The sequence below is a fragment of the Bradyrhizobium jicamae genome, assembly GCF_001440395.1.
In the GTDB taxonomy this organism is placed as follows: domain Bacteria; phylum Pseudomonadota; class Alphaproteobacteria; order Rhizobiales; family Xanthobacteraceae; genus Bradyrhizobium; species Bradyrhizobium jicamae.
The window spans coordinates 1-42,726 of the sequence record NZ_LLXZ01000229.1 but is presented as its reverse complement, the minus strand read 5'-3'; the positions used below and the strand labels follow the sequence as shown (position 1 = coordinate 42,726).

The window sequence follows — 42,726 nt, the reverse complement described above, 5'->3', positions numbered from 1 at the left end:
AGGCCGACGCGCAGGCCGCGTTCTGCGCGTTGTGCAGGCCGCGCAGCGAGCCGATGCCGCCCAGCCTCGCGACCTCGCGGCGGGCGCCGCCGGAGGCCTGCACGATGGTCTCGCGCTCGACATAGACGCCGTCGGGCAGCGGGTTCTTCACGGAGATCCGCACCACGCGCTTGCCGGTCTGGTCGAGCCGGTCGGCAATGTTGCGGCACCAGCCATCATCGACGCCGACGATGGACGTGCCCTGCGGCTGCACGCCGGCAACTAGCCGCGCTTTCACGGCGGCGTAGTGCTCCAGCGTGCCGTGGCGATCGATGTGGTCTTCGCTGACGTTCAGGAGAATGCCGACGGACGGATCGAGCGAGGGCGCGAGATCGATCTGGTAGGACGACATCTCGACCACATGAACGCGCCCCATCCGCGGCGGCTCCAGTGAGAGGATCGCGGTGCCGATATTGCCGCCCATCTGGGTGTCGTAGCCGGCGACCTTCATCAGATGCGCGATCAGCGCGGTCGTGGTCGACTTGCCGTTGGTGCCGGTGATGGCGACGAACGGCGCGTCCGGCGCGTGGCGGCCGCGCTCGCGGCAGAACAATTCGATGTCGCCGATTACCTCGACGCCGGCCTGGCGGGCCATCAGCACCGACCAATGCGGCGCCGGATGCGTCAGCGGCGCGCCGGGGGTGAGGATCAGTGCCGAGAAATTTGCCCACGACACCGTGCGAAGATCGGCCGTGGTGAAACCGGCCTGCGCCGCCTTGGCGATATTGTCGGCGCTGTCGTCGCCGGCGATCACTTCGGCGCCTCCGGCCTTCAACGCGTGGCAACTCGCGAGGCCGGAACCGCCGAGACCGAACACGGCGACCGTCTTGCCCGCGAATGACGTGACGGGAATCATCGCGTGCGGCTCACCGCAGCTTCAGCGTGGAGAGGCCGGCGAGCGCCAGCATCACCGAGATGATCCAGAACCGGATCACGATCTGCGGTTCGGTCCAGCCCTTCTGCTCGAAATGATGGTGCAGCGGCGCCATCCGGAACACGCGTTTTCCCGTCAACTTGAACGAGGCCACCTGCACGATCACGGAGACGGCTTCGAGCACGAACAGGCCGCCGATCACGGCCAGCACGATCTCGTGCTTCACCGCCACCGCGGTCGCCCCCAACATGCCGCCGAGCGCGAGTGAGCCGGTGTCGCCCATGAAGATCGAGGCCGGCGGCGCATTGAACCAGAGAAAACCGAGGCCGGCGCCAAGCACCGCGCCGCACAGCACCGCGAGTTCGCCGGTGCCGGCGACGTACCGGATCTGCAGATAGTCGGAAAACACCGCGTTGCCGGTCAGATACGAGATCATGCCGAAGCTGGCCGCGGCGATCATGACCGGCACGATGGCGAGGCCGTCGAGACCATCAGTCAGATTGACCGCATTGCCGGCACCGACGATGACGAAAGCGCCAAAGATCACGAAGAACCAGCCGAAATTGATCACCACGTCCTTCAGGAAAGGAACCGCGAGCGAGGTCGATGTGACATCGCGGCCGAGCCGCACCAGCGCGTAGCAGGCGACAAGCGCAATCACCGCTTCGATCAATAGCCGCAGCTTGCCCGCAAAGCCGCTATGGCTCTGCTTCGTCACCTTCAGATAGTCGTCGTAGAACCCGACGAAGCCGAAGCCGAGCGTCACCGCCAGCACGATCCAGACATAGGGGTTGAGCGGATTGGCCCACAGCAGCGTCGAGACGACGAGGCCGGAGAGGATCATCAGCCCGCCCATCGTCGGCGTGCCCTTCTTGGAGATCAGGTGGGATGCCGGGCCGTCGGTGCGGATCGGCTGGCCCTTGCCCTGCCGGAGCCGCAGATGATCGATGATCCAGGGGCCGAACAGGAACACGAACAGTGCGCCCGTCACCATCGCCCCGCCGGTGCGGAAGGTGATGTAGCGAAATACGTTCAGCGCGCCGCGGAAGATGCCAAAACCGGGAACGGTGTTGGAAAGCTCGATCAGCCAGTAAAACATTCAAAAGGCCCTATCACGCGGCTTGGTTGCGCCGTCTTTGGCGGGAAGCGCTTTGGCAACGCCTTGATAATCGTTTTCATCCTCAAACCAAGCAAATCTTGGTCATGCCTGGGGTATTGACGAATCACGTCTCGCGAAAAAGCGGGCCGCCTGATACGGCCAGTCTACGCCTTTGCCTGCAAGGCGGCCAGCAGGCGGGGCACAAACTTGTTCACCCAGAACATCTTTTTGCTGCCCTTGACCACCACCACGTCCCCTTCCCGAAGCAATGCGGCGATTTGTTGGGGATCGAGCGTCGCCGGGTCTTCATGCCAGCCCAGCGCCCGCTCCGCCGGAACGAGATCGTATAAATGGCGCATCAGGGGGCCGACGCAGTAGATGCCGTCGATATCAGGCAGGTCGCCTGCGAGCTTCACGTGATACGCGGGCGCCTCAGCGCCCAATTCCAGCATGTCGCCGAGAATGGCGATGCGCCGGCCTGATTTCACCGGCCGCGCCTTCAGGCTGCCGAGCGCGGCCACCATGCTGGCCGGATTGCCGTTGAAACTGTCGTCGATCACGGTGACGCCGGAGGCCGCCTGCTCCACGCCACGGCCGGTCATGATGCCGACATGGCCGAGCTCTTTCGCCAGCGCCGCCGGATCGAGCCCGGCGGCATGGATCGACGCCAGCGCGGCGAGCGCATTCTGCAGGCGATGCGGCGCGCCCGGCGTCAGGCCGAATTCGATTTGCTTGCCGTTCACCTGAACGGCGACGTTCCAGCTCTCGCCCTCGGGCGTATGCTTCAGTTCCCGCACCTCGGAGGCCTCACCGAAGCGGACGACCTTCCCGTTCCATTCCCGCGCCGCGACATCCTCAGGCAACACCAGCACGCCGTCGTCAGGCAGGCCCTGCGCGATGCTCACCTTTTCGCGCCGGATCGCTTCCAGGCTGCCGAGCTTTTCCAGATGCACCGGCTGCACGTTCACTACCAGCGCCACCGTCGGCCTTGTCAGTTCGCTCAACCGCGCGATCTCGCCGGTCTGGTTCATGCCCATCTCCACGACCCAGACACTCGCCTTGGGGATGGCATTGCACAGCGTCAGCGGCACGCCCCAGAAATTGTTGAAGCTGCTCGGGCTGGCATAGGCGTTCGGATACGCGGCGAGGAATTCCTTGGTACTGGTCTTGCCGGCACTGCCGGTCAGGCCGATCACTGGACCTTCGAAGCGCGCCCGTGCGGCGCGTGCGAGCGTCCAAAGCCCGTCAATCAACGTATCCTTCACGACCAGTTGAGGAACGCTCACGCCGGCAATTCGATGCGGAACGATCATCGCCACCGCGCCGGCCGCTTCCGCCTTGTCGGCGAACTCCCAGCCGTCGCGTGCGCTGGCGAAACTGGAGATGAAGCCGCCGCTCGGCGTGCCGCTCAACGCCACGAACAGGCATCCCGGTTTTACCAGGCGGCTGTCCTGCGTGACGAAATCAATCGACGTACCGGGGAATTCGCCCGGCAGCCCCAGCGCGCGCGCAACTTCGGCAACCGTCCACAACGCGCTCATACCACCCTCGCTGCGAGTGCGGCCGCCACCGCCTCATGATCACTGAACGGCAAGACCTTGTCGCCGACGATCTGGCCGGTCTCATGGCCCTTGCCGGCGATCAACAGCGCATCGCCGGGCCGCAGCGCCGCGATCCCTGCCTTGATCGCCTCGGTGCGATCGCCGATATCGGTTGCGCCCTTCGCCGCGGCCAGAATGGCGGCGCGGATCGCAGCCGGATTTTCGCTGCGCGGATTGTCGTCGGTGACGATGACCTGATCGGCATTCTCGGCCGCGATCGCGCCCATGATCGGGCGTTTTCCCGCATCCCGGTCGCCGCCGGCGCCGAAGATGACGATCAGCTTGCGTTTCGCATAGGGCCGCAGCGCCTGCAGCGACTTCGCCAGCGCGTCCGGCTTGTGCGCGTAATCGACGAAAATCGGCGCGCCATTGTGTTCACCGACCCACTCCAGCCGCCCCTTGGCGCCTTCGAGATGTTCGAGCGCGGCGAACACCGCTGAGGGATCGCTACCGGTGCCGATCGCGAGCCCCGCAGCCACCAGCGCATTCTCGATCTGGAATTCGCCGACCAGCGGCAGCCTGATCGTGTAATTGCGTCCGCGATGTTCCAGTGCAAGGTTCTGCGCAAATCCTTCGACGCTGGCACCGACGAGGCGGATACCTTCGCCGTCACCATCGGCATTGCCGCCGACGGCGATGACCCGCAAACCGCGCGTCCGCGCCGCCTCGATCACTTGTGGCGAGCAATCATGATCGGCCGAGATCACGGCTGCGCCATCAGGCGCGATCAGGTCGCGGAACAGCCGCAGCTTGGCCGCGAGGTAATGCGCCTCATCGGGATGATAATCCATATGGTCGCGCGACAGGTTCGTGAAGCCGCCGGCGGCGATGCGGACGCCATCGAGGCGGAACTGGTCGAGCCCGTGCGAGGATGCCTCGAAGGCCAGATGCGTGACGCCGTCGCCCGTGATCTCGTCGAGTTGCTTATGCAGCGCGATCGGGTCCGGCGTCGTCAGCGAGCCGTAGACGGTGCGTTTTGGGGACACCAGCCCGATGGTGCCGATGCTGGCGGAAACGTGCCCGAGCCGTTCCCAGATCTGGCGTGTAAACGCCGCCACCGAGGTCTTGCCGCTGGTCCCGGTCACCGCCGCTGTTGTCGCGGGCTGCCGCGGATAGAACGTTGCGGCCGCCAGCGCCAGTGCGCGGCGCGGATTTGGCGTGACGACAAAGGGCACGCGGCCAGCCTGGGAAGGACGATCGCCGGCTATCGCAACCGCGCCAGCCTGTATCGCCGCATCGATGAAGCGCGAGCCATCGGTCTTGCTGCCCGCCAGCGCAAAGAACAAATCGCCCGGCTTCACGGCGCGGCTGTCGACGCTGAGGCCTTTCACATCAACAGCTTCCGCCTGCGGCTCGATCGCAGCGTCATCGCTGAAGAGGTCGCGAAGTTTCATCTTGTTCCAGTCCGGCCGGCGCAGTCGGGCGCGCCTGATCCTACGCCTTACTGGGTTGTCCTCGATGCCGCAAGAATAAGGCGGTCGGACGGCGGCAGATCGAACCGCGGCTCGACGCCCAAGAGCGGTCCGATACGGGCAATCACCTTGCCGCCGGTCGGCACCGCGTTCCAGCCCGAGGTGATGAAGCCATGGGTTTCCGGCAGCGCCTTCGGCTCGTCCAGCATGACCAGAAGCTGATATTGCGGATTGTCGGCAGGGATGATGGCGGTGAAGGAGTTCAGCACCTGTTTCTTGGAATAGCGGCCGTTGACCACCTTTTCCGAGGTGCCGGTCTTGCCGCCGATATAGTAGCCCTTCACGTCGGCCTTCTTGGCGGTTCCGATCTCGGCGTTCAGCCGCATCAGGTAGCGCATCTTCTCGGAGGTTTCGGTCCGGAGCACCTTCTTGGCGATGGCCCTCGCCTCCTCTTCCGACCGCTTCAGGAAGGTCGGGGGAATCAAAAGACCGCCATTGATGCAGGCATTGATGCCCATCACCGCCTGCAGCGGCGCCACCGCGATGCCGTGGCCGAACGACGCCGTGATGGTGTTGAGCTCGCCCCAGCGCTTCGGCACGATCGGCGACGCGCTCTCCGGCAGTTCGGTGCGCAAGCGGTCCATCTGGCCGAGCTTCTTCAGGAACGCCTTGTGCGCTTCCACGCCCTGCGCCAGCGCGATCTTGGCCGCGCCGACGTTGGAGGAGAAGGTGAACACCTCCGCCAGCGTGATGTTGCGGCCGACCGGATGGGTGTCGTGAATGGTGAACTTGCCGAACTTCAGCGCGCCGCGCCCGTCATAGAGCGTGTTGAGGTTGGCCTTGCCGGAATCCAGCGCCATCGCCAACGTCAGCGCCTTGAAGGTCGAGCCCATCTCGAACACGCCCGTGGTCAGGCGGTTGATGCGCTCGGGATCGTGCGCTTCCTTCGGATTGTTCGGATCGAAATCCGGCAGCGACACCAGGGCGACGATTTCGCCGGTCCTGACGTTGGAGACGAGGCCGGAAGCCGCCTTGGCCTTGTACTTCTCCTTCGCCTTCAACAACTCGTCGCGCAGCGCGTGCTCGACGCGGAGATCAATCGACAATTCCACCGGCTTCTGCAGGCGATCGGTGGCGAAGCCGGCGCGGTGCAGGTCGGCCAGACCGTTATTGTCCAGCCACTTCTCCATCCCGGCGATGCCCTGGTTGTCGATGTTGACGAGGCCGATCAGATGCGCGACCGCAGCACCCGTCGGATAGACGCGCTTGTTCTCGCGCAGGAAGCCGATGCCGGGAATGCCGAGCTTGTGGATGTCATGCTGCTGCTTCGGCGAGATCTCGCGCTTCAGCCAGACAAAGCCCTTGCGTGATGACAGGCGCGCGCGCGCCTCCGCGGTATCGAGGTCCGGCAGCGCCGCGGTCAGCAGTTCGATCGCCTCGTCCTTGTCGATGATGCGCCGGGGTTCGCCGAACAGGCTCGGCGCCTTGACGTCGGTCGCCAGCACCTCGCCGTTGCGGTCGACGATGTCGGGCCGCGCGGTCGCGATCGCGTCCTGCGAGGCGGCGCGGCGCGCGCCGTGGCTGTCGGCGCCGACCGCAAACATCACAAGACGTCCGGCCAGCACTGCATAGACCGCCGCAAACAGCAGGATCGCAAGGCCGACACGCGCCCGCGCCTTGGCGGCGCGATCGACATTGCGCCCGTAAAGCAGGCTGCGGATCAAGCGCTGCCGCCACGGTTCCGCAGGCTTTCTCTTCGTATGGGTCAGCGCGCGGCCGGTCATTGCTTATCTCCCGCTGCCGGCACGGAGCCGGTCGTGGGCGGCGCCTCGGCAGCAGCCTCGATGGTGTTGATCATCGCGCCGATCGGATCGGGCGCGCCCGGCCGGGCAAAGGCCGGCGGCCGTTCTGGCAGATTCTTCAGCTGGTCATATTGCGTGGCGACCAGCGGCTTCAGCCCGAGATGGCGCTCGGCCAGACCCTGCAGCCGCAGCGGCGCATCGAGCTTGGCCCATTCCGCGCGCAGCGCCGCGATGGCGTCGCGCTGCTCGCGAATTTCCGCGTTCAGCCGCAGCACGCGCTCGACGCGCGAGGTCGATTCCATCTTGATCCGGTAGACATAGGCGGCCGCGAACACCAGCACGCCGATGACGAGGAAGTGGATGATCCGCATCGGTCAGCCTCCCCTCATCACGTCGGCGAGAACGGGCCATGCGGGCAAGCGATCCGCCGCATGCGGGGGCGCCGTGGTGCGTTCGGCCGCGCGCAGCTTGGCGGACCGCGCGCGCGGATTGGCAGCCACTTCGGCGTCCGTTGGCGTAACCGGACGCTTGGTCAGGATCTGAAAGCTCGGCGCCGCCTGCGCCACTTCGGGCAAATGCCGCGAGCCACCGCCGGTCTTGCTGCGCGCGTTGAAGAAATCCTTGACAATGCGGTCTTCCAGCGAATGGAACGACACCACCACCAGCCGCCCGCCGGGCTTCAGCACACGTTCGGCCGCGGAAAGCGCCAGATGCAGTTCGTCGAGCTCGGCGTTGACGAAGATCCGCAAGCCCTGGAACGTGCGCGTCGCCGGATGAATCTCGTTCGGCTTGGAGCGCACCACTCGGCCTACGATATCGGCCAGCGCCTGTGTCGTCGTGACCGGCGCCTCTTTTCGCGCCGCCACGATCGCGCGCGCCACGGCGCGGGAATGGCGCTCCTCGCCGAAGATATAGATGATATTGGCGAGATCGGCCTCGGAGGCCTTCGCCACCACATCCGCCGCGGTCGGGCCATCGTGTCCCATCCGCATGTCGAGCGGACCGCCGAGCCGGAACGAGAAACCGCGCTCGGCCTGATCGAGCTGCATCGAGGAAACGCCGACGTCCATCACGACGCCATCCACTGCAGCGATGCCTTGGCCTGCGCAGACTTCCGCAAGGTTGGAGAACCGGTCCTCGACCAGGGTCAGCCGTCCCTCGGACTCTTCCACCAGATCGAACCCGCCGGTAACCGCTGACCGGTCGCGGTCGATGCCGATGACCTGTGTTCCCGCCACCGTGAGGATGGCGCGGCTGTACCCCCCGGCGCCAAAGGTGGCGTCGACATAGATGCCGCCATCCCTGGGATTGAGCATCTCGACCGCCTCGCGGCCGAGCACCGAGATGTGGCGCGGCGCAGACGGACTCATGCGCCGTCCCCTGGCGTTTTCCAGCCTGCGATATGAAAACTGGACGCGATCCGGCCCATTGCGCCTCGAATCTCTGCGCTTCGCCGGGCTTTTCCGACCAAAGGGCCGCGCCCCCGCGCGACTACCGCTTCTCGCCCCGCCGCGCGCCCGCTCATTTCCAGACGGAATTTGCTGGGTTGCCATGGCATTTCGAGCGTGAAACAGGGCCTCGGCCGTCCCCAACCCGGTTCGGCTCTTCACCACTTAGTAACGACACTTAGCGTTAAGAAAGCGTTGATGATCCCCGACAGGTTTTGTGTGTATTCCAAAGCGTTTTCGAGCGAAGTGGGTACCGGTTCGCGTGAAGAAAACGCGTCAAAACAAGAATCTGGAGGTTCGGTTCTGATTCAATCAGAACCGAAGCTCTAGGCGGTGGAAAATGGTGATGCGCCTTGCACACACCATGGTCAAAATGCGAGGTGGAACTCGGCGGGCAATTGCGCCGCGCCTAACGTAAACGACCAGTAAATGATATTGCCGTTTGAACCACGATGTTGCCGCTCTGCCGCCCCGTTTGGGTTTAAAAAATGACTACTGGTTCGTTCGCATCTGCTGGTAATGATTCGAGGCGTCAACGCGCCCTTCCCGTACCCAGGGCCAACGCCGACATGAAGACCTTTACCCCCGATTCCTCGATCGCTTCCGACGTCATCCCCTCGCCGAACCATGGCGACCGCAACAACGGCCGCGTCGCCGACATGATCCTGCTGCACTACACCGGCATGCCGGATGTGGAAGGCGCGATCGCCCAGCTCTGCACTCCTGGCACCGACGTCTCCGCGCATTACATCGTGCTGGAAGACGGTCGCATCGTGCAGAGCGTGCCGGAAGCCAAGCGCGCCTGGCACGCCGGCGTCTCCTCCTGGGCCGGTGAGGACGACATCAATTCCTGCTCGATCGGGGTCGAGATCATCAACCGCGGTCACGACTGGGGCTATCCGGATTTCCCGTCGCGCCAGATCGCCGCCGTGATCGCGCTGTGCCGTGGCATCATGCTCCGCCGCAAGATCGCCGCGCATCGCGTGCTCGCGCATTCCGACGTAGCACCTGCGCGCAAGAAGGATCCCGGCGAAAAATTCCCGTGGCACTTGCTGGCCAATTCCGGCGTCGGCCATTGGGTGCAGCCGGCGCCGATCGTGCGCGGCGAAACGCTCAAGCTCGGCATCATCAGCGACGATGTCGCCAACATGCAGGCGGCGCTCGCCAAATACGGCTACGCCATTCCGATCCACGGCAAGTTCGACGGCCCGACCATGGAAGTGGTCACGGCCTTCCAGCGCCACTTCCGCCCCGCGCGCGTCGACGGCATCGCCGACCACTCGACCATGAGCACGCTGCACGCGCTGCTGGCGAGCCTGCCGGCGGACGCGATGACGACAGTGGCGGCGAGGTAGTTTGTAACCGCCGTAATTGCGAGCGAAGCGAAGCAATCCGCCTCTCATTCGGAAATGGATTGCTTAGCGCCGCAGCGGACGAAGCGATTATAGCGTGTGATGAGACATGCCAACCGGTTCTGAGGATGTCAGTAATTCGGGGTATACCCGAAGTGGCCGGACCACGATCAGAACGACGCTTTTGACCCGTATCGGAAGTCAGCCTGCGAAATCGTGCACCCGGTCGTGTCCAGTTTCCGGCGTCCATCGGTGCCGGATATCAGACGTTCATCCTGCGGACCGAATGCCTCGTGGGTCGATATCTTGGTTCGAGGCGATGTAATCAATCTCGCCGCGTGTAGCGCCGATATCCATCAGCTCCCTGTCACTTAGGTCGTTCAAGGTAGCTTGTAATCTCTGGCGTTCGCGTCGTTCCTGAAACGCACCCCAACATCTCTCGAAAAAGGTGGAGGCGCGCCGCGCCAATGCGGCGGTCAGACCCGGCCCTGTTGCACCATAGGTCGTGCTCATCACGGCATCTCCCCTGAGTGTGTTCCCGCTCAGATTAGGGTGCCAAGGCAAGGGCACGCTTGACATGCGACTTACATTTTCCTCACCGGCGGCTTACTCTTGGGTTCCAAGCGTTGCCGGAGCGCGCTCACGTACGACCGGAAGCCGGCTGAAGCCTGCTTAAGGGATGGGCAGCTTGCGCTATCTCTTTGAGGACTACTCATTAGATACCGACCGCCGCGAGCTGTATCGCGGGGCGAACGTTGTCTCCATCGCGCCACAGGTATTCGACCTGCTGGACTATTTGATCCGTAACAGGGAGCGCGTTGTCAGCAAAGACGACCTCATCAACGCCATTTGGAATGGCCGCAGCGTGTCGGATGCAGCGCTCACTACCCGCCTGAATGTCGCCCGAAGCGCGATCGGAGATTCCGGTGAGGGACAACGCCTTATCAAAACACTGCCGCGCAAGGGCTTCCGTTTCGTCGGACAGGTACGGGAAGCGCAGGGGCCCCCTGGCGCGGCAGCTACCGATAGTCCAGTTGATCTGCCCAATCCCTCGCTCCCTGACAAGCCCTCCGTCGCCGTGTTGCCATTCCAGAACATGTCCAGCGATCCCGAACAGGAATACTTCGCGGACGGAATGGTTGAAGAGATCACTACGGCGCTTTCGCGTTTCAAGTGGTTGTTCGTGATCGCGCGAAATTCGAGTTTCACTTTCAAGGGGCGAGTGGTCGATATCAAGGAAGTCGGACGGAGGCTTGGCGTGCGCTACGTCCTTGAGGGGTCTGTGCGCAAGGCGTGCGGAAAAGTTCGCATCGCTGGACAGTTGGTTGATGCCGTGACGGGCGCGCACATCTGGGCGGACAGGTTCGAGCGTGACCTGATAGACGTTTTCGCTCTCCAGGACGAAGTGACGGTCGCCGTTGTCTCGGCCATTCAGCCGAAGCTGTTTCAAACAGAAATTGCAATGGCGGCGCGAAGGCGACCGGAGAACCTCTCCGCCTATGACTATTATCTCAGAGCCTTGCCGCAATATTACCTGACGACCCGCGAGGGGATGGCCGAAGCGATTAGGCTGGCTCATCGCGCTTTGGAGCTAGACCCTCGGTTCGGCTTAGTCGCTGCTCTCGCAGCCAACTGTCACACGCTCAACGTCCTTTTGGGCTATTCGGCCGATCCTCGATTCGACCGCAAGGAAGCAGTTCGGCTACTTCGCTCAGCACTAAGCGCGGATGATAGTGATCCTGAAATCTTGGCAATGGCTTGCTTGGTCTCGGCGTTCATGGTCGGCGATAGTGAAACTGAGATCGAAATGGCTGACCGGGCTGTCGCGCTCAACCCAAACTCATTAGAGGCATGGAACGGCAGGGGCTGGGTCTATTGGGTTGCGGGGCTGCCGGAGGAAGCGATCCGGAGCTTTGAACGTGCCGTTCGCATGAGCCCGGTAGACCCGCGGCTACACAATCCGTTCGCCGGGATGGGGTATGCCCTTATTGAGCTTGGTCGCTTTGATGAGGCCATCGTCGCAGGGAAGAAAGCGCAACGTCAGAACCCCTCCTTTTCGCCAGCTTACCGCTGTCTCGCGGCTGCTTTCGCCCATCTCGGACGTGGCGCGGAAGCCCGGGAGGCGGCGGCGCGTCTGCTTGGGGTCGATCCCTCCTTTACAATAACTTCGTGGATTGCTCGCGGCGGGCCATCAAACGCGAAGCTGTTGATTGAGGGTCTTCGGAAAGCGGGGCTGCCCGAGTAGCTCTCCATCCCACGAGGTGATCGAATGGCGGCACTCTGCTGCGGCGCATGAGTCCGGTTATGGCCCATCGCGTCGTTTCGTTGCTATGCAACAATGCGTCGGTTATCGGGGGCACAGCGGACTCTGGCAAGCCGTCCTCCCGGCGCGCTTATGGGTTCACGGCCTAGCTAGTCGCGATCCATCTCCGCGATCCTTCGCGCATAGAGCCTTCGCAGCGGCTCCAGTTGCGTCGCCGCCGTCGCTTCCAGATACGCCGCGCGCGCCGCGTCGCGCCTCCCGAGCCGGCGCAGCAGATCAGCGCGCACGGCAGGCAGCAGTTCATAACCCTTCAGCCCGCCGCGCGCTTCCAGCGCATCGATCAGGTCGAGCGCGCGCGCCGGCCCGTCGACCATCGAGACCGCCGCGGCGTGGTTGAGTTCGATCACCGGCGACGGGCTGATCCGCAGCAGCACTTCGTAGAGGCCGGCGATCTGCCGCCAGTCGGTATCGTCGTAACTCGGCGCACGCGCATGCAGCGCCGCAATCGCCGCCTGCACCGCATAGGATTGCGGGCGTCCCGGCATCCGCAGCGCCTCTTCGACGAGAAGCAAGCCTTCCGAAATCTGCGCGCGATCCCATAGCGAGCGATCCTGCGCCTCCAGCAGCACGATGTCGCCGCCTGCGGTCTCGCGGCCGGCCCGGCGCGAATCGTGCAGCAGCATCAGCGCCAGCAATCCCTTGATCTCGCCGCGTCCTGGCATCAGCGCATCGATGAGCCGCGCCAGCCGGATCGCTTCGCACGCCAGATCAGGCCGCATCAGATCCTCGCCTGAGGTGGCCGCATAGCCTTCGGTGAAGACGAGATAGATCACGGCAAGCACACCGCTGAGGCGCGGCCCCAGCGCGTCGCGCTCCGGCACCTCATAGGGAATGCCGGCAAGGCGGATCTTCTGCTTGGCCCGCAACAGGCGCTGCGCCATCGCGTCTTCGCTTACGAGAAATGCGCGCGCGACCTGCGCCGTCGTCAATCCGCACACCGTTTTGAGCGTCAGCGCAACCTGCACTTCGGCGGCAAAGGACGGATGGCAGCAGGTAAAGATCAGCCGCAGCACGTCGTCGTCGAACCCGCCGTCGGACGGCTCGCACGGCAGGGAGGCATTCAGCAACAACTCATGCGTCAATTGCTGCTGCTTGCCGCGAAACGCGATGTTGCGCCTGACACGATCGACCGCCTTGTTGCGGCCGACATTGACCAGCCACGCACGCGGATTAGACGGCGCGCCGGCGGCGGGCCAACGTTCCAGCGCTGCAGCAAACGCATCCTGCAAGGCATCCTCGGCGAGGTCGAAATCGCCGACGAGACGGATGAGCGTGGATAGCGCCCGCCCCGCCTCGTCGCGAAATATTTTTTCGATCTCGCGCGGTGTCATGCGATCTCAATGATCGGACTCACCGTCAATCATACACCATGATCGGCCTGACCTCGATCGAACCAACCCTGGCGGTTGGAATTCTGGCGGCAATGCCCAGCGCCTCATCGAGATCCCGGGCCTCGACCAGGTAATAGCCGCCGAGCTGCTCGCGCGTCTCCGCAAACGGACCGTCCGTGGTTAGCATCTTGCCGTCGCGAACCCGCACGGTGGTAGCGGTCGCCGTCATTTGCAGGGCGTCGCCGGCCTTGAAGTTGCCGCTCTGGATGATGGACTGGGTGAATGCGCGGTAGTCCGCCGTCATCTTCTGGAGCTCGGAAGCGTCCATCTTTGCCTGCTCGGCTTCGTTTCGATAGATCAACAACAGATACTGCATTTTTTGAAACTCCTTCTGACCGGCTGGATCGCCGACACCCAGTCGAATGGCCATCCCGCAAAACGACATCGTCAGGATAATTTATTGCGGGCCGGGCGCGGAGGCATCCCGCAAACGCACGATGCAGCGCGCGAGGCTATCCGGCTGCTCGATAATATCGAATTAGTCGATAATAACAGCCAATATTATTCGTTTGTCAAAACCACCCTCACGCGTAGCCTTACGCCCGCGCGCGCGTTCACGGCGGTTTCGCGATCACAGCGGTTTGCCGGCCCATCACCCCATCAGATGACGCGCTGGAGGATTCATGACGACAACAATCGACGGCTCCGGCCTTCCCTCGCGAACCTTGCTGCCGTTTCTGGATCGCGAGCACACCATCGCCCGGCCCGGCTATAGCCGCTGGATGGTTCCACCGGCGGCGCTGTGCGTACATCTTTGCATCGGCCAAGCCTACGCTTTCAGCGTATTCAACCTTCCCATGACCAAGTTGATTGGTATTACGGAGTCGACCCCTGCCGACTGGAAGCTCACCGAACTCGGCTGGATTTTCTCGATCGCGATGGTCTTCCTTGGTTTGTCCGCCGCGGTGTTCGGACGCTGGGTCGAGGAAGGTGGCCCCCGCCGGGCGATGTTCACCGCCGGTGTATGCTGGGCCAGCGCGTTCCTGATCTCGGCGCTCGGCGTCTATCTGCACAATCTCTGGATCATCTATCTGGGTTACGGCGTCGTCGGCGGCTGTGCGCTCGGCATCGGTTATATCTCGCCGGTCTCGACATTGATGAAATGGTTTCCCGATCGTCCCGGCATGGCCACGGGAATGGCGATCATGGGTTTCGGCGGCGGTGCATTGATCGCCTCGCCGCTGTCGGTCTGGCTGATGGGCAAGTTTGCCAGCTCGTCCGATGTCGGCGTGTTCGCCACCTTCGTCACGCTAGGCTGCGTGTATTTCATATTCATGATGGTCGGCTCGCTGATCGTGCGTGTGCCGGCACCGGGCTGGAAGCCCGCGGGTTATGTTCCGCCCGCCACCGCCAGCAAGCTGATGACGAACAACGACGTGTTCGTCTATCAGGCGATCAAGACGCCGCAGTTCTGGCTGATCTGGATCGTGCTGTTCTGCAATACCACCGCAGGCATCGGCGTGCTCGGCCAGGCCTCCGCCATGAGCCAGGAAATGTTCCCCGGTCAAATCACGGCGGTGGCGGCCGCTGGCCTCGTCGGTCTGATGAGCCTGTTCAACATGGGCGGCCGGTTCAGCTGGGCCTCGCTGTCCGACTTCATCGGACGGAAAAACACCTACTTCGTCTATATGACGCTTGGCTTCGTGCTCTACGTGACGGTGCCTTATGCCGGCGCGAGCGGCAACGTCGTGCTGTTCGTGATCTGCTTCCTGATCATCGTCAGCATGTATGGTGGCGGCTTCTCCACCGTGCCCGCCTACCTGCGCGACATGTTCGGCACCCGTTATGTCGGCGCCATCCACGGCATTCTGCTGACGGCGTGGTCTGCCGCCGGCATCGCAGGACCGGTGCTGATCAACTACATCAGAGAATACAACGTCACGCATGGCGTGCCGAAGGCGCAGGCGTACAACACCACGATGTATATCATGGCCGGGCTGCTCGTGGTCGGCTTCATCGCCAATCTCTGCGTCAAGGCGGTCGACAAGCGTCATCATATGAAGCCCGAAGTGGATGCCGATTTGGCGCAGGCCGCACCCAGCCGCGCGTAAGGAGGCAGTCATGGAGCCATCACACGCAGAAACGCCTTTCACACAAGTGCTGTTCCTCTGGGCGGCGTTCCACGTCTCGCGCCTCGTCGCATCGATGGAGCCAAAATATCTCGCCGGCCAGATCAGCGCCGACGTCGCCGCAACCGGCAATCCCTCGGGCGCATAGGAAAAATCATGCAGAATACCTCGACATCGCAAACCACGACGCTGCAATTGGTTCTGGCCTGGAGCTTCGCCGGCATACCGCTGCTTGCGGGAGTGGCCCAGACCCTCGTCAATGCCATGAAGCTGTTTCAATAGGCCATTGTCGAACCGGGAAATGCGATTATGACGAGGCGCCGGCTTGAGCGAGCCGGCGCCTCAATTCCTTCACTTCCTCGAAGCGCTTCGTCACGTCGCGCATGACCGCAACGGTACCGGCGACTGCCCGCGCATCGTCGCGCAGCAGCACGATGGTGAATTCGACCGAGATGCGTCCGCCGTCTTTGGTCAGGCCGGGCACTGACAACAGATCGCCGTGACCGTAACGGCTCGTTCCCGTCTCCATCGTGTGACGAAAGCCGGCCCAGTGCCGCGCGCGCAAATTTTCGGGAATGATCAGGTCGAGCGATCGTCCGATAGCCTCCCCAGCCACAAAGCCGAATATCCGCTCCGCACCGGGATTCCAGAACGTAATCAGCCCCACCTGGTCGGTTGCAATGACCGCATCGGAGGCACTGTCGAGTAGCGCATCGCAAAGCCCGGAAGGAACATCCATCGCGCGTCCTCGCTCGATTCCGCTACGTTGGTCTGAACCCGCGCAACCGCGTTGGCAAGCGAAGAATGGCGATCTCTGTGATCGACGAGACCGATACGACAATGGCGCCGATCACCGCCGCTTGCGGGCGCCACGTTTCGCCGACGCTGGTTCCACCGCTTGCTTTGTCTGCGCATCGGCCAGCCGATGCATCAGTTCGACTGCGCTCGATACGTGATCGTCCTGCCGATCGAGCGGATAAACGACGTAGGCCGGCAGCGTGAATTGCGGCGCGCCGCCGACGGCGTGAACGCGCTTCGCTTTCAATAAAGGCTCTACAATGCGGTGCGCGAAAAACCCGGAACCCCCATTGTCCAGCAGATGCTGCAATCCCAGCCAGCCGACATTCGCAGTCAACGACGGACCTGTGAAGTTCGGAAAGAAAGCACTGTGGCGAGCATAGAATTCCGGTCCCCAGTCGACATAGACATACCCGTGCTGCGGCTCTGGCGCGCCCTTTGGGTCGGTCGATACCAGAATGAGCCGCTCGACGAACAATTGCTCGACTTTCAAGCCGGGACGGCTTTGCGGCGTATACATCACGCCAATATCGATGCGTCCTTCCACCAGCCCCTGCATGATCTCAGGCTCAAGCGCGCTTTCCGCCCGGATCAGAATGTCCGGATTGGCCGTCTGCATCAGCGGCAACCATCGGAGCAGATATTCCTCCCACAGGCCGATGCGGCCACCGACGACGAGCGTCCCGCTAAAGCCCTTGGGAATGCCGACGTCCTGACGCGCCTGCTCGACGGTCCTCACCAGCGCCGAGGCATGGCGCTGAAATTGCCTGCCCGCCGGCGTGAGCGTGGCGCCCGCCTTGTTGCGAACGAACAGCGTGCAACCCAATTGCTCCTCGAGCGAATGAATGCGCGTGCTCACGGTCGATTGGCTGACATGGAGACGCTCCGCGGCAGCGATAAAATTGCCCGCGGTAACCACGGTGAGAAACGTTCGGGCCAGTTCGGTATCCATGCCGCGCGCAAAACCTTCAATCGACAATTTCGATATCAAATGCCGCTGCTATGCAGATGTCAAAATTTTGCTTCCGCGCGAGATTAACCATCGCTTTCCCTTGACGGAGGCCAACGAAGTCCCCATTCGTACGGCGTCAGTCGGCCGGACGGCCGCTCCCGCTACGGTCGAAAGGCTGCGGGGGAGGAAAGTCCGGGCTCCATCGACATACGGTGCCGGATAACGTCCGGCGGGGGCAACCCCAGGGAAAGTGCCACAGAGAACGAACCGCTTCCCCACCCGAAAGGGAGGGCAGTAAGGGTGAAAAGGTGCGGTAAGAGCGCACCGCGTATCCGGCAACGGAAACGGCATGGCAAACCACACCGGGAGCAAAACCGAATAGGGACGGCAACGCGGTAAGTTCGCCGCAAGGCGATAACACCGCAGGGCGATGTCAGGCCCGCCGTCCGGGTAGGTTGCTCGAGGCCATGTGCAAGCATGGTCCCAGAGGAATGGCCGTCACGTACCGTTCGAAAGAACGGTGCCCTACAGAACCCGGCTTACAGGCTGGCTGATATCTGATGAATGAGGGGCTCGGCGAAACACGCCGGGCCCCTCGCCATTTCCGTTCTTGCTCAGAACCCGTAGCCCGCATGAGCGGAGCGATATGCGGGACGAGTTTGGAAACATGAGCGATGGGCGAGAGCGGTCCCGGATATCGCTTCGCTCATCCGGGCTACAGCTTCGAGCAAAGCGCGTCTCAATCGCGGCCCGCCTCGACGATCGCCTGCGCCAGACGCGCCGGGTTGCTGAAGAACATTTCATGGCTGCCGTCGCATTCGACCAGGCGGAACAGACCGAGCCGCTCCGACAAGCGCGGATGCCAGGGCATGCCGTGCGGCAAGGCGATGTCCTGCCGGCAATTGACGTAGGATTTGCCGACCGGCAGCTCCGCCAGCGGACGCTTCAGCGCGATCTTGTCGTTGAAGGTCTTGTAGGGATGCAGGTTGAGTTTCGCATAGGCTGACTTCGCCAGTTCGAGGTCGGCGTCGTTGATGAAGGCGTCGCGCCAGATCTCGAACGGCAGCATCACGGCGCCGTTGTTGGCGCCGGCCACCGCATCGAACAGGCCGACATAATGCGGCGGCACCATGTCGTTGAGGCACTCCCCGTCCAACGGCACGAAGGCGTTGACATAGACGAGGCGCTTGATCCGATCCGTCAGGCGGTCGGCGACGCCCGAGATCACCATCCCGCCATAGGAATGGCCGACCAGCCGGAAATCGCGCAGATTATTGGCCTCGATGTAAGCGACGATCGACGCGATCGCCTGCTCCAGCCCCGTTGCGCCGCGGTCGTCATCCCTGTTGTTGCCGGCCACCGTCGGGCAATGCACGACGTGGCCGCTCTTTCGCAAGCGCCCGGCCACCGCTTCCATCTCAGCGCCGGTGTGCCACGCGCCATGAACCAGTACGTAGGTGTCTGCCATTCCCGTCTCCTCCTGATTTTTCGAAACCAGACATTGATAGGGACGACTTTTCCCGGATGGCCGGATTCGGCCACCGCCATCGCCGGATTACGCCACTCAGCGCTGCCGGCGGAATGCCCCCGGGGTCATGCCGAAAGACCGGCGGCATTGCCGGATGAAGTGTGACGGATCTGATAGCCCGACGCGCAGCCCGATGCCGCCGACGCTGATGCGGTCGAACCGCGGCTCGCTCAGCATCCTGCGCGCCGCCGCCATGCGGCATTCGTTGAGCAGCCCGCTGAACGTCAGGCCGGAATTGTTGAGGCAGCGGTGCAGGGTCCGCTCCGAGACATGCAGATGCTCGGCAACGGTCGCGGCCGTCAGTCCCGGCTCGGCATAGCGCAGCCGGATGGCGCGGCCGATCTGCTCGAGAAGGTCGGCGGATTCGCGCCGCTCGGAAGGCGTCGCCGGAATCTCGCTGCCGAAACCGAGTGCCAGCAGCGCGCCGAGTTGATCGGTCAGGACCTGCGCCGGCAGCGGCCGCTCGATCGCCAGTTGCGGCGTCAACTGGCAGGCAAACGCGCTGAGCGCGGCGCCCCATCCGGCGCGCCCGTCGATGCGCTGCCCGATGCGCCGCTCCGGATCGGTAATCCACGACTCGACCCACGCAATCGGGAGCTCCAGCGACAGCGTGTTGGAGGTTACCGGAAAGTTGAACTCGTAGCAGCGCCGGGAATCCAGCAGCACGAGATCGCCGGGCCGCAGGCGCGAGGCGTGGCCGTTCTGCATGACGGTCCAGTCATTGTCGGTCTTGCACAGCAGGTAATAGAAGTTCGACGTGCTGCGCGCGAGACTGGCTTTCCGGCGATAGACGTGCTGCGCCGAGCCCTCGACGCGATTGATGCCGATCGTATCGAGTTGTCCGCGCGCAATGGAGCAGTCGAAGCTGGATCGAACCTGCGTCGTGATGTCCATTTCGAGAAAGGCTTCGCAGACGGCGCCGATCCAGTAGTCGAGGCGCCGCTCCGGCTCGACCAGGCCGGTCGACCACCTCTCGATGACTGCCGTCGTTCTGGCCGCCATGGCCCTGCCCTCCGCGGTTCTCTACCTTGTTGAGGGGATGGCGGAGAGTCAATCCTCGCAGAGGTCTCGCAGCCCGGATGAGGCAACTACCCCGCGATCTTCTGCAATAGGGTCATCAACGCTTCCGGCGCGGTGACATTCGGCGAATGGCTGGCGTCGATCTCGTAATAGCTCCACGCCGCATCAGCCTTCGTCATCCTGGCGAACGGCCCGAACGTGTCGGCCGGCGTGATGCGGGTAGCGTAGATATAGCTGCGCGGCAGCGTCAGCGGCCCGCCCTGCAGCTTGAGTTTTGTTTCAAAACATTTGATCGGCATGTCGACGCGGCGCGTGGAGAGCCATTCGACATCGGCTGGTGCGGTATCCGGCGGCGTCGGGTTCGGCGGCACGCGCCAGCCGTCGCCGCTCTTCGCGAGCTCCTGCATCCGCGCCCGTGCCGCCTCGTTCAGGTCAAGCAGCGATTGCCCGCCCTCGGGCACGAAGGCGTCGATATAGATGAGCTGCCTGACCTTGTCGCGGGCGCGGTCGGCGACGCCGGTCGCGACCATGCCGCCATAGCTGTGGCCGATCAGCACGATGTCGCGCAGGTCTTCGTATTTGATGACGGCAAGCATATCCTCGATATGGGAATTGAGATCGATCGCCTGATGGGCCAGATGCGCGCGCTCGCCGAGGCCGGTGTAGCTCGGCGTGATCAGGCGATGCCCGGCCGCCTGCATCAGCGGATGCATCTTCTTCCACGCCCAGCCCGCGGACCATGCGCCATGACAGACGAGGAATGTTTTCGAAGGAGTTGCGTTCATCGGGCCATTTCCACCAGGTTGTTATTGAAAGCGTCGATTGCGATAGTACCCGCCCGCTCGGTCGTGTAAACGTCAGCGCAAATTTCAACATCGTCATTCCGGGATGGTCCGAAAGGACCAGACCCGGAATCTCTAGATTCTCAGGTGCGCAATTGCGCACCATAGTTCGCATCTCCGATGCGCCCCGGAATGACGGGAGGAAAGAGAAGAGTGGAACTAACCACCTACGCCATCCTGCTTGCCGGCGCGCTTGCCGGCGGTTTCGTCTCCGGCCTCTCCGGATTCGGCACCGCGCTGATGGCGCTGGGGATCTGGCTCTATATCGTGCCGCCGGCCATTGCCGTGCCGCTGGTGCTGATCTGTTCGGTCGCGTCCCAGATTTCGACGCTGCCGTCGATGTGGAAGGTTATCGACTTCAAACTGGCCCTGCCCTTTGTCGCCGGCGGTCTCATCGGCATGCCGATCGGGGCGCTGCTGGTGGCGCGCGCCGATCCGCAAGTCTTCAAGCTCAGCGTGGGCGTCATGCTGCTGGTGTTTCCAACCGCGCTCTATTTCATCCGCAAGCCGATGGCGTTCCGGTTCGGCGGCCGCATCGCCGACGTCTGCGTCGGATTTGCCGGCGGCATTCTCGGCGGCCTCGCCGGCCTGTCGGGCCCGCTGCCGACCCTGTGGGCCAGCATCCGCGGCTGGACCAAGGACCAGCGCCGCGGCGTGTTTCAGATCTTCAATGGCAGCGTGCTCGGCGCGGCGTTGATCCTGCAGATCGCCAGCGGTTTCGTGAAGCTGGATGTGCTTTGGCTGGCGATGCTGGCATTGCCCGGCACGCTGATCGGCGCCCAACTCGGCATGCGTACCTACCACGCGCTGAACGACCGCAATTTCTACGATGTCGTGCTGGCGCTGTTGTTCATGTCCGGCGTCGTATTGGTGTGGAGCAGCATTGCTCCGAGGTGAAGGGCGCATAGCCGCCATGTGCTCCGAGTAGATTGCTGTACGCTCACCGGCAAAGCGGCTAACCAGTCGCGTCATGAGCTCTCCTGCTTCGCGCGAAACTCTCGGCCTGGTGCTGGGCTTCATCGGCATGGCGATCTTCGGCGGCACGCTGCCGGCGACGCGGATTGCCGTTGCCGAAATTGATCCGATTGCACTGACCTCGCTGCGCACCGCGATAGCCGGCCTGTGCTCGCTGGCGCTGCTTCTGGTGTTGCGCCGCCCGTTGCCGCGCCGCGCGCTGTGGGGGCAACTGATCATTGCGATGCTATGCGTCGCCGTCCTGTTTCCACTTCTGATGTCGATGGGCATGCAGCGGGTCGACGCCTCGCATGGCGGCGTGGTGCTGGGCGTGTTGCCGATCGCCACCGCGCTCGTCGCCGTCGCCATCACCCATGAACGGCCGAGACCGCTGTTCTGGATCGCTTCCGTAGCCGGCGCCGCGCTGGTAATCGCGTTTGCATTGCGGCAGGGCGGCGGCGCCCTCGTCGCCGGCGATCTCTTCCTGTTCGCTTCCGTCGCGGTCGCCGCGGTCGGCTACGCCTTCTCCGGCCGCCTCACCGCGCAGATGCCGGGCTGGGAGGTCATCAGCTGGATTCTGGTGATCGCACTGCCGCTGTCGATCCCGGCGGCCGTGCTGACCATGCCTGCCGATATCGGCCACATCGCCCTGAAGCCGTGGCTCGGCCTGCTTTATGTGGCGCTGTTCTCGCAATGGATCGGCTTCTTTGCGTGGAACGCCGGCCTTGCGATGGGCGGCATCGCGCGGGTGTCGCAGATCCAGTTGCTGCAGCCCTTCGTCACCTTTGCGCTGGCCGCGTTCTTCAACGACGAAACCATCACGCTGCAGATCCTGCTGTTCGCCGCAGCCGTCGTGGTGACGGTCGCGATCTCGACGCGCACGCGCGCCAGGCCTGTGCCCGCAGCAGCGCATCGAGACCGCGAACCGCCTCAGCTCGCGGCGTCCTGATCCCTGAGCACCGGGTGTTCGGCCGTCAGTTCGGTCCGGGCCTTTTCCGACTTAATGGCCCGAACCAGCACGCGCGCGGTCTTCAGATGATCGACCTTGACGCACAGCCGGATGATCTGGCCGAGCGAGGCGTCACGCATGGCGTCGTCGGAGATATTCATGGCGATTTCGAGCGCGCATTTGATCGCCGCCTCATATCGCGCGGCGTCGACGGCACGGATCTTCTCGGCCCCGCGTCCGCCGGGCGCCCGCATCTTTTCCGCGATGGCCTCGGCCGCAGCGCAGATGTCGCGGATCCTGTGGGCCGCGGCGATATCGCCCAGCGGCTCATCGCCGGCAGTTTCCCAGATGTCCGGCCGCGGTTCCTTTTGAAACCAGCTCATCGCGAGCCCTCTCGATGCCGGAAATATATTCCCGCATCGAGCAGGTGCGCAAGAATGCGCAGGCTTACTCCACGGCCGTGATGCGGGCGAACTCGGTAGCCTGCCGTCATCGGCTCGCCGAGACGTTGCTATTCGTCTTCCCGCATCAGCAAATCGAGCTCCTCAGGCTTCAATCGCTTCAGGGCCTTCTCGACGTCGCGACTGTAACGGCGGTCATTTGGCTCAACGCCGCGTTGAGCTTTTCGACCATACTGCTGCAGGAATACGCTCACCGTTGCGGCCTGCAGAGCACGCTTCTGCGAGGCATTGCGGCGGCGGCGCGGCGGCATGTCCAGCTTGATCATGCGGAACATTCCTTCTGGGCAAATGTCCACCGCGCTTCGAGACGTCATTCCGCCGCCGTGATGCGGCCGAACTCGGTGGCCTGCAGCTCGAACAGGCCGCGATAGATGCCGCCCGGACGCGTCGTCAGCACGGCATGGGTACCCTGCTCGACGATCTCGCCGCGGTCGAACACCAGGATGCGGTCGAGGCTGCGCACCGTCGACAGGCGGTGCGCAATCACAATCGAGGTGCGGCCCTTCATCAGCCGCTCCATCGCCTGCTGGATCAGCCCTTCCGATTCAGAATCGAGGCTCGAGGTCGCCTCGTCCAGGATCAGAACCGGCGCGTCCGCCAGGAACGCGCGCGCCAGCGCGACGCGCTGCCGCTCGCCGCCCGACAGCTTGACGCCGCGTTCGCCGACCAGCGTGCCATACCCCTTCGGCAGCCGCAGGATGAACTCGTGCGCGTTGGCGAGCCGCGCCGCCTGCTCGATCGCCGCCATGCTGGCGCCCGGCCTGCCATAGGCGATGTTTTCTGCCAGCGTGCGGTGAAACAGGATCGGCTCCTGCTGCACGATCGCGATCTGGCTGCGCAGCGAATGCTGCGTCGCCAGCGCAATGTCCTGACCGTCGATCAGGATCTTGCCGCCGCTGACATCGTAGAGCCGCTGCACCAGCTTGACCAAGGTGGTCTTGCCCGAGCCGGAACGCCCGACCAGGCCGACCCGCTCACCGGCGCGGATCTCCACCGACAGGCCGTCATACAGCGGCGCGATATGGCCGCCGTAATGGAACGTCACGCCATCGAACACGATGCGGCCGCCCTGGATATCGATCGGCTTCGCATCCGGCGCATCGGCAATGCCGATCGGCTCGTCATGGATCGCAACCAGCTCCTCCATGTCGTTGACCGAGCGCTGCAGGTTGTTGATGTGCATGCCGACGTCACGCAAATAGGCGTGGATGATGTAGTAGCTGGTCAGCACGTAGGTGACGTCACCCGGCGTGGCGCGGCCGGCAATCCACAGCAGGATTGCCCCGCCGATCACGGAGGCGCGGAAACACAGCAGCACCGCGAGTTGCGCGGTGCTCGTGTAGTTGTAGCGATACCATGTCCTGCGCACGCGCGTGCGCCACCGGCTGATGACGCCGGCCAGCCGCACGTCCTCGCGCGCTTCCGCGCCGAAGGACTTTACCACCGCGTTGCAGGTCAAGGCATCGGCCAGCGTGCCGCCGACCTTGGTGTCCCAGGCATTGGAGACACGCGCGGCCGGTGCGATGTAGTTCACCGAGAATGCCATCGTCATCGAGACATAGATCACGGTGCCGACCCCAATCACCGCGCCCAACACCGGCCAGTGCAGCCCGAGCAGGATCATCGAGCCGACCAGCACCAGCAGCGACGGCAGCAGCGCCATCAAGAGCGTGTCGTTCAGCAGATCGAGCGCCCACATGCCGCGCGTGATCTTGCGCACGGTCGAGCCGGCAAATGAGTTGGCGTGCCAGTCGGTCGAGAAGCGCTGCACGCGCGCGAAGGCGTCGCGCGACACGTCCGACATCGTCTTCAGCGTGAACGGCACGATCGCCTGCAGGCCGGTCAGTCGCAGGATCATCGACATCAGGCCCAGCGCCACGATGCCGCCGAAGGCGACGAACGCAGCATGCCGCGCCGCCGGGTCCGAAGTACCCAAGGTCAGTGCATCGACCAGGCGGCCGGAGAAGATCGGCATGAACAGGTCGGCCGCGGTCGCGCCGAGCAGGCCGCCGGAGACCACGGCGGCACGGCCGGGCTGCTGCAGCCAGTGGCGGAACACGAACGGGATCACCACGCGTATCGCGGCTGGACGCTTGTCTTGATGAACGGTCATGGCGTCATCCGGCTGCGCGCAGGGCACACGCCGGCTCCATCTGAAATGACGGCGCGACGGCCAGAGGCCAGACGCATGCGTCGTTGAAAACTGTCGTTAAGTCGTTGGGAAGCTTGGAAAGATCGGGCGTCAGTCCCGATCAGCGCCGGCGGAGATCGCGCTCAGCAACGCGACCGAAAAACCAGCACGAGCATCGGACGCGAGGGTGCGATCTGCGAGTACATCGAAATCATGCAAATCTCCCCGGTTCGAGCGACAATGCGCTGCTTATAAATGCATCACGGGTGATTTGCAACATGACAAGCGCGTGATCGCGCGCGGTTGCATCCTTGCTCAATGCGCGTCGCCGCCGACCACCGTGGCGGAGGGTCTCTTGAGCGTGAGGACGAGCACGCTCAGGCCGAAATAGAACACGGCGAGCATGAAGAAGGCGTCGCCATAGCCCATCACGACGGCCTGGCGGTGCACGATCTGCGACAATTGCTTCATCGCCATCAGCGCGGCATCGCCCATGCCCTGCATTTTCTGGGTGAACATGTTCAGCGTCTCGACGGCGGTGGTGTTGCCCCAGGTGACGCGGTCGTGCAGTCGCGAGATGTGCAGGTCGGTGCGCTCGTTCAGCACCTGGTTGATGACGGCGAGCCCGAGCGCGCCGCCGAGATTGCGCGTCAGGTTGAACAGGCCGGAGGCGTTCTTCACACGCTCCGGCGCCAGCGTCCCGAGCGCGATGGTGTTGGTCGGCACCATCGCCAGCATGATGCCGACCCCGCGCAGGATCTGCGGAACCAGCAATTCCCAGAAATCATATTCCTTGGTGATCCAGGTCATCTGATAGGAGCCGAGCGCGAACAGGATCAGCCCGAGCGCTATCAAATAGCGCATATCGTACTTCACCATCAGCCGGCCGACGATCGGCGCGGTGAGAAACATGGCAATGCCCGAGACGAACATGGTCTCGCCGATCATCAGCGGGCTATAGCCGCGCACTTCGGCGAGATAGCGCGGATACATGTAGGTGAGGCCGTAAAGCCCGATGCCGACGCAGAACGAGATCAGGCAGCCGACGCCGAAATTGCGGTCGGTGAACGTCCTGATATCGACGATCGGCTCGCGCGCCGTCAGCACGCGCCAGAAGAAGGCGATGGCCGAGACCGCGCAGATCGCCGCGCACACGGCGACCGAGGTATCTTCCAGCCATTGCGACTGCGGCCCCTCCTCCAGCACATATTCGAGCGTGCCGAGGAAGCCGGCCATGAACAGCAATCCCCACCAGTCGAAATGATCGAGCAGCGCAAAATTGGGCCGGTCGAAGTCACACAGCATCCACACGCCGATGGTGATGCCGATGCCAGGAACGATGTTGATGAAGAACAGCCAATGCCACGACATGATGTCGGTAATTACGCCACCGACCGTCGGGCCGATGGTCGGCGCCAGCGTCGCGACTAGCCCGATGATCGGGCCGACGATGTGAAACTTGGAACGCGGAAACACCGTGTAGGCGGATGCGAACACGGTGGGGATCATGCCCGCGCCCAAAAATCCCTGGATCGCGCGCCACAGGATCATCTGCTCGATCGTCGACGCAAGGCCGCAAAAGAAGCTTGCGACGGTGAAGCCCGAAGCGGAAATCGCAAACAACAGACGCGTGCCGAAGGCACGCGACAGGAATCCGGAAAGCGGGATCGCGATCACCTCGGCGATCAGATACGAGGTCTGCACCCACGAGACTTCGCTGGAGCTGGCGGAAAGGCCGGCCTGAATCTGCTGCAGCGACGCCGAGACGATCTGGATGTCCAGGATCGACATGAACATCCCGAACACCATGATGAGAAACGTAAACAGCCGACGCGGCGGGACATGGTCATCGACCGCGGCATTCGTCGTCGAAGGCGATGCGGTGGTGGCGTCGGCCATGGTCTGCTCGCAACAAGCTCCGAACTCGCGATCGGAGCTTCAGGAAAATTTTACTTCGGTTGAACCGTCCCGGGCGCGTCGAGGTCCGCCTCGCTGTCGGCATCGGCCGCGCCCTCGCGGGTATCGACGGTGGTGTAGACCGACATGCCGGCACGCAGCAGGTTCTGCCTGGCAACTTCCTTCGGGACGCGAATCCGGACCGGCAGCCGCTGCACGATCTTGGTGAAATTGCCGGTGGCATTGTCCGGCGGCAGCAGCGTGAACACCGAGCCCGCCGCTGGCGAAATGCTGTCGACGACGCCCGCGAACTTGCGATGGCCATAGGCATCGACCGAGATCTTCACCGGCTGGCCCGGACGGATGCGCTTGAGCTGGGTTTCCTTGTAGTTGGCGTCGATGAAGACGTCGTTGAGCGGCACGATGTTGGCAAGCCGCTGCCCGGCCTGGATGAAGTCGCCGGCATTGACGAGGCGATTGGAGAACGTGCCGTCGACCGGCGCGCGCACCGCGGTGAAGGCGAGATCGCGCTCGGCCTTGGCTAGCTGGGTCTGCAATTCCGCAAGCTGCGCGCGGGCCTCGGCCTGCTGCGCCTTCGTTACCTCGACATTGTCGCGCGCGGCCTCATAGGCTGCCTGCGCCGACCGCACGGCAGCCGCGCCCTGATCGCGGCTGGCCTCAGAGACTTCGAAGGCCGCGCGCGAGGCAAATCCCTTGGTGCTCAGCGTCTGCTGGCGGTCGAAGTCGAGACCGGCGCGCTTCATTGCGGCTTCCGCGGAAGCAAGCTGCGCCTTGGTCTGTTCCACGGCGCTTTCGAGCGCGGTGACCTGACGGCCGATGCGGTCGATGACGGCCTCCTGGGTTGCGATCTTGCTGCGCGCAGCTTCCACCGCGATGCGATAGTCGCCGTCGTCGATCCTGAAAATCACGTCGCCGGCGAGAACCAGCGAATTGTCGCGCGGCAGGATCGCCGCGACATGGCCCGATACCCGGGCGCCGAGCGTGGTGTTGTTGGCACGAACATAGGCATCGTCGGTCGAGATATAGAAGCGGCCGACGAGAACGTAGTAGACGCCGTAACCGGCGGCCGCGAGGGCCAGCAAGCCGAGCACGCCCATCATGACGAATCTGCGCCTGCCCGGCTTCGCGACCGGCGCCGCGGCGGTGCTGGCGGGGGATACAACGGGCTGTTCGGTTGGCGGCGCAGCGGGCGCCTCCGCGGAGCGGCGCCTTGCTTCTTCCGCAGCAAGGGCGCGCAGCTGGGCCGAGACGTCGGCTTCATCCTCCGCCGTTTCGGACCCGGCACGAACGATGCGCGCGGCCTGATCTCTTGCTCCGGCCATCACCGGCCTCCCCATACAAATATAGCGATGCCAGCGGCGCCCGCCGGCGACGGCACCATCGAGACAAAATGTAGCATTGACCGAACGGTTCGGTCAAGGTAACCACCCAATAGTATAGACCATAAAGCGAAAACACCTACCGACCTGCATCACGGGTTGAATTCTTTCGCGAGAAAAAACCAATGGTTGCACCCACATCCATTCGCTCCTTGGGCGAGGAGGACAGCGCCAAGCGCCGCCAGATTTTGGATGGCGCGCGAAGGGTGTTCATGGATCTGGGCTTTGACGGGGCCAGCATGAACGAGATCGCCCGCGCCGCCGGCGTCTCCAAGGGCACGCTTTACGTCTACTTCGCCGACAAGAGCCGGCTGTTCGAAGCCATCGTCGAGGACGAGGCGCTCGAAAAGGGCAAGATCGCCTACAATCTCGACCCCAGGCGCGACGTCGAAATCACCCTGCGGGAATTCGGCCAGACCTATATCGGTTCGATATGCCGCCCGGGCGGCGGATCGTCGATTCGCACAGTCATGGCGATCGCCGAACGGATGCCGGATGTCGGGCGCCAGTTCTATGCGAACGTGCTGGCGAAGACGATCAACCGTCTCGCCGAGTATCTGCAGGCGCATGTCCAGCCGCACGATCTGGCGATCGACGACTGCCAGCTAGCGGCGGCGCAGTTCCTGCAGATGTGCCAGGCGACGCTGTTTCTGCCGTTCGTGTTCCAGGCCGAGCCCGCGCCATCGGCGGAGCGCATCGCGCGCGTCGTCGACAGCGCGACACGGATGTTTTTGAAGATGTATGGGGCGAAGCCGAAGTAGCGGCTCCGCCCTTCTATGCCCTAGAACCTGTACGTCGCGCTCCCTAGCACGGTGCGTCCTATGCCGAAGAAGCAGTCGCCGCGGGCAAGACAGGTGGTGACGTGCCGCTTGTCGGCAAGATTGGTGGCATTGACCTGAAAACGCCACGGGCCGGTCTCATAGCGGATCATCGCGTCGAACAGCGTGTAGTCAGGCGTGCGAAGGGTGTCGGTGCCATCCCAGGACTGGCCGATGTAGCGCACGCCGCCGCCAACGGTGACGCCGTTCATCCCGAGCGCGGTGAGACGATACTTCGCCCATAGCGAGGCCTGGTGCTCGGGCACGGTCTCGACGCGCTTGCCGATATTGTCGCCGCTCTCCACCCGGGCATCGAGGTAGGAATACGCGCCGATCAGATCGAGGTCCGGCGTCACGCGGCTGATCACCTCGAGTTCGGCGCCGCGAATCCGCACCTGCCCCGTCTGCACCGAGAACTGAGAGCCGCCGGGATCGCTGGCCAGCCGGTTTTTCTCGATGGTATCGAAGATCGCGCCGTTGATCGCCGTGCCGGGCATCGGATTGTACTTGAAGCCGAGTTCCACCATCTCGCCCCGCTGGGCCTTGCAGAGGCCAACGACACAGACGGAGCCGAAGATCGGCGTGAACGACTGCGCGTAGGTGACGTAGGGCGTCAACCCGAACGGCAGTTCGTACATCAGCCCCGCGCGACCGGTGGTCGCTTTGCTTTCCTCTGTCGGCGAGCCCTGCACATTGTTGGTGACGTAATCCTGGCGGACGCCAAGAACGGCCAGCCATGGCCCCAGTCGCATCTGGTCCTGTGCATAGAGACCGAGTTGGCTCTGCCGCAAATCTGGTTCGGGCGAGAGCGTCGGCGGGACGACAGAATTATAGACCGGCGCATAGAGATCGAACGGCGTCGTATCGAGGTAGGCCCCCGACGAGGCGCGCTCGCCGAGGCCGCGATAATCGACACCGAACAGCGCCTTGTGCGTGATGGCGCCCGTCGCAAATTTCAGCTCGGCGTTGCTGTCGGAAGTGAAGCTATCCTTTGTCGTTTGCCGGCTCGATATCCAGCGCGCGACGGTGCGGTGCTGCGGGTCGAGAAACGGATCAGCCGGGTTGGAATAATTGTCGGGATACGCCGACCTGTAGATGCCCTCGACATGGGCGTAGCGCATGTTCTGCCTAATCTTCAGCCCGTCGCCAAAGCTGTGCTCGAACAGGCTTGTGATCGCGCCGGTCTCGGTCTGGTATTTGTCGAACCCCGGCACGCCGGCGAAACGATTGACCGGAATCAAGCCGTTGGGTCCGGGATACAGCGTGCCCTCATGCGGCAGGAACGCGGTGGAGGAGCCGGTCTTGTCCTTCTGATAGGTGCCGAGCACGGTCCAGTTGGTGTTGTTGGTCGGCCGCCAGGTCAGCGACGGCGCCAGCACGATGCGATCGTCCGGAACGTAATCCGTCTGCATGCCGCTGTCGCGGAAGATGCCGACGAAGCGGTACAGCCACTCGCCGTCCTTGGTCAGCTTGCCGGTCGAATCGAGCTGCATCTGCTTGCGGTTGAAGCTGCCGAATTGCACGCCGATCTCGTTGAAGGCCTCCGCCTGCGGACGCTTCGAGACCAGGTTCAGGAGACCTGCCGTCGATGTGTCGCCGTACAGCACCGAGGCCGGGCCGCGCAGCACCTCGATGCGCTCCAGTGTAAAGGGATCGGGCCGCCATTCGTTGAATTGCCACGTGTTCACCACGCGGGTGCCGTCGAGATAGATGTTCGGATCCTGGCCGCGGATGCGCGGATAGTCGCCGCGTGAATCCGGGCCATAGGCATCGGCGAACACGCCGGGCACGTAGCGCAGCGCATCCTGCACCGTGACCGCGCCCTGATCGGTGACGCGGTCGGCAGTGACCACCGTGATCGATTGCGGGATTTCGCGCAGCGGCGTGTCGGTCTTGGTCCCGGTGCCGCTCTGGTTGGCGAGATAACCGCGCACCGGGCCGGTGCCCGTTTCGGCGCGCGCGCCGGCGGTCGCGGCGGCATCAGCCGTCGTCTGCCCACGCTGGGCTGCGCGACGGCTCGCGGTCGATGCGCTTTGCCGCTTCGACGCGGGACGCGACCGCGCGGCCGGCGGACGCGTGGGTTGATCGACGACAACAGCCGGCAGTTCTCTCGCGGACGATTGCGCTTGCGCCGGCGTTACGTCGATCATCGCGGCAAACATCGGCAGCGCGGCGCCGAGCCATCCCGCGGTCTTCAGGCATGCAGTCATTTCCAGTCCTCATCACTTTTGCGCGGGACCAGTAACAAGCGTGACTGCGGCGATGAAGGTCGCGAGATATAAAAAGGTGTTTCAATCACATAATTAGAATTAGTATTTCTCTAAGCGAGCTTGGGATTCGGGCAGTCAAATGAAGTTTGGAATTGGCAATACTCCAGCGCACCACGCGGGGGCCATGGCGGCGCGCGCTACCTGATTTTCGCGAGGGAGGCAGTGGCCCAGGAACCAAAGTCCCGATCGACCGTTATGCCGTGCGGGAGATGGGACAATGTCTATAAAGAGCGTACTGCTTTGGCTGGTCGGAATTCCGTTGCCGATCATTCTCGTGCTCGCACTCTTCCTGCATCCGGGCTGACCCGTTCGTTTGCAGACGCGTCGCACGCCGGCTTTCCCGGAAGCACGATAATGGGCTGACGGCCCTCACCTCACTGCAAATCGCGTCAGCGCATCGCGATCGATCTCGATGCCGAGCCCGGCTCCATCCGGCACCGCAACGAGGCCGCCCGCATGTTCGATCGGCCGGGTGAGGATCGCCTGGCGGATCGGATGCTCGGTGCGGTCGAACTCCAGGATCGGCTCGAGCGGCGCCAGCGACCGCGGCGTGTGCGACGGCAGAACGGCAAGGAGCTGCAGCGATGCGGCGATCGCAATCCCCGTCCCCCAGACATGCGGATTGTATCTGATACCGAACGCCTCGGCCATGTCGGCGATCTTCTTGCATTCGGAAAGCCCGCCCGCCGCGCAGGTGTCGGGCTGGATGATGTCCATCGCGCGTGACGCCAGCACATCGCGAAAGCCGAACCGCGTGAACTCGCACTCACCGCCGGCGACGGGAATCGAGATCGCGGCTTTCACCTCGCGGTATCCTGCGAGATCCTCCGGCGGCACCGGCTCCTCGAACCACCCGATGTCGTAACGCTCGATCATCCGGCCGAGACGGATCGCAGCCGTCGCATCGTAGGCGTGGTTGGCATCGACCATCAGCGCAATGCCAGGCCCGATCGCCTCCCGCACGGCGCGCGTCACCGCGGCATCTTCCTCCACGCCGAAGCCGACTTTCAGCTTCACCGCCTTGAAGCCCTCTGCGACGTAGCCCGCGGCCTCATCCGGCAGATAGCGCAGCGGATCGCCGGATTTGCGCCGGTAGAGCCCCGTCGCATAGGCCCGCACCTCGTTCCGGCTCGCACCGCCGAGCAGCTGATGGACGGGAACGCCGAAACGCTTTCCCTTGATATCCCAGAGCGCGATATCGATACCGCTGAGCGCCTCGATGACCACGCCCTTCTGGCCGTGATCGCGCAGCGCGGAATAAACCTTCTGCCACAGAAAATCGGTTCGCAGCGGATCCTCTCCGATCAGCAGGGGCGCAATGCTTCCGACCGCGGCTGCGGTGATCCGCGCCGGCCCGTAGCACTCGCCCCAGCCGGTCAGGCCGTCCTCGGTCTCGATTTCGACCAGCATGGCGGCGCGCGTGTCGTACCAGGCGCGCGAGTAGGCAAAGGGCTGCGAGAGGGCCGCCTCGAGAACGTGGGCCCGAATGCTCCTGATTTTCATGACCTGGGTCTCCCCGCGGGACTTCGGATGCAGCCCGCTTGGACGCAACGATAGGCGGAGCGGCCGAAGACGAAAACCCCCGATGACGCAACGGTCTGGTTTTCACATATGCGCCGGCGGGATCGCAACAGCGCCATCGCTGACGCTTGTGGCCTCGCGGCTCAGGGTGCAGACTTCTGCGTCCCTGATGCCGGTGCCAGAAACGAAGTGACCCGTCTCGCTTTCATGCTCGCGCTGCTTTTCACCGCCCATTGGGAGGAAGCGGAGATCGTTGACGTCAAGGACCGTGGCCCGGTCGATCTCGCGCCGTTCACCTGTCAGGACGTCACCCGCAGCAGCGTCATCAGCCGGGTATGCTACGACACTGAGAGCCGGCGCATGCTGGTTCAGCGCTACGCGGCCTATCAGCAATATTGCGATGTGCCGAAAGACACGATCGAGGCGCTCCTGAACGCGCGGTCGATGGGCCAGTACTTCAACGCCAACATCACCGCGGCCGGCCGCGACGGCAGCGAACCTTACGACTGCCGGCCACGCAAAGCGCCGTCATATCAGTGACATCGCATCCTCGCTTCGACGTGATTTGACACTTCGTCCTCTTTTGTCAAAATCGTCAAATGGGCCCGCGTACCCGAATTCTCGACGCCGCGATGCTGGTATTCCGCCGGCACGGTTTTCGGCGCTCGTCGATCGAGCAGGCGGCGGAGGCCGCCGGGCTGACGCGGCAGGCGCTCTACCACCATTTCGAGTCCAAGGAAGCGCTGTTCCGCGCGGTAATCGAGCGGCTGCATGAGGAGGCCCTTGCTGCCGAAATTGCAGCGGCCAGCGCCGCCGAGAACGAGGGCGGCAGCCTCGCCGACATTCTCGTGGCTTCGGTCAGCGCCAAGCTCGGGCAAATGGCCGCCTCGCTCGACGGCTCGCCCCATGTCGAGGAACTGTTCTCCGAACATTTGTTGCAGGCCCGCGATCTCTACCAGAAGTACACTGCCGCCTATGCCGAGCAGCTCGCGGAAACGATCGTGCGCGTCTGCCGCAAGCAGAACCTCACGCTCAATGCCACAACGCCGCGCGATTTTGCGCGGCACATCGAGATGGCGATCAACGGCACCAAATCCGCTTACCCGGCACTGCAACCGGCCGGCGCTTTCCTGAGGGATCTGGAGATCATGCTGCGGACGCTGGTGGCTGGCGCGGTGAGCCCGGCGCCACGGAAGCCTGCGGCGAAGCCGAAGCCGGCAAGCAAATCCACCTCTCGCAAACCTGGAGATCGCAGATGAGCACCATGACGATCAACGGCAAGCTCGCTCCCCTCCCCGACGATCCCGATGCGCTGCTGGTCGACGTCGTGCGCGACGCGCTCGACCTCACCGGCACCAAGCTCGTCTGCGGGGCCGGCGTCTGCGGCGCCTGCACGGTGCTGGTCGACGGCGAGCCCGCCGTGAGTTGCCTGATGCCGGCTCGATCAGCCGCGAACACGAACGTGACGACGGTCGAGGGGATCGGCGCGACAAAGCTGCATCCGGTGCAGAAGGCCTTTATGGCGCACGACGCCCTGCAATGCGGGTTCTGCACCCCGGGCTTCATCGTCGAAGCCGCTTCGTTTCACGATTCCTGGCGTGCGGCCAAGGGCACGGCCGTGCCCTCGCGCGAGGAAATCGGCGCGGCGCTATCCGGCCATCTCTGCCGCTGCGGCGCCTATGACGGCATCTTCCGTGCGGTGGCGGATGCCTGTGCCGGCCGCTTCGACGGCAGCGACATCATGCCGCCGCGCATGGAGGCGCGCGACAAGGTGACGGGATCGGCGAAGTACACTGTCGACATCCATCATGACGGCCAGCTCGAAGGCGTGATCCTGCGCTCGCCGTTCGCGCATGCGCGGATCGGCGAACTCGATCTCGCTGTCGCGCGCGCAATGCCCGGCGTCAGCGCCGTGATCGCGCTGCTCGGCGACGATCGCATCGTCCGCTATGTCGGCGAGCCCATCGCCGCCGTCGCGGCCATCAACCGCAGAACGGCGCTCGCGGCCATCGCTGCAATAAAATTCCACAGCGAGCGCTTGCCCTCCGCGGTCGGGCTCGATGAAGCGCGCAAGGCCGATGCGCCTGTCGTGTTCGAAAAATCCGCGCGCAAGAAAGCCGGCAACGTCTCCGAAGGCGGCGGCGCGCCGGCGGCTTGGAAAGGCAATGTCCGTGGACCGTCGGCCGCATTCTCCAAAAAGCCGAAGAAGGTGCGGAGCTGGGTCGATGGTGCGCGCGCGGCGAACAATCCGCTGCTGGTGGAAGGCATCTTCCGCACCGGCACGCAGCAGCATGCCTGCCTGGAGCCGCATGCGGCGGTGGCGCGTTTCGACGGCGACCGGCTCACCGTGCACGTGTCGACGCAGGCGGTGTTTCACGTGATGGAGCTGATCGCCAAGCGTTACAAGCTCGATCACGACAAGGTGCGCGTGATTGCCGACCATGTCGGCGGCGGCTTTGGCTCCAAGGCCGCACTCGGCGTGGAAACGACCACCGCGATCGAGCTGGCGCGCGAAGCCAAGGCGCCGGTGCGCGTCGCCTATGACCGCCACGAGGAGCTTTCGGTCACCGGCTATCGGCCGGCGACCGAGATGAAGATTGCGCTGCTGCCGTCCGAGCAAGGCGAACTGAAAGCGCTGTCGCTCACCGCCTACGCCGATACGGGAGCCGCGACCAACTCGACCATCGCCGCGCTGGCGCGCCTGATCTATCCAGCAGAAGCAAAGGAGCTAGCCGACTTCGACGTCATCAGCAATTTGCCGGCGGGCGCTCCGTTCCGCGGTCCCGGCGGGCCGCCGATGGCGTTTGCGCTGGAACAGGCAATCGACGAAGCGGCGCTGCGCATGAAGCTCGATCCGATCGCACTACGCAAGCGCTGGGACCCCGACCCCAACCGCCAGCGGCTCTACGACTGGGCCTTGGGCCTCGACGTCTGGCGCAACCGCAAACCGTTCGCCGCGCAGAGCGGCCGCTATCGCCGCGGCGTCGGTGTCGCCACCGGCTACTGGCTTTACCTGTGGCAGCCCGGTTCGAAGGTCGAGGTGGCGGTGAAGGGCGGACGTCTGATCGCCAGCACTGCGACGCAGGATATCGGCACCGGCACCCGCACCGTGATCGCCAATACGGTCGCGCGCGAGTTCGGGCTGGAGCCGCATGAGATCGAAGTCAGGATCGGCGATTCAAGATTGCCGGAAGGACCGGGCTCGGGCGGCAGCCGCGTTACGGCGTCGGTGATCCCGCCGATGTTGCTCGCCATCGAGCAGTTGAAAGCCGCAATCCAGCAAAACGCAAAGCGACAGCCGGTCCCCGGCTCCAACGCGCCGTGGCGCGAAATGCTCGCGGCCTCACCCGATCTCTCCGCCTCCAGCGTCCGGCCGGAAGACTCCAGGCAGATGGCGCCGGGAATAGAGTCCCCGCTCAGGCAGGTCGGCTTACTGGGCTGGATCTTCGGCTGGATGATGCGGCGCTTCTCCAACCTGGCGATCGGCGCCGGCGTGCCGAGTTCCGTGCAGGTCATCGAGGTCGAAGTCGACACCTGGCTCGGCCATGTCCGTGTCCTCAACGTGCACACCGGCATTGCGGTCGGCAAGATCGCAGCTCCCGCGCTGGCGCACAGCCAGGCCGCCGGCGCGGTCATCCAAGGCGTCGGCTACGCACTCTATGAAGCGCGCGAAGTCGATTCCCGCACCGGCGACGTGCTCAGCGGCGGCATGGAGGATTATCGCATTCCCGGCATCGCCGACACGCCGATGATATCAGTGCATTTCGACCAGGGCGGATTCGATCACGTGCTCGGCGGCAGCGTCGGCATCGGCGAGGTCGCGACCGTACCGACGTCACCCGCAGTCGCCAACGCGATTTGCAATGCGACCGGCGTTCGGCTGACCGAACTGCCGCTCCGACCCGACCGCCTCATCGCCGCACTCAAAGGGAGGGCCGCCGCATGACGCCGACAGCCATGACCGCCACGGCCGAATTCCGCGCCGCCGGCACCGATCTCTCCGAGCGGCGCCGCAGCGGCGTCTCGACCGGACCCTTGATCGACATATCAGCCGCGCCCGACATGATCGGAATGCATTGGGATGCCGACGGCAGTGTGCGCCTCGGCGCCTTCACCACCATTGCCGCGATCGCCGCCGATAAGCGCCTCGCTGCAGCCTATCCGGGGATCGCGGCCTCGGCGCAAGGGCTGGCGACGCCGCAGATCCGTCACCTCGCCACCCTCGGCGGCAATCTCGCGCAACGTTCGCGCTGCTGGTACTTTCGAAATCCGCACATCGCCTGCCTGAAAAAGGGCGGACCGGATTGTCCGGCGCGATCGGGCAATCATCTCTACCATGTCGCCTTCGATCTCGGCCCCTGCGTCGCGCCGCATCCCTCGACCATGGCGGCAGCGCTGCTGGCCTATGAAGCGAAAGTAACCACCGACCGCAGGAATTCGATCACGATCGGCGATCTCCTCGGCGACGGCTCCAACGGCGGCGCCGACAACGCGTTGCAGCCGGGCGAGATGATCCGGAGTGTCGAGCTTCCCTCCCCGCTGCAGGGTGAGCGCGCCCTCTACAAGCGCGCGATCAGCCGCACCCATGCCGAATGGCCGCTGGTCGAGATCTGCGCCCGCGCGGTGGTGAAGGACGGCACGTTCCAGTTCGTCCGCCTCGCCGCCGGCGGCATCGCCCCGGTGCCGCTGCGGCTGCATGCAGTGGAAGCCGCCTTGCAGGACAGGAAAGCCACGGCGGCTGCGCTCGCCAATGCCGCCGAGCAAGCGACATCAGGCGCAATGCCGCTGCCGATGACCGGCTACAAGCTCGATCTGCTGAAGGGCGTCGTGCACGATTTGCTGGAGGGGCTGGCGCCATGAGAAGCGTAGGGCGGATTAGCGAAGCGTAATCCGCCATCTGTTGCTCCAATACACCTGCATCGTGCTATGCTGCACGCTATGCCGAATTATCGTCGCGCGTTCGTTCCCGGCGGGTGCTGGTTCTTCACCGTCAACCTGCTGGACCGTCGTCAAACCCTGCTCGTCGATCATATCGAGGTCTTGCGCGGAGCCGTTGCCGCTACACGCCAGAGTCATTCATTCGCGATCGACGCATTCGTGGTCCTGCCCGATCACCTGCATGCGGTTTGGAGTCTGCCTGCCGGCGATTCCGATTTCTCAACGCGCTGGCGGCTCATCAAGAATCGCTTCGCAAGAGCGTTGCCGAAACAAGAACCTCTCAACGCGGTTCGTGTAATGCGTAACGAGCGGGGTATCTGGCAACGACGATTCTGGGAACATCTGATACGCGACGAAGCAGATTATGCTCGCCACATCGAGTATTGTTACATCAACCCGCTAAAGCACGGCTTTGCAACACGCGTGCGCGACTGGCCATACTCATCGTTTCATCGGGACGTTCGCGCAGGAATATTCCCACTTGATTGGGCAGGTGACTGCGAAGCAAGCGGAAGATTTCGGCGAACGGCGGTGACCGCGGCCGGAGCGGCGGATTACGCTTCGCTAATCCGCCCTACGAACTGAAGGGCGTCGTGCACGATTTGCTGGAGGGGCTGGCGCCGTCGACGGACCGTGTGTAGCGCAAATTAGCGGCGCTCAATCCGTCGGAACCTCGGAGATGGAGGAACCAACAGGGCGGTCTCCATGTTGAAGACCGGCTTTTGCCCCCCGGCGGATTTCCGCCGTTGCGGGGCCAGGCCACCCCGCGCGGTGCCTTCGCCATTGACTTACATCAATGTGATTTCGGGACACCCTGTAGGAGCCTGCGGCAATTGGAGGCGTCAACAAGAGGAGCACAGCCATGGCCACAGAGTTCTTGGAAACCAAGCCTCGCGACTTTAGTCCCACGTCGGTTTCTGGGCTTACGAAAGAAGCGCGCGACGGTGTTAACGCGGCCTTGAAGTCCTTGTCGGACTGGCGGAACGAGCTTGCCGATACGAACAAAAGAAACGGCAAACGCGTCCTGGAACAGATGGCTGCGGCGGCCTCGGCCGTCGGATGGCCGGAACAGGTGGTCGATGCCGCTCGCACACAGTTGCTAAGCATCGCCGAAATTCAAATCAAGACGATGGATCAGCTGATGGATGCCTGGGAGGAGCAGATCAAATTGCCCAATCCCATGTCCGCTTCACCATCGGCGATGTTGTCAAAGCTACAGTCCATGCCCGGCCTTGGCTCAACCCAGGCAGCTGCGAATCCCATCCAGCTGTGGATGCAATTCGCGGAACAGTGGCAACGAACATGGACTGACGCAATTGGTGCCTGGGGCAAGCGTCATTGAGTCAGTTGGCAGGATGGGCGGAGCGCAGCGATACCCATCAACGGCCGGGCGATGGGTATCGCTTCGCTCCCCCATCGTGCCAGCTTCAATGCTAAGCCTACTTCCCCGCGGGCAGTTTGACCGGGATATGGCGCGAGATGCTTACCACGCGCGGGCTCCCGTCGGGGTTGCTGTGGCTCTTGATCGTTTCCAGGAGCAAAATAAATTTTTCGGCAAGCATGTGCGTCGCCTCAATGGATGGTCCCTTTAGTTAGGTCGGAACCATTGCTCGGGAAATTCAATCAACTATTTGAGAGCGCGGCCTGCTGATGTGATCGTTGGTCGATTGTGCGCGATCGAAGCGCAGCGAAACCCATCATCTCACGAACGGGATTGATGCGTACCGCTTCGCTCCACCCATCCTACGAATCCGACTGGCCGCTAATGATCCTCGAACTCGTCTTCCTCGTTGACCTTGCTGCTGCGGCCGCCGAACCAGCGGGACACGGATTTTTTGAGTGACCCCGTCGGATAGGGATCGCGTGACGCGTACGGGTTACGCTGGGCACGCGCGGCGACCTGTTCGCCCGAAACCGCGGCCGGCTGGCAGATGGTGCGGCGCGAGGCGCGGCGCATCAGGTCGACGTGGATGTGATCCTCGTGGTGGGAGTTGGAGCCCGGTGCCAGCACGGTGTTGAACTGCTGGCAGGCGCTCGCCTGCACATCGCGCAGGAAGCCCTGCTCTTCCGGCATGCCGCGCCAGCCGCCCTTGACGGTGATGCGGCGGCCATCGGCGAGCGTGAAGGCGGCGATGTCGAGCGCGTTGCCGAACGCGTGCTCGGAAATATGCGCATGCGGATTGCCGTTCATGCCGCGGCAGGAATAGGCGGAGATCTGCTTGATCTCGACGACGCGCACGCCGAACCAGCGCATCGACGCCGGCTGCACGGAATCGGAGAGCCAGCGGTCGAGCGCCGAGACGATCGGGCACGCCAGCGTCGCCGTCGGCTTCATCGAGACCTGCCCGAAGGCGCTGACCGGATTGCCCTGCGCCGGCCCGAGCCGCGGCGCGGCCGGTGATGGCGGATAGGATGGCTGCGTATACGGCGCAGACGAAGGCGCGGTGTAACGGCCCTGCGGCGGCGGATAGGAAGGCGTCGCATAGCCGCCGCGCGGTGACGGCGCGCCTTCCGGCGGCAGATCGATGTCATCCTGCTGCGAGGCGACGCCCGGCGCGGAAAGCGAGATCGGCCCGTTCGACGGCGCGGCATAGTTGGGCTGGCGTGGCGCCGGTTCCGGATAGCTGACCGAATAATTTCCCGAATAGTTCTGCTGGGGCGGAGCCGCCGCCGGCGCACGGTTGATCGGCCAGCGCGGCTGATTGCCGATATTGCCGGGAGGCCGCAGGCTTTCGTCGGCAAAACCGAACGAAGTGATGTTTTCGCCGAGCGCCGCTACTTTCAGCGGGTATTCCGCACCGCACACACCGGGGCCGGAAATCGGGTCGACCCGGACCACTTCCGCGCTCTCCTTGACCGCGCCGGACTTCAGACAAGCGACTTCGGCCTCGGTACGCCACGGTTCGCGCTCGGCGGATTGAAAAAGTCCGCGGCCACAACCCGCTAGCGAGACGAGGACGAAGGAGCCGACGAGATACAAACGAACTCCGCGCGTCATCGCGCGCACGTTCAACTAATTTATTTAAAGACTCTTCAACATGTTGTTTTTACAAATTTTTTACCATGTTTATCGGGCCGCTCGGCTGTGAAGAACCCCGGATGGACAGCAGCACTGACTTTTTAAGGGCGGGAACGCTTTGCTAACCTAAAGTGTTATGTGCGGGCACGACGTGAACCCAGGGAGCTATCCCAATGGATTTCGTAAGTCCTCTCGTTAGCAGACTTGGCATTGTAACAGCGTATGTTGCATTCGCTTTCGTCGCCGCGATTGTGCTTGGCGTGTTCTAGAACTACCAGTCCAGACAAATGGACCGAACGCCCGGTGACGCGGTCACCGGGCGTTTTCGCGGGCATAGCGTTTTCGAGCGAAGCATGCCCCCGGACTTGATCCGGGGGTGGTTTCCGGTTCGCGTGAAGAAAATGCGTCAAGAGAGAGCCCTATGAACGCGGCCCGGCAGACACCATCACCAGGCTGTCGGCGCGGCGCATGATGCGGCTCCAGTTGTTGCCGGAGCAGAAGAAGCGGAACAGCGCGCAGGCTTCGACGCGAAGCGTGTTGGTCCCCTTCATCGACATCGTACCGTAATAGGTCTCGCGACGGTCCTGGCTGTAGACGCTGCCGGTCCATTGCCGCTCGGTCTTCGGCTTCATGTTGACCAGGATCGCTTCGCCGTTTTCGGACGATGCGGTGAGCGCATAGCCGCACAGCGCGTTGCCGCATTTTGCGACCCGCACCGTTCCCTTGCCATCGGTCTGCCAATCGCCGATCGGCGAATCCGATGGCTCCTCCTCCGGCTGATGCGCGACGCGTTCAACCTGTTGCGCCGGCTGCGCGCCCTCGACCGGCTTCGCAACCGGCTGAGACGGCGGCAATGCAATCGAAACCTGCTGAGCCTCCGGGGGAGCTGGCTGAGCTGGCGGCGGCGCTTCGACGGTCTCAGTCGTTGATGCCGCCGTGGTGTAGACGGCCGGCGGCGGTGCGGTGACGATGGTCTTGACTGGAGGCGGCCTGGTCACCGGCGGCGCAGGCGGCGAAACCGTCTGTGGCGCAGGCGGCACAGGCCTCGTTGGCACCACGCCCACATCGCGATCGTCGCCATAGCGGTCGCGCTTGTGACGCCAGTTGAGGCTTCGGGGGCCCGACTTCGAGGTGACGCACGACGCCGAGCGGCAATGCCTGGAGGATTCGATGTACACCCGGTGACCGCCGATGCTGAATGAAATCGAGCGGCCGGCATGGGCCGAAGAACTCAGCAGCATCAGCACGGCGAGAAAACAAAACCATTTCATCGAAGCCTCCCGCGGGTGATCGCGGAAAACTAGTCGCGGGGAACTTCAACGGGATGTGATTTGAGTCACCGAGCCGGCCTGCCGCTTCCGGGAGGCATGTGACGTACCGCACAGAACGTGCCCTCGCCGCCGCTTAGGGTCTGCCCACGTTCACCGCAAACGCTCACAAGGCCGCTCAGGGAGGCCCTCATGAAGAAGCTCTACATCCTCGCCGCATTGCTGATGGTCACCACCTCGGCGCAGGCCGGCGGAATCACCCTGCAGATCAACGGTGAGCGCGTTCGCGTCGAAGCGCCGCGCAACTGCAACGGCCTTTCCTGCATCAAGATCACCTCGCCCGGTTACACCGGCACGCTCGGCAATATCGACCTCAAGGGCATGGGTTCGAAGAGCAAGGACGACGATGACGTCGTCGCGACCGCACCGGCGAAACCGGCGGCGCCTGCTCCGGCCCCGGTCCAGGTGACTGCGCCGCAGCCCGCGGCTCCCGCTGCTGCGCCGGCGCCTGCGCAAACGACCGTCGCGGCCGCGCCACCGACGCGGACCGA

The 42,726-nt window shown here is 63.7% G+C and carries 38 protein-coding genes, 1 other RNA gene and 1 pseudogene; 16 read left to right on the top strand and 24 right to left on the bottom strand.

All coding sequences use genetic code 11. From position 1 onward, the window contains the following. The 7 genes from CQ12_RS40685 to rsmH all read right to left on the bottom strand — a co-directional run. A partial coding sequence (locus CQ12_RS40685) for a Mur ligase family protein (protein WP_198164401.1) occupies positions 1-895 on the bottom strand: 895 nt, incomplete at its 3' end. Positions 896-905: 10 nt separating this feature from the next. Beyond that, a complete protein-coding gene (gene mraY / locus CQ12_RS40680; protein ID WP_057840845.1) occupies positions 906-2,012 on the bottom strand; it encodes a phospho-N-acetylmuramoyl-pentapeptide-transferase in 1,107 nt (368 codons plus the stop codon). 164 nt (positions 2,013-2,176) lie between these two features. After that, positions 2,177-3,553 (bottom strand): UDP-N-acetylmuramoyl-tripeptide--D-alanyl-D-alanine ligase, encoded by a 1,377-nt coding sequence (locus CQ12_RS40675; protein WP_057840844.1) that lies wholly within the window; start codon positions 3,551-3,553, stop codon positions 2,177-2,179. After that, complete coding sequence (locus CQ12_RS40670) at positions 3,550-5,007, bottom strand: UDP-N-acetylmuramoyl-L-alanyl-D-glutamate--2,6-diaminopimelate ligase (RefSeq protein ID WP_057840843.1); 1,458 nt, start codon at positions 5,005-5,007, stop codon at positions 3,550-3,552. The genes CQ12_RS40675 and CQ12_RS40670 overlap by 4 nt, the downstream gene beginning before the upstream one ends. 47 nt (positions 5,008-5,054) lie before the next feature. Continuing rightward, entirely contained in the window at positions 5,055-6,809 is a 1,755-nt protein-coding gene (locus CQ12_RS40665) for a peptidoglycan D,D-transpeptidase FtsI family protein (RefSeq protein ID WP_057840842.1), read from the bottom strand. Then, on the bottom strand, positions 6,806-7,198 hold the full coding sequence (gene ftsL, locus CQ12_RS40660; RefSeq protein ID WP_057840841.1) for a cell division protein FtsL: 393 nt from the start codon (positions 7,196-7,198) through the stop codon (positions 6,806-6,808). The genes CQ12_RS40665 and ftsL overlap by 4 nt, the downstream gene beginning before the upstream one ends. Before the next feature lie 3 nt (positions 7,199-7,201). Further along, positions 7,202-8,197 (bottom strand): 16S rRNA (cytosine(1402)-N(4))-methyltransferase RsmH, encoded by a 996-nt coding sequence (gene rsmH, locus CQ12_RS40655; protein ID WP_057840840.1) that lies wholly within the window; start codon positions 8,195-8,197, stop codon positions 7,202-7,204. A 647-nt stretch (positions 8,198-8,844) separates the two neighbouring features. Here rsmH and CQ12_RS40650 point away from each other — a divergent pair. Beyond that, positions 8,845-9,630: an N-acetylmuramoyl-L-alanine amidase gene (locus tag CQ12_RS40650; RefSeq protein ID WP_057840839.1), complete on the top strand. Its 786-nt coding sequence runs from the start codon at positions 8,845-8,847 to the stop codon at positions 9,628-9,630. A gap of 267 nt (positions 9,631-9,897) precedes the next feature. Here CQ12_RS40650 and CQ12_RS43180 read toward each other — a convergent pair whose 3' ends face one another. Further along, positions 9,898-10,140, bottom strand: a complete 243-nt coding sequence (locus CQ12_RS43180) for a DUF1127 domain-containing protein (RefSeq protein WP_083519712.1) — start codon at positions 10,138-10,140, stop codon at positions 9,898-9,900. Positions 10,141-10,306: 166 nt separating this feature from the next. On the opposite strand from CQ12_RS43180, the gene CQ12_RS40645 reads away from it, so the two are divergent. Further along, complete coding sequence (locus CQ12_RS40645; protein WP_083519711.1) at positions 10,307-11,872, top strand: winged helix-turn-helix domain-containing tetratricopeptide repeat protein; 1,566 nt, start codon at positions 10,307-10,309, stop codon at positions 11,870-11,872. 167 nt (positions 11,873-12,039) lie between these two features. On the opposite strand, the gene CQ12_RS40640 is transcribed toward CQ12_RS40645, so the two are convergent. After that, on the bottom strand, positions 12,040-13,281 hold the full coding sequence (locus tag CQ12_RS40640; protein ID WP_057840838.1) for an RNA polymerase sigma factor: 1,242 nt from the start codon (positions 13,279-13,281) through the stop codon (positions 12,040-12,042). Between the two features lie 25 nt (positions 13,282-13,306). Beyond that, entirely contained in the window at positions 13,307-13,657 is a 351-nt protein-coding gene (locus CQ12_RS40635) for a YciI family protein (protein WP_057840851.1), read from the bottom strand. Positions 13,658-13,964: 307 nt separating this feature from the next. Between CQ12_RS40635 and CQ12_RS40630 the strand changes: the two genes are divergently transcribed. From CQ12_RS40630 to CQ12_RS47350, 3 genes are read left to right on the top strand one after another with little or no spacing between them, the layout of a single operon-like run. After that, positions 13,965-15,392, top strand: coding sequence for an L-lactate MFS transporter (locus CQ12_RS40630; RefSeq protein WP_057840837.1), 1,428 nt, complete (start codon positions 13,965-13,967; stop codon positions 15,390-15,392). A 10-nt stretch (positions 15,393-15,402) separates the two neighbouring features. After that, on the top strand, positions 15,403-15,558 hold the full coding sequence (locus tag CQ12_RS44770; protein WP_157088796.1) for a hypothetical protein: 156 nt from the start codon (positions 15,403-15,405) through the stop codon (positions 15,556-15,558). Positions 15,559-15,566: 8 nt separating this feature from the next. After that, entirely contained in the window at positions 15,567-15,692 is a 126-nt protein-coding gene (locus CQ12_RS47350; protein WP_283807444.1) for an MFS transporter small subunit, read from the top strand. Positions 15,693-15,717: 25 nt separating this feature from the next. Here CQ12_RS47350 and CQ12_RS40625 read toward each other — a convergent pair whose 3' ends face one another. Both CQ12_RS40625 and CQ12_RS40620 read right to left on the bottom strand, forming a co-directional pair. Beyond that, the gene (locus CQ12_RS40625) at positions 15,718-16,149 is read right to left on the bottom strand and encodes a PAS domain-containing protein (RefSeq protein ID WP_057840836.1); all 432 of its coding nucleotides are present in this window, start codon (positions 16,147-16,149) and stop codon (positions 15,718-15,720) included. A 111-nt stretch (positions 16,150-16,260) separates the two neighbouring features. After that, positions 16,261-17,160 (bottom strand): LysR family transcriptional regulator, encoded by a 900-nt coding sequence (locus CQ12_RS40620; protein WP_057840850.1) that lies wholly within the window; start codon positions 17,158-17,160, stop codon positions 16,261-16,263. 136 nt (positions 17,161-17,296) lie between these two features. Between CQ12_RS40620 and rnpB the strand changes: the two genes are divergently transcribed. Beyond that, positions 17,297-17,718, top strand: an RNA gene (gene rnpB / locus CQ12_RS40690) — RNase P RNA component class A. Positions 17,719-17,899: 181 nt separating this feature from the next. Here the strand turns inward: rnpB and CQ12_RS40615 are convergent. From CQ12_RS40615 to CQ12_RS40605, 3 genes are all read right to left on the bottom strand, one after another. Beyond that, positions 17,900-18,628 (bottom strand): alpha/beta hydrolase, encoded by a 729-nt coding sequence (locus CQ12_RS40615; RefSeq protein ID WP_057840835.1) that lies wholly within the window; start codon positions 18,626-18,628, stop codon positions 17,900-17,902. A 96-nt stretch (positions 18,629-18,724) separates the two neighbouring features. Next, a complete protein-coding gene (locus CQ12_RS40610; protein ID WP_057840834.1) occupies positions 18,725-19,690 on the bottom strand; it encodes a helix-turn-helix transcriptional regulator in 966 nt (321 codons plus the stop codon). Between the two features lie 86 nt (positions 19,691-19,776). Continuing rightward, positions 19,777-20,493, bottom strand: coding sequence for an alpha/beta fold hydrolase (locus CQ12_RS40605; protein WP_057840833.1), 717 nt, complete (start codon positions 20,491-20,493; stop codon positions 19,777-19,779). 210 nt (positions 20,494-20,703) lie between these two features. Between CQ12_RS40605 and CQ12_RS40600 the strand changes: the two genes are divergently transcribed. Further along, positions 20,704-21,447, top strand: a complete 744-nt coding sequence (locus tag CQ12_RS40600; protein WP_057840832.1) for a sulfite exporter TauE/SafE family protein — start codon at positions 20,704-20,706, stop codon at positions 21,445-21,447. Positions 21,448-21,520: 73 nt separating this feature from the next. Continuing rightward, complete coding sequence (locus CQ12_RS40595; RefSeq protein ID WP_057840831.1) at positions 21,521-22,453, top strand: DMT family transporter; 933 nt, start codon at positions 21,521-21,523, stop codon at positions 22,451-22,453. Here CQ12_RS40595 and CQ12_RS40590 read toward each other — a convergent pair. The 5 genes from CQ12_RS40590 to CQ12_RS40570 form a co-directional block, all read right to left on the bottom strand. Next, positions 22,435-22,836: a hypothetical protein gene (locus CQ12_RS40590; RefSeq protein WP_057840830.1), complete on the bottom strand. Its 402-nt coding sequence runs from the start codon at positions 22,834-22,836 to the stop codon at positions 22,435-22,437. The genes CQ12_RS40595 and CQ12_RS40590 overlap by 19 nt on opposite strands. A 128-nt stretch (positions 22,837-22,964) precedes the next feature. Next, the gene (locus CQ12_RS40585; RefSeq protein WP_157088795.1) at positions 22,965-23,180 is read right to left on the bottom strand and encodes a hypothetical protein; all 216 of its coding nucleotides are present in this window, start codon (positions 23,178-23,180) and stop codon (positions 22,965-22,967) included. 44 nt (positions 23,181-23,224) lie between these two features. Further along, positions 23,225-25,027 (bottom strand): ABC transporter ATP-binding protein, encoded by a 1,803-nt coding sequence (locus CQ12_RS40580; RefSeq protein ID WP_057840848.1) that lies wholly within the window; start codon positions 25,025-25,027, stop codon positions 23,225-23,227. A gap of 333 nt (positions 25,028-25,360) precedes the next feature. Continuing rightward, on the bottom strand, positions 25,361-26,944 hold the full coding sequence (locus tag CQ12_RS40575; protein ID WP_057840829.1) for a DHA2 family efflux MFS transporter permease subunit: 1,584 nt from the start codon (positions 26,942-26,944) through the stop codon (positions 25,361-25,363). A gap of 50 nt (positions 26,945-26,994) precedes the next feature. Beyond that, positions 26,995-28,284 carry an HlyD family secretion protein gene (locus tag CQ12_RS40570; protein ID WP_057840828.1) on the bottom strand — a complete coding sequence of 430 codons (1,290 nt, stop codon included), beginning with the start codon at positions 28,282-28,284 and terminating at the stop codon, positions 26,995-26,997. 182 nt (positions 28,285-28,466) lie between these two features. Here CQ12_RS40570 and CQ12_RS40565 point away from each other — a divergent pair, with 182 nt between their 5' ends. Next, positions 28,467-29,102 carry a TetR/AcrR family transcriptional regulator gene (locus tag CQ12_RS40565; RefSeq protein WP_057840827.1) on the top strand — a complete coding sequence of 212 codons (636 nt, stop codon included), beginning with the start codon at positions 28,467-28,469 and terminating at the stop codon, positions 29,100-29,102. A 20-nt stretch (positions 29,103-29,122) separates the two neighbouring features. Here the strand turns inward: CQ12_RS40565 and CQ12_RS40560 are convergent, their stop codons facing one another. After that, entirely contained in the window at positions 29,123-31,369 is a 2,247-nt protein-coding gene (locus CQ12_RS40560; protein ID WP_083519710.1) for a TonB-dependent siderophore receptor, read from the bottom strand. 429 nt (positions 31,370-31,798) lie between these two features. Further along, positions 31,799-32,932 carry a mandelate racemase/muconate lactonizing enzyme family protein gene (locus tag CQ12_RS40555; RefSeq protein ID WP_057840826.1) on the bottom strand — a complete coding sequence of 378 codons (1,134 nt, stop codon included), beginning with the start codon at positions 32,930-32,932 and terminating at the stop codon, positions 31,799-31,801. A 207-nt stretch (positions 32,933-33,139) separates the two neighbouring features. On the opposite strand from CQ12_RS40555, the gene CQ12_RS40550 reads away from it, so the two are divergent. From CQ12_RS40550 to CQ12_RS40525, 6 genes are all read left to right on the top strand, one after another. Then, complete coding sequence (locus tag CQ12_RS40550) at positions 33,140-33,490, top strand: KTSC domain-containing protein (protein ID WP_245310358.1); 351 nt, start codon at positions 33,140-33,142, stop codon at positions 33,488-33,490. A gap of 59 nt (positions 33,491-33,549) precedes the next feature. Then, entirely contained in the window at positions 33,550-34,209 is a 660-nt protein-coding gene (locus tag CQ12_RS40545) for a TetR/AcrR family transcriptional regulator (protein WP_057840824.1), read from the top strand. Further along, positions 34,206-36,896, top strand: coding sequence for a molybdopterin-dependent oxidoreductase (locus CQ12_RS40540; RefSeq protein WP_057840823.1), 2,691 nt, complete (start codon positions 34,206-34,208; stop codon positions 36,894-36,896). The genes CQ12_RS40545 and CQ12_RS40540 overlap by 4 nt, the downstream gene beginning before the upstream one ends. After that, on the top strand, positions 36,893-37,810 hold the full coding sequence (locus CQ12_RS40535) for an FAD binding domain-containing protein (protein WP_057840822.1): 918 nt from the start codon (positions 36,893-36,895) through the stop codon (positions 37,808-37,810). The genes CQ12_RS40540 and CQ12_RS40535 overlap by 4 nt, the downstream gene beginning before the upstream one ends. Positions 37,811-37,888: 78 nt before the next feature. Next, a complete protein-coding gene (locus CQ12_RS43175; RefSeq protein ID WP_245310360.1) occupies positions 37,889-38,473 on the top strand; it encodes an REP-associated tyrosine transposase in 585 nt (194 codons plus the stop codon). 277 nt (positions 38,474-38,750) lie between these two features. Continuing rightward, positions 38,751-39,230, top strand: coding sequence for a hypothetical protein (locus tag CQ12_RS40525; protein WP_057840820.1), 480 nt, complete (start codon positions 38,751-38,753; stop codon positions 39,228-39,230). A 420-nt stretch (positions 39,231-39,650) separates the two neighbouring features. On the opposite strand, the gene CQ12_RS40520 is transcribed toward CQ12_RS40525, so the two are convergent. Both CQ12_RS40520 and CQ12_RS40515 read right to left on the bottom strand, forming a co-directional pair. After that, positions 39,651-40,886 carry an extensin-like domain-containing protein gene (locus CQ12_RS40520; RefSeq protein WP_057840846.1) on the bottom strand — a complete coding sequence of 412 codons (1,236 nt, stop codon included), beginning with the start codon at positions 40,884-40,886 and terminating at the stop codon, positions 39,651-39,653. Positions 40,887-41,326: 440 nt separating this feature from the next. Beyond that, positions 41,327-42,178, bottom strand: coding sequence for a DUF2147 domain-containing protein (locus tag CQ12_RS40515; RefSeq protein WP_057840819.1), 852 nt, complete (start codon positions 42,176-42,178; stop codon positions 41,327-41,329). Between the two features lie 189 nt (positions 42,179-42,367). Here CQ12_RS40515 and CQ12_RS40510 point away from each other — a divergent pair. After that, positions 42,368-42,726, top strand: a pseudogene (locus tag CQ12_RS40510) (DUF2147 domain-containing protein); the annotation flags it as partial.

Excerpts from the sequence above, each read along its gene's own strand:
- CQ12_RS43175 (WP_245310360.1), top strand. The coding sequence starts at position 37,889 with ATGCCGAATTATCGTCGCGCGTTCGTTCCCGGCGGGTGCTGGTTCTTC.
- CQ12_RS40635 (WP_057840851.1), bottom strand. The coding sequence starts at position 13,657 with ATGCAGTATCTGTTGTTGATCTATCGAAACGAAGCCGAGCAGGCAAAG.
- CQ12_RS40620 (WP_057840850.1), bottom strand. The coding sequence starts at position 17,160 with ATGGATACCGAACTGGCCCGAACGTTTCTCACCGTGGTTACCGCGGGC.
- CQ12_RS40515 (WP_057840819.1), bottom strand. The coding sequence starts at position 42,178 with ATGAAATGGTTTTGTTTTCTCGCCGTGCTGATGCTGCTGAGTTCTTCG.
- CQ12_RS40595 (WP_057840831.1), top strand. The coding sequence starts at position 21,521 with ATGAGCTCTCCTGCTTCGCGCGAAACTCTCGGCCTGGTGCTGGGCTTC.
- CQ12_RS40560 (WP_083519710.1), bottom strand. The coding sequence starts at position 31,369 with ATGACTGCATGCCTGAAGACCGCGGGATGGCTCGGCGCCGCGCTGCCG.
- CQ12_RS40590 (WP_057840830.1), bottom strand. The coding sequence starts at position 22,836 with ATGAGCTGGTTTCAAAAGGAACCGCGGCCGGACATCTGGGAAACTGCC.
- CQ12_RS40645 (WP_083519711.1), top strand. The coding sequence starts at position 10,307 with ATGGGCAGCTTGCGCTATCTCTTTGAGGACTACTCATTAGATACCGAC.
- CQ12_RS43180 (WP_083519712.1), bottom strand. The coding sequence starts at position 10,140 with ATGAGCACGACCTATGGTGCAACAGGGCCGGGTCTGACCGCCGCATTG.
- CQ12_RS40540 (WP_057840823.1), top strand. The coding sequence starts at position 34,206 with ATGAGCACCATGACGATCAACGGCAAGCTCGCTCCCCTCCCCGACGAT.
- CQ12_RS44770 (WP_157088796.1), top strand. The coding sequence starts at position 15,403 with ATGGAGCCATCACACGCAGAAACGCCTTTCACACAAGTGCTGTTCCTC.
- CQ12_RS40555 (WP_057840826.1), bottom strand. The coding sequence starts at position 32,932 with ATGAAAATCAGGAGCATTCGGGCCCACGTTCTCGAGGCGGCCCTCTCG.
- CQ12_RS40625 (WP_057840836.1), bottom strand. The coding sequence starts at position 16,149 with ATGGATGTTCCTTCCGGGCTTTGCGATGCGCTACTCGACAGTGCCTCC.
- CQ12_RS40570 (WP_057840828.1), bottom strand. The coding sequence starts at position 28,284 with ATGGCCGGAGCAAGAGATCAGGCCGCGCGCATCGTTCGTGCCGGGTCC.
- CQ12_RS40565 (WP_057840827.1), top strand. The coding sequence starts at position 28,467 with ATGGTTGCACCCACATCCATTCGCTCCTTGGGCGAGGAGGACAGCGCC.
- CQ12_RS40575 (WP_057840829.1), bottom strand. The coding sequence starts at position 26,944 with ATGGCCGACGCCACCACCGCATCGCCTTCGACGACGAATGCCGCGGTC.
- CQ12_RS40545 (WP_057840824.1), top strand. The coding sequence starts at position 33,550 with ATGGGCCCGCGTACCCGAATTCTCGACGCCGCGATGCTGGTATTCCGC.
- CQ12_RS40630 (WP_057840837.1), top strand. The coding sequence starts at position 13,965 with ATGACGACAACAATCGACGGCTCCGGCCTTCCCTCGCGAACCTTGCTG.
- rsmH (WP_057840840.1), bottom strand. The coding sequence starts at position 8,197 with ATGAGTCCGTCTGCGCCGCGCCACATCTCGGTGCTCGGCCGCGAGGCG.
- CQ12_RS40675 (WP_057840844.1), bottom strand. The coding sequence starts at position 3,553 with ATGAGCGCGTTGTGGACGGTTGCCGAAGTTGCGCGCGCGCTGGGGCTG.
- CQ12_RS40580 (WP_057840848.1), bottom strand. The coding sequence starts at position 25,027 with ATGACCGTTCATCAAGACAAGCGTCCAGCCGCGATACGCGTGGTGATC.
- CQ12_RS40605 (WP_057840833.1), bottom strand. The coding sequence starts at position 20,493 with ATGAACGCAACTCCTTCGAAAACATTCCTCGTCTGTCATGGCGCATGG.
- CQ12_RS40520 (WP_057840846.1), bottom strand. The coding sequence starts at position 40,886 with ATGACGCGCGGAGTTCGTTTGTATCTCGTCGGCTCCTTCGTCCTCGTC.
- CQ12_RS47350 (WP_283807444.1), top strand. The coding sequence starts at position 15,567 with ATGCAGAATACCTCGACATCGCAAACCACGACGCTGCAATTGGTTCTG.
- ftsL (WP_057840841.1), bottom strand. The coding sequence starts at position 7,198 with ATGCGGATCATCCACTTCCTCGTCATCGGCGTGCTGGTGTTCGCGGCC.
- CQ12_RS40640 (WP_057840838.1), bottom strand. The coding sequence starts at position 13,281 with ATGACACCGCGCGAGATCGAAAAAATATTTCGCGACGAGGCGGGGCGG.
- CQ12_RS40670 (WP_057840843.1), bottom strand. The coding sequence starts at position 5,007 with ATGAAACTTCGCGACCTCTTCAGCGATGACGCTGCGATCGAGCCGCAG.
- CQ12_RS40665 (WP_057840842.1), bottom strand. The coding sequence starts at position 6,809 with ATGACCGGCCGCGCGCTGACCCATACGAAGAGAAAGCCTGCGGAACCG.
- CQ12_RS40615 (WP_057840835.1), bottom strand. The coding sequence starts at position 18,628 with ATGGCAGACACCTACGTACTGGTTCATGGCGCGTGGCACACCGGCGCT.
- mraY (WP_057840845.1), bottom strand. The coding sequence starts at position 2,012 with ATGTTTTACTGGCTGATCGAGCTTTCCAACACCGTTCCCGGTTTTGGC.
- CQ12_RS40650 (WP_057840839.1), top strand. The coding sequence starts at position 8,845 with ATGAAGACCTTTACCCCCGATTCCTCGATCGCTTCCGACGTCATCCCC.
- CQ12_RS40525 (WP_057840820.1), top strand. The coding sequence starts at position 38,751 with ATGGCCACAGAGTTCTTGGAAACCAAGCCTCGCGACTTTAGTCCCACG.
- CQ12_RS40585 (WP_157088795.1), bottom strand. The coding sequence starts at position 23,180 with ATGATCAAGCTGGACATGCCGCCGCGCCGCCGCCGCAATGCCTCGCAG.
- CQ12_RS40610 (WP_057840834.1), bottom strand. The coding sequence starts at position 19,690 with ATGGCGGCCAGAACGACGGCAGTCATCGAGAGGTGGTCGACCGGCCTG.
- CQ12_RS40535 (WP_057840822.1), top strand. The coding sequence starts at position 36,893 with ATGACGCCGACAGCCATGACCGCCACGGCCGAATTCCGCGCCGCCGGC.